Annotated in this window: 58 protein-coding genes, 3 tRNA genes and 1 pseudogene (2 of these 62 cut by a window edge); 33 read left to right on the top strand and 29 right to left on the bottom strand. The window is 67.2% G+C overall.

Annotated elements, in window-relative coordinates; all coding sequences use genetic code 11:
* Window positions 1–233 carry the end of a M23 family metallopeptidase gene (locus VG556_RS08440; RefSeq protein WP_162292853.1) on the top strand. 613 nt of this gene lie to the left of the window's left edge, so 233 of the gene's 846 nt are visible here — the last part of the coding sequence; its start codon lies beyond the left edge, outside the window; the stop codon is at window positions 231–233.
* A gap of 89 nt (window positions 234–322) precedes the next feature.
* On the opposite strand, the gene VG556_RS08435 is transcribed toward VG556_RS08440, so the two are convergent.
* The 5 genes from VG556_RS08435 to efp all read right to left on the bottom strand — a co-directional run bounded on the left by VG556_RS08435 (window position 323) and on the right by efp (window position 4591).
* Window positions 323–1027, bottom strand: a complete 705-nt coding sequence (locus VG556_RS08435) for a squalene/phytoene synthase family protein (RefSeq protein WP_032956133.1) — start codon at window positions 1025–1027, stop codon at window positions 323–325.
* Window positions 1028–1038: 11 nt separating this feature from the next.
* Complete coding sequence (locus VG556_RS08430) at window positions 1039–1734, bottom strand: phosphoglycolate phosphatase (protein ID WP_100450344.1); 696 nt, start codon at window positions 1732–1734, stop codon at window positions 1039–1041.
* Entirely contained in the window at window positions 1731–2447 is a 717-nt protein-coding gene (gene ubiG, locus VG556_RS08425; RefSeq protein ID WP_014647800.1) for a bifunctional 2-polyprenyl-6-hydroxyphenol methylase/3-demethylubiquinol 3-O-methyltransferase UbiG, read from the bottom strand. The genes VG556_RS08430 and ubiG overlap by 4 nt, the downstream gene beginning before the upstream one ends.
* Before the next feature lie 26 nt (window positions 2448–2473).
* Window positions 2474–3817: a TRZ/ATZ family hydrolase gene (locus VG556_RS08420; protein ID WP_100450345.1), complete on the bottom strand. Its 1344-nt coding sequence runs from the start codon at window positions 3815–3817 to the stop codon at window positions 2474–2476.
* Window positions 3818–4024: 207 nt separating this feature from the next.
* Window positions 4025–4591, bottom strand: a complete 567-nt coding sequence (gene efp, locus VG556_RS08415) for an elongation factor P (protein ID WP_005410381.1) — start codon at window positions 4589–4591, stop codon at window positions 4025–4027.
* Between the two features lie 96 nt (window positions 4592–4687).
* Here efp and epmB point away from each other — a divergent pair, with 96 nt between their 5' ends.
* Window positions 4688–5728, top strand: coding sequence for an EF-P beta-lysylation protein EpmB (epmB, locus tag VG556_RS08410; RefSeq protein WP_100450523.1), 1041 nt, complete (start codon window positions 4688–4690; stop codon window positions 5726–5728).
* A 67-nt stretch (window positions 5729–5795) separates the two neighbouring features.
* Here the strand turns inward: epmB and VG556_RS08405 are convergent, their stop codons facing one another.
* The 3 genes from VG556_RS08405 to VG556_RS08395 form a co-directional block, all read right to left on the bottom strand.
* Window positions 5796–7922 carry a putative bifunctional diguanylate cyclase/phosphodiesterase gene (locus tag VG556_RS08405; protein ID WP_014647803.1) on the bottom strand — a complete coding sequence of 709 codons (2127 nt, stop codon included), beginning with the start codon at window positions 7920–7922 and terminating at the stop codon, window positions 5796–5798.
* A complete protein-coding gene (locus VG556_RS08400; RefSeq protein WP_227864238.1) occupies window positions 7919–8794 on the bottom strand; it encodes a phosphate/phosphite/phosphonate ABC transporter substrate-binding protein in 876 nt (291 codons plus the stop codon). Before VG556_RS08400 ends, VG556_RS08405 begins: the two co-directional genes overlap by 4 nt.
* A 103-nt stretch (window positions 8795–8897) precedes the next feature.
* Entirely contained in the window at window positions 8898–9668 is a 771-nt protein-coding gene (locus tag VG556_RS08395) for an RNA methyltransferase (protein WP_100450346.1), read from the bottom strand.
* A 120-nt stretch (window positions 9669–9788) separates the two neighbouring features.
* On the opposite strand from VG556_RS08395, the gene VG556_RS08390 reads away from it, so the two are divergent.
* On the top strand, window positions 9789–10616 hold the full coding sequence (locus VG556_RS08390) for an inositol monophosphatase family protein (RefSeq protein ID WP_100450347.1): 828 nt from the start codon (window positions 9789–9791) through the stop codon (window positions 10614–10616).
* A gap of 671 nt (window positions 10617–11287) precedes the next feature.
* Here the strand turns inward: VG556_RS08390 and htpX are convergent.
* Window positions 11288–12154 carry a protease HtpX gene (gene htpX / locus VG556_RS08385; protein ID WP_014647806.1) on the bottom strand — a complete coding sequence of 289 codons (867 nt, stop codon included), beginning with the start codon at window positions 12152–12154 and terminating at the stop codon, window positions 11288–11290.
* 93 nt (window positions 12155–12247) lie between these two features.
* On the opposite strand from htpX, the gene gluQRS reads away from it, so the two are divergent.
* The 3 genes from gluQRS (at window position 12248) to phaR (ending at window position 14649) form a co-directional block, all read left to right on the top strand.
* The gene (gene gluQRS, locus VG556_RS08380) at window positions 12248–13168 is read left to right on the top strand and encodes a tRNA glutamyl-Q(34) synthetase GluQRS (RefSeq protein ID WP_100450348.1); all 921 of its coding nucleotides are present in this window, start codon (window positions 12248–12250) and stop codon (window positions 13166–13168) included.
* A 17-nt stretch (window positions 13169–13185) separates the two neighbouring features.
* Entirely contained in the window at window positions 13186–13926 is a 741-nt protein-coding gene (locus VG556_RS08375; RefSeq protein WP_014647808.1) for a beta-ketoacyl-ACP reductase, read from the top strand.
* Window positions 13927–14109: 183 nt separating this feature from the next.
* Window positions 14110–14649, top strand: a complete 540-nt coding sequence (gene phaR, locus VG556_RS08370) for a polyhydroxyalkanoate synthesis repressor PhaR (protein WP_032956189.1) — start codon at window positions 14110–14112, stop codon at window positions 14647–14649.
* A 74-nt stretch (window positions 14650–14723) separates the two neighbouring features.
* On the opposite strand, the gene VG556_RS08365 is transcribed toward phaR, so the two are convergent.
* From VG556_RS08365 to VG556_RS08340, 6 genes are all read right to left on the bottom strand, one after another.
* A complete protein-coding gene (locus VG556_RS08365) occupies window positions 14724–15686 on the bottom strand; it encodes a TraB/GumN family protein (protein ID WP_049405938.1) in 963 nt (320 codons plus the stop codon).
* A gap of 2 nt (window positions 15687–15688) precedes the next feature.
* The gene (locus VG556_RS08360) at window positions 15689–16618 is read right to left on the bottom strand and encodes a DUF1684 domain-containing protein (protein WP_049405937.1); all 930 of its coding nucleotides are present in this window, start codon (window positions 16616–16618) and stop codon (window positions 15689–15691) included.
* A gap of 11 nt (window positions 16619–16629) precedes the next feature.
* Window positions 16630–18534, bottom strand: coding sequence for a DNA mismatch repair endonuclease MutL (mutL, locus tag VG556_RS08355; RefSeq protein ID WP_100450349.1), 1905 nt, complete (start codon window positions 18532–18534; stop codon window positions 16630–16632).
* A 146-nt stretch (window positions 18535–18680) separates the two neighbouring features.
* The gene (locus tag VG556_RS08350) at window positions 18681–20249 is read right to left on the bottom strand and encodes an N-acetylmuramoyl-L-alanine amidase (RefSeq protein ID WP_100450350.1); all 1569 of its coding nucleotides are present in this window, start codon (window positions 20247–20249) and stop codon (window positions 18681–18683) included.
* A gap of 82 nt (window positions 20250–20331) precedes the next feature.
* Window positions 20332–20814, bottom strand: a complete 483-nt coding sequence (gene tsaE, locus VG556_RS08345; RefSeq protein WP_049405932.1) for a tRNA (adenosine(37)-N6)-threonylcarbamoyltransferase complex ATPase subunit type 1 TsaE — start codon at window positions 20812–20814, stop codon at window positions 20332–20334.
* Window positions 20811–22295 carry an NAD(P)H-hydrate dehydratase gene (locus VG556_RS08340; protein WP_049405930.1) on the bottom strand — a complete coding sequence of 495 codons (1485 nt, stop codon included), beginning with the start codon at window positions 22293–22295 and terminating at the stop codon, window positions 20811–20813. Before VG556_RS08340 ends, tsaE begins: the two co-directional genes overlap by 4 nt.
* A 23-nt stretch (window positions 22296–22318) precedes the next feature.
* Between VG556_RS08340 and queG the strand changes: the two genes are divergently transcribed.
* Both queG and xseA read left to right on the top strand, forming a co-directional pair.
* Window positions 22319–23389: a tRNA epoxyqueuosine(34) reductase QueG gene (gene queG / locus VG556_RS08335; RefSeq protein WP_032956157.1), complete on the top strand. Its 1071-nt coding sequence runs from the start codon at window positions 22319–22321 to the stop codon at window positions 23387–23389.
* A gap of 44 nt (window positions 23390–23433) precedes the next feature.
* Window positions 23434–24765 carry an exodeoxyribonuclease VII large subunit gene (gene xseA, locus VG556_RS08330; protein ID WP_100450351.1) on the top strand — a complete coding sequence of 444 codons (1332 nt, stop codon included), beginning with the start codon at window positions 23434–23436 and terminating at the stop codon, window positions 24763–24765.
* Window positions 24766–25391: 626 nt separating this feature from the next.
* On the opposite strand, the gene VG556_RS08325 is transcribed toward xseA, so the two are convergent.
* The gene (locus VG556_RS08325; RefSeq protein ID WP_005417787.1) at window positions 25392–26288 is read right to left on the bottom strand and encodes a M48 family metallopeptidase; all 897 of its coding nucleotides are present in this window, start codon (window positions 26286–26288) and stop codon (window positions 25392–25394) included.
* Window positions 26289–26372: 84 nt separating this feature from the next.
* On the bottom strand, window positions 26373–28259 hold the full coding sequence (locus tag VG556_RS08320; protein ID WP_014647818.1) for a formylglycine-generating enzyme family protein: 1887 nt from the start codon (window positions 28257–28259) through the stop codon (window positions 26373–26375).
* A gap of 84 nt (window positions 28260–28343) precedes the next feature.
* Here VG556_RS08320 and rnd point away from each other — a divergent pair, with 84 nt between their 5' ends.
* Window positions 28344–29423: a ribonuclease D gene (rnd, locus tag VG556_RS08315; RefSeq protein WP_032956162.1), complete on the top strand. Its 1080-nt coding sequence runs from the start codon at window positions 28344–28346 to the stop codon at window positions 29421–29423.
* A gap of 131 nt (window positions 29424–29554) precedes the next feature.
* On the opposite strand, the gene VG556_RS08310 is transcribed toward rnd, so the two are convergent.
* Complete coding sequence (locus tag VG556_RS08310; protein WP_100450353.1) at window positions 29555–31885, bottom strand: TonB-dependent receptor; 2331 nt, start codon at window positions 31883–31885, stop codon at window positions 29555–29557.
* Window positions 31886–32116: 231 nt separating this feature from the next.
* Between VG556_RS08310 and VG556_RS08305 the strand changes: the two genes are divergently transcribed.
* Window positions 32117–32192: transfer RNA gene (locus VG556_RS08305), tRNA-Ala, on the top strand.
* Between the two features lie 61 nt (window positions 32193–32253).
* Here VG556_RS08305 and VG556_RS08300 read toward each other — a convergent pair.
* The gene (locus VG556_RS08300) at window positions 32254–32427 is read right to left on the bottom strand and encodes a hypothetical protein (protein ID WP_180834959.1); all 174 of its coding nucleotides are present in this window, start codon (window positions 32425–32427) and stop codon (window positions 32254–32256) included.
* 158 nt (window positions 32428–32585) lie between these two features.
* Here VG556_RS08300 and VG556_RS08295 point away from each other — a divergent pair, with 158 nt between their 5' ends.
* The gene (locus VG556_RS08295; RefSeq protein ID WP_100450354.1) at window positions 32586–33071 is read left to right on the top strand and encodes a hypothetical protein; all 486 of its coding nucleotides are present in this window, start codon (window positions 32586–32588) and stop codon (window positions 33069–33071) included.
* Between the two features lie 6 nt (window positions 33072–33077).
* Here the strand turns inward: VG556_RS08295 and VG556_RS08290 are convergent, their stop codons facing one another.
* The gene (locus VG556_RS08290) at window positions 33078–33839 is read right to left on the bottom strand and encodes an SDR family oxidoreductase (protein WP_014647822.1); all 762 of its coding nucleotides are present in this window, start codon (window positions 33837–33839) and stop codon (window positions 33078–33080) included.
* 132 nt (window positions 33840–33971) lie between these two features.
* On the opposite strand from VG556_RS08290, the gene VG556_RS08285 reads away from it, so the two are divergent.
* On the top strand, window positions 33972–34814 hold the full coding sequence (locus VG556_RS08285) for a bifunctional transcriptional activator/DNA repair enzyme AdaA (protein WP_049408320.1): 843 nt from the start codon (window positions 33972–33974) through the stop codon (window positions 34812–34814).
* Between the two features lie 46 nt (window positions 34815–34860).
* On the opposite strand, the gene VG556_RS08280 is transcribed toward VG556_RS08285, so the two are convergent.
* Window positions 34861–35886 carry an NADP-dependent oxidoreductase gene (locus VG556_RS08280; protein ID WP_423179984.1) on the bottom strand — a complete coding sequence of 342 codons (1026 nt, stop codon included), beginning with the start codon at window positions 35884–35886 and terminating at the stop codon, window positions 34861–34863.
* A gap of 335 nt (window positions 35887–36221) precedes the next feature.
* Here VG556_RS08280 and VG556_RS08275 point away from each other — a divergent pair.
* The 7 genes and pseudogenes from VG556_RS08275 to dxs all read left to right on the top strand — a co-directional run bounded on the left by VG556_RS08275 (window position 36222) and on the right by dxs (window position 42727).
* Window positions 36222–36297 (top strand) — tRNA-Phe (locus tag VG556_RS08275).
* Between the two features lie 72 nt (window positions 36298–36369).
* Window positions 36370–36445: transfer RNA gene (locus VG556_RS08270), tRNA-Phe, on the top strand.
* Window positions 36446–36586: 141 nt separating this feature from the next.
* Window positions 36587–37138, top strand: a pseudogene (locus VG556_RS08265) (lipocalin family protein).
* Window positions 37139–37303: 165 nt separating this feature from the next.
* Window positions 37304–37780 (top strand): LEA type 2 family protein, encoded by a 477-nt coding sequence (locus VG556_RS08260; RefSeq protein ID WP_014647826.1) that lies wholly within the window; start codon window positions 37304–37306, stop codon window positions 37778–37780.
* A 64-nt stretch (window positions 37781–37844) separates the two neighbouring features.
* Window positions 37845–39635 (top strand): acyl-CoA dehydrogenase C-terminal domain-containing protein, encoded by a 1791-nt coding sequence (locus tag VG556_RS08255; protein ID WP_046431771.1) that lies wholly within the window; start codon window positions 37845–37847, stop codon window positions 39633–39635.
* 413 nt (window positions 39636–40048) lie between these two features.
* On the top strand, window positions 40049–40714 hold the full coding sequence (locus VG556_RS08250) for an HNH endonuclease (RefSeq protein ID WP_032956174.1): 666 nt from the start codon (window positions 40049–40051) through the stop codon (window positions 40712–40714).
* A 105-nt stretch (window positions 40715–40819) separates the two neighbouring features.
* Window positions 40820–42727, top strand: coding sequence for a 1-deoxy-D-xylulose-5-phosphate synthase (gene dxs / locus VG556_RS08245; RefSeq protein WP_032956193.1), 1908 nt, complete (start codon window positions 40820–40822; stop codon window positions 42725–42727).
* 139 nt (window positions 42728–42866) lie between these two features.
* Here the strand turns inward: dxs and VG556_RS08240 are convergent, their stop codons facing one another.
* The 3 genes from VG556_RS08240 to VG556_RS08230 form a co-directional block, all read right to left on the bottom strand.
* The gene (locus VG556_RS08240) at window positions 42867–43070 is read right to left on the bottom strand and encodes a hypothetical protein (protein ID WP_100450356.1); all 204 of its coding nucleotides are present in this window, start codon (window positions 43068–43070) and stop codon (window positions 42867–42869) included.
* 174 nt (window positions 43071–43244) lie between these two features.
* Window positions 43245–43808 (bottom strand): DUF3011 domain-containing protein, encoded by a 564-nt coding sequence (locus VG556_RS08235; RefSeq protein WP_032956176.1) that lies wholly within the window; start codon window positions 43806–43808, stop codon window positions 43245–43247.
* A 127-nt stretch (window positions 43809–43935) separates the two neighbouring features.
* Window positions 43936–44637, bottom strand: coding sequence for a response regulator transcription factor (locus VG556_RS08230; RefSeq protein ID WP_230374570.1), 702 nt, complete (start codon window positions 44635–44637; stop codon window positions 43936–43938).
* A 220-nt stretch (window positions 44638–44857) separates the two neighbouring features.
* On the opposite strand from VG556_RS08230, the gene VG556_RS08225 reads away from it, so the two are divergent.
* From VG556_RS08225 to VG556_RS08195, 7 genes are all read left to right on the top strand, one after another.
* Window positions 44858–45565, top strand: a complete 708-nt coding sequence (locus VG556_RS08225) for a hypothetical protein (RefSeq protein WP_100450357.1) — start codon at window positions 44858–44860, stop codon at window positions 45563–45565.
* Window positions 45562–46113 (top strand): GTP-binding protein, encoded by a 552-nt coding sequence (locus VG556_RS08220; protein WP_100450358.1) that lies wholly within the window; start codon window positions 45562–45564, stop codon window positions 46111–46113. Before VG556_RS08225 ends, VG556_RS08220 begins: the two co-directional genes overlap by 4 nt.
* The gene (locus VG556_RS08215; protein WP_075076309.1) at window positions 46106–46477 is read left to right on the top strand and encodes a roadblock/LC7 domain-containing protein; all 372 of its coding nucleotides are present in this window, start codon (window positions 46106–46108) and stop codon (window positions 46475–46477) included. The genes VG556_RS08220 and VG556_RS08215 overlap by 8 nt, the downstream gene beginning before the upstream one ends.
* 63 nt (window positions 46478–46540) lie before the next feature.
* The gene (locus VG556_RS08210) at window positions 46541–46903 is read left to right on the top strand and encodes a hypothetical protein (RefSeq protein WP_049413645.1); all 363 of its coding nucleotides are present in this window, start codon (window positions 46541–46543) and stop codon (window positions 46901–46903) included.
* Between the two features lie 166 nt (window positions 46904–47069).
* The gene (locus VG556_RS08205) at window positions 47070–47459 is read left to right on the top strand and encodes a pilin (protein ID WP_238381471.1); all 390 of its coding nucleotides are present in this window, start codon (window positions 47070–47072) and stop codon (window positions 47457–47459) included.
* 153 nt (window positions 47460–47612) lie between these two features.
* A complete protein-coding gene (locus VG556_RS08200; RefSeq protein ID WP_111144239.1) occupies window positions 47613–48068 on the top strand; it encodes a pilin in 456 nt (151 codons plus the stop codon).
* A 111-nt stretch (window positions 48069–48179) separates the two neighbouring features.
* Window positions 48180–48662 (top strand): pilin, encoded by a 483-nt coding sequence (locus VG556_RS08195; protein ID WP_100450361.1) that lies wholly within the window; start codon window positions 48180–48182, stop codon window positions 48660–48662.
* 45 nt (window positions 48663–48707) lie between these two features.
* On the opposite strand, the gene VG556_RS08190 is transcribed toward VG556_RS08195, so the two are convergent.
* On the bottom strand, window positions 48708–49091 hold the full coding sequence (locus VG556_RS08190) for a hypothetical protein (protein ID WP_162292855.1): 384 nt from the start codon (window positions 49089–49091) through the stop codon (window positions 48708–48710).
* Between the two features lie 37 nt (window positions 49092–49128).
* Window positions 49129–49386: a hypothetical protein gene (locus tag VG556_RS08185; protein ID WP_061478083.1), complete on the bottom strand. Its 258-nt coding sequence runs from the start codon at window positions 49384–49386 to the stop codon at window positions 49129–49131.
* Between the two features lie 395 nt (window positions 49387–49781).
* Between VG556_RS08185 and VG556_RS08180 the strand changes: the two genes are divergently transcribed.
* The 4 genes from VG556_RS08180 to VG556_RS08165 all read left to right on the top strand — a co-directional run bounded on the left by VG556_RS08180 (window position 49782) and on the right by VG556_RS08165 (window position 51319).
* A complete protein-coding gene (locus tag VG556_RS08180; protein WP_014647838.1) occupies window positions 49782–50063 on the top strand; it encodes a hypothetical protein in 282 nt (93 codons plus the stop codon).
* 12 nt (window positions 50064–50075) lie between these two features.
* Window positions 50076–50309, top strand: coding sequence for a DUF1653 domain-containing protein (locus VG556_RS08175; protein ID WP_014647839.1), 234 nt, complete (start codon window positions 50076–50078; stop codon window positions 50307–50309).
* Between the two features lie 91 nt (window positions 50310–50400).
* Window positions 50401–50973, top strand: a complete 573-nt coding sequence (locus VG556_RS08170; protein WP_100450362.1) for a TetR/AcrR family transcriptional regulator — start codon at window positions 50401–50403, stop codon at window positions 50971–50973.
* Window positions 50974–50986: 13 nt separating this feature from the next.
* Complete coding sequence (locus VG556_RS08165) at window positions 50987–51319, top strand: SMR family transporter (RefSeq protein ID WP_014647841.1); 333 nt, start codon at window positions 50987–50989, stop codon at window positions 51317–51319.
* Window positions 51320–51341: 22 nt separating this feature from the next.
* Here the strand turns inward: VG556_RS08165 and VG556_RS08160 are convergent, their stop codons facing one another.
* Together VG556_RS08160 and VG556_RS08155 are read right to left on the bottom strand one after the other, a co-directional pair.
* A complete protein-coding gene (locus tag VG556_RS08160) occupies window positions 51342–51515 on the bottom strand; it encodes a DUF1328 domain-containing protein (RefSeq protein WP_005417836.1) in 174 nt (57 codons plus the stop codon).
* Window positions 51516–51609: 94 nt separating this feature from the next.
* Window positions 51610–52251 (bottom strand): LysE family translocator, encoded by a 642-nt coding sequence (locus tag VG556_RS08155; RefSeq protein ID WP_100450363.1) that lies wholly within the window; start codon window positions 52249–52251, stop codon window positions 51610–51612.
* 162 nt (window positions 52252–52413) lie between these two features.
* Here VG556_RS08155 and VG556_RS08150 point away from each other — a divergent pair, with 162 nt between their 5' ends.
* Entirely contained in the window at window positions 52414–53106 is a 693-nt protein-coding gene (locus VG556_RS08150; protein ID WP_032956186.1) for an aspartate/glutamate racemase family protein, read from the top strand.
* Between the two features lie 12 nt (window positions 53107–53118).
* On the opposite strand, the gene VG556_RS08145 is transcribed toward VG556_RS08150, so the two are convergent.
* Window positions 53119–53514 carry a hypothetical protein gene (locus VG556_RS08145; RefSeq protein ID WP_032956187.1) on the bottom strand — a complete coding sequence of 132 codons (396 nt, stop codon included), beginning with the start codon at window positions 53512–53514 and terminating at the stop codon, window positions 53119–53121.
* A 241-nt stretch (window positions 53515–53755) separates the two neighbouring features.
* Here VG556_RS08145 and VG556_RS08140 point away from each other — a divergent pair, with 241 nt between their 5' ends.
* Together VG556_RS08140 and VG556_RS08135 are read left to right on the top strand one after the other, a co-directional pair.
* Window positions 53756–54271 carry a DUF3011 domain-containing protein gene (locus VG556_RS08140; protein WP_100450364.1) on the top strand — a complete coding sequence of 172 codons (516 nt, stop codon included), beginning with the start codon at window positions 53756–53758 and terminating at the stop codon, window positions 54269–54271.
* 86 nt (window positions 54272–54357) lie between these two features.
* On the top strand, window positions 54358–54384 hold the 5' portion of the coding sequence (locus VG556_RS08135) for a GNAT family N-acetyltransferase (protein WP_032957620.1). It continues 423 nt past the right edge of the window; only the first 27 of its 450 coding nucleotides appear in the window; the start codon lies at window positions 54358–54360; its stop codon lies beyond the right edge, outside the window.

Genomic DNA, 54384 nt, shown 5'->3' with positions numbered 1-54384 from the left:
GCCCGGACCTGTACCTGACCGGCGGCACGTTGCTGCTCGACCACGGCTTCGGGGTCAGCTCCAACTTCCTGCACCTCTCGCGCATCGACGTAAAGGTCGGCGACCGGGTTGAACAGGGCCAGGTGATCGCTGCGGTCGGCGCCACCGGCCGTGCCACCGGCCCGCACCTGCACTGGGGCATGAACTGGTTCGAGACCCGTATCGACCCGCTGCTGGTGCTGGAGCGCAAGTAACGGTAGTGCCGGCCGCTGGCCGGCAACCTCATCCTCTTCCGCGCCCTGCTGGATGCCGGCCAGCGGCCGGCACTACCAGGTACGTTGGATCAACCGCGCGCGGCCCACCACACGCGCAGCAGGGTGCGCACCGGGGTGGCCTCGATCGGCTTGCCTGCGGCCTGTGCCGCCACCCGCGCACGCGCCAGGCTGGACCACACGCGGCGCGGGCGCGGGCCGGGCACGCGGGTGCCCCACCCCTTCAACAGATGCTGCGCCCAGCGCTGTGCGGCATTGCTGGCGTCCTCGTCCAGCAGGCTGCGCGGCACACCCGCCACGCCAGCGTCCTGCAGGCGCTGCGCCAAGGTCTGCAGCTGCACCGCACGACCGGCGCCGGTGCGCGGCTTGTCAGCGAACAAGGCCGCCTCCACCGCGGCTACGGCCTCGGCGTAGTTCGCCAGCGCGCGCTCGGCGCCGGCCGCATCCAGCGCGACCGTGCGCGCTTCAACCAGATCCGGAAGTGCTTCGGCCAACTGGGCCCACGGTGCACGCACCGGCTCCAGCAGCCTGCCCAGCGGATGGCGCGAGCGATGTCCCGCCCAGCTGCGCAGCTCCTCGCCCCACCACGCCAGCTTGGCGTCGGCCGGCAGCGGATCGCCGCTGGTGTTGAGCATGTCGTCGAACTCCTGCAGCAGCGCGAACCACGCCACTGCAAGCTCGCGTTGCGATTCGGCCACGAACGGGGCGGCCACCGACCATTCCGGCCAACGGCTGCGCCACTTGTCGAGGAAACTGTCCAGCGCGGTACTGCTCACTACACCATTCCTTACGGCTGGGCCGGGGCTGCCGGCCGGGTCGGCCAGAGACTGGCCAGTTGCAGAAGTTCAGCGTTCTCGACCAGCACGTCGGCCTGCCAGGCCAGCGGATCGTCGCTGTGCAGGCGGTAGCCCCACAGGGCTGCCACCGACGGCATGGCCGCGGCTCGCGCGGCGATGATGTCGCGCTCGTCGTCACCCACGTACACGCAGTCTTCGGCAGCAACGCCAATGGCCTGCGCAGCGTGCAGCAGCGGCAGCGGGTGAGGTTTGCGCTCGGCCAGGCTGTCACCGCCGACCAGCACTGCACAGCGCTGCTGCCAGCCGTGCTGCGGCAGGATCAGCCGCGCCAGGTACTCGGGCTTGTTGGTGACGATGCCCCACACGGTGCCGGCGTCATCCAGCGCGGCAAGCATGCCGGCCACGCCATCGAACAGCACCGCGTGCTGGCCGATCAGCGCTTCGTAGCGCTGCAGGAATTCCGGAATCAGTGCATCTCGCGCAGCGGCATCCAGGTCCGGGAAAGCGGCCCCGACCATCGCGCGCGAGCCCTTGGAGACCACCGGGCGCAGCACCGCCGGATCGATCGGCGCACGACCACGCTCGGCCAGCATCGCGTTGCAGATGGCGACGAAGTCCGGCGCGCTGTCCAGCAGGGTGCCGTCCAGGTCGAACAGCACCGCACGCGGGAAGCGGGCGGCGGTCATGCCGGCTTGACCGCGTAGGCCAGGTAGTTGATGTCGGTGCGGCTGCTCAGGCGGGCATGGTTGCGCCACGGCTCGTAGGCCATGCCGCTGACATCCACCAGCTGCAGGTCGGCCTCGCGCAGCCAGCGCGCCAGCTCGGCCGGCTTGATGAATTCCTGGTAGTGGTGCGTGCCCTTGGGCAGCAGGCGCGCCACGTACTCGGCGCCGACGATCGCCACCGCGAACGCGGCGGCGGTGCGGTTGATGGTCGACAGGAACAGGTGGCCGCCCGGCTTCAGCAGGCGCTTGCAGGCCTCGATGATCGCGCCCGGGTCCGGCACGTGCTCCAGCATTTCCATGCAGGTGACCACGTCGAAGCTGCCCGGCTGCTCGGCGGCCAGATCCTCGGCCGCCTGCACCCGGTAATCGACCTGGGCGCCGCTTTCCAGCGCATGCAGGCGCGCGACCTTGACCAGCTCCGGGGCCAGGTCGATGGCGGTGACGTCAGCACCGGCCTGGGCCAGCGCTTCGCTCAACAGGCCGCCACCGCAGCCGATGTCGAGCACGCGTGCGCCGCGCAGCGGCACGCGGTCAGCCACGTACTGCAGGCGCACCGGATTCAGCGCATGCAGCGGCTTCTGCGGGCCGTCAGCGTCCCACCAGCGGTTGGCCAGCGCAGCGAACTTGTCCAGCTCGGCCTGATCGAAATTTGAGGAAGCGTGGGGGGCAGTCATGGGGGATGTCCTTGCGGCGCCAGGGTTCAGGCGCGGATATGGCGGATGCGCTCGCGCCACTGGCGCGCGTTGGCGATGATGCCCGGCAGGTCCATGCCGACCAGCTCGCGCTGCACCAGCTTCGGCTTGCCGGCGATCCAGACATCGCTGACCTGCTGGCGGCCGGTGGCGTACACCAGCTGCGACAGCACGTTGTGCAGCGGCTGTGTTTCCAGCGCGGACAGATCAACGCAGACCAGGTCGGCCTGCTTGCCGACTTCGATCGAGCCGATGCGGTCGCCGAAGCCCAGCGCGCGTGCGCCACCCAGCGTGGACGCGCGCAGCGTGGTTGCCGCGTCCAGTGCAGTGGCGTCGTCGGCCACGGCCTTGGCCAGGATCGCCGCGGTGCGGTTCTCGCTGAACATGTCCAGGTCGTTGTTGCTGGCGCAGCCATCGGTACCGATCGCCAGGTTCACGCCTGCGCGCTGCAGGGCGCAGGCCGGGCAGAAACCGGAGGCCAGCTTCAGGTTGGATTCCGGGCAATGCACCACGCTGACGCCACGTTCGGCGCACAGGTGGATTTCCGCATCGGTCAGCTGGGTCATGTGCACCGCGATCAGGCGGTCGTTGACCAGGCCGAGCCGATCCAGCCGCGCCAGCGGGCGCTGGCCGTGCAGCCTGATCGAATCGTTGATTTCCTGCGCGGTCTCGTGGGTGTGCAGGTGCACCTGCATGTCGAGCTGGTCGGACAGCATCCGCACCCGCTCGAAGTTGGCATCATTGACCGTGTAAGGCGCATGCGGCGCGAACGCGGTGCCGATCAGCGGATCGGTGCGCCACTGGTCGTGCAGTTCACCGGCCTTGGCGAAGTACTCGTCGTCGGTCTTGGCCCAGGCGGTGGGGAAATCGATGATGACCCCGCCCACCAGCGCGCGGAAACCGTGTTTCTTGTAGACCGCGGCCTGCACGTCGCCGAAGAAGTAGTTCTCGTTGGCGCAGGTGGTGCCGCCGCGCAGCATCTCGGCGATGGCGAGGGTGGTACCGTCGGCAACGAATTCGGGGCCGATCACCGCCGCTTCCACCGGCCAGATGTGCTGCTGCAGCCAGGTCATCAGCGGCAGGTCGTCGGCAACGCCGCGCAGCAGGGTCATCGGGTTGTGCGTGTGCGCGTTGACCAGGCCCGGCATCAGCGCAGCCTCGGGTCGGCTCACCACCTGGGTGGCGCGGAAGCGTGCGCGCGCCTCGGCACGCGGCAGGATGGCCACGATCTCGCTGCCACGCACGGCAACGGCATGGTCTTCCAGCACCACCGCATGCGGCTCGATCGGAACGACGTAACCGGCTTCGATGAGCAGGTCGCAGGCTTCGGGGAGGTGCGGGCTATCGCTCATGCGGGCTCACTGGCTGGGGGGCGGCGAGATACTTCTGGGGGACACGCCCCTGAGTCAGGGGCTGCCGCGAAGCGGCGGGGTCTGGAGACCCGTGAAGCGGGGGCCCATGATCTGCCGAAGCAGATCATGGGAGCGCCAGCGCGAATGCGATGGCGCGTACCCGGCCAGCGGCCGGCACTACCGCAAGGTCGGCCTATGGCCGGAACCTTACTTGACGCGTGCGGAGTATTCGCCCGAACGGGTGTCGACGCGGATCACTTCGTCCTGGTTCACGAACAGCGGCACGCGGACCACGGCGCCGGTTTCCAGGGTGGCCGGCTTGCCGCCGCCGCCCGAGGTGTCGCCACGGACGCCCGGATCGGTTTCGGTGATCTTCAGCTCGACGAAGTTCGGCGGCTGCACGAAGATCGGCTCACCGTTCCACAGGGTGACCACGCAGGACTCCTCGCCCTTCAGCCACTTCTCGGCGCCGCCCATGCCGGCCTTGGTGGCCTGGACCTGCTCGAAGGATTCCGGGTCCATGAAGTGCCAGTACTCGCCGTCGCTGTACATGAAGTTCATGTCGGTATCGACGACGTCGGCTGCATCCAGCGAGTCGGTCGACTTCATGGTCACTTCCTGGGTACGGCCGTCCTTGATCAGGCGGTACTTCACGCGGGTGAAGGCCTGGCCCTTGCCCGGCTTGACGTATTCGGTGTCGATGATGACGGCCGGTTGGTTGTTGACCAGGATCTTCATCCCGTTCTTGACGTCGTTCATGCCGTAGCTGGCCATGCGTAAACTCCTGAGTGGCAAAAACGCCGCGGGTGCGGCGAGCCGTTAGAATGGAAAGCCCACCGGGTGCCGGTGGGCGACTGTTTTTCTGCCCCCATGATAACCGCAGGCCCCCTCTCCATGCAGCTTTCCGCCTTCCCCCGGCCCCAGTCGCCAGGCGCGCCCGCGCGCTGGCAGCAGCTCTGGCGCCAGGCGCTGCGCGACCCGCACGCCCTGCTGGCCCGGCTGCAGCTGGACCCGGCCGCGCTGGGTGTCTCGGAGGCGGCCATTGCCCAGTTCGCGCTGCGCGTGCCGGAGGGCTTCGTGGCGCGCATGCGCGTGGGCGACGCGGCCGACCCGCTGCTGCGCCAGGTGCTGCCCGTCGACGAGGAAATGCGCCCGGCACCCGGGTTCAGTTTCGATGCGGTGGGTGATGGTGCCGCCAGGAAGGCCACCGGCGTCATCCAGAAGTACCGTGGACGCGCCCTGCTGGTCGCCACCGGCAGCTGCGCGATCAACTGCCGCTACTGCTTCCGCCGCCACTTCGACTATGCCGCGGAAAACGCCGCCAAGGGCGGCTGGCAGGAGGCCGTAGCGGCCATCGCGGTCGACCCGGACATCGACGAGGTCATCCTGTCCGGCGGCGACCCGCTGTCACTGGCCACGCACAAGCTGGCCGAGCTGACCGATGCGCTGCGCGCGATCCCGCACATCCGCCGCCTGCGCATCCACACCCGGCTGCCGATCGTGCTGCCGGAGCGCGTGGACGAGGAGCTGCTGGCCTGGCTGGGCAGCCTGCCGTGGCCGCTGGCGATCGTGGTCCACGCCAACCATGCCAATGAGTTCGACGCCAGCGTGGACGCTGCGATGAGCCGCCTGCGCGGCGTCGGCGCCCAGCTGCTGAACCAGGCCGTCCTGCTGCGCGGGGTCAACGACAGCGTGCAGGCCCTGCAGGACCTGAGCGAGCGCAGCTTCGCCGCCGGCGTGCTGCCCTATTACCTGCACCAGCTGGACCGGGTCGAGGGCGTGGCCCACTTCGAAGTGGACGACAGCCAGGCCAAGGCGCTGATTGCCGGCCTGACCGCACGCCTGTCCGGCTACCTGATTCCCAAGCTGGTGCGCGAAGTGCCCGGCGACCCGAGCAAGCGCCCGCTGTAATTCCGCAGGGGGTCAGATCCCTTTTTCCTGCGGAAAAGGGATCTGACCCCGACACAACAACCGTCGGTCAGAGACCCGATTCGATCATCCGCACCACTTCGGTGGCGGTCACCGGGTGGCTCAGCCAGTAGCCCTGGCCAAGATCGCAGCCGCGCTGCACCAGCAGTTCGAACTGCGCCTGCTGCTCGATGCCTTCGGCCACCACCGTGATGCCCAGCGCGTGGGCCATGGCGATGATGGCCGTGGTCAGTGCCAGATCGTCGGGATCGCGCTGCATGTCGGCCACGAAACTCTTGTCGATCTTCACGCCGTCCACCGGCACCTGGCGCAGGTGGCTGAGACCGGAGAAGCCCGTTCCGAAATCATCCAGCCAGACCTTCACGCCAGTGCGGTGCAGCTTGTCCAGCAGCTGCGCGGCAACCATCTCGTCGCCGATCACTGCGGTTTCGGTCAGCTCCAGGTGCAGGCGCGAGGCCGGTAGCCCGGACTCATGCAGGCACTGTGCAACCAGCGCCGGCAGCTCGCCGCCGCGCAGCTGCCGCGGTGATACGTTCACCGACACGAACAGATCGTCGCCGCCCGCACCCCGTGGCCACTGCGAGGCTTCCATGCAGGCCGCACGCAGCACCTTCGGGCCGATGATCTCGATCAGCCCGCTCTGCTCGGCCACTTCGATGAACACCGACGGCGGAATCGTACCCAGGGTCGGATGCTGCCAGCGCAGCAGCACTTCGACGCCGACCATGCGCCGGTCGCGCATGCGGAAGATCGGCTGGTAGGCCAGGCGCAGCTCGCCGCGCTCCCAGGCCCCGCGCAGTTCCTGCTCCATGTGCACGCGGCGCTCGACCGCATGGTCCATCGCCCGGCTGTAATGGCGGTAGCAGTTCTTGCCGGCCATCTTCGCCTGGTACATGGCGATGTCGCCGTTCTTCAGCAGCGTGGTCGCATCGGCGGCATCGTCCGGGAACAGGGTCACGCCGATCGAGGTCCCCAGGAACAGCTCCCTGCCCTGTACCACCAGCGGCTTGCCCAGTTCGCGCACCAGCACCTCGGCCAGCAGCCGGGCGTTCGCGGCCACGTCGCCATCGCCGACCAGGATCACGAACTCGTCGCCGCCGAAGCGGGCCAGCAGCGCCTCATCGCCTCCCGCTTCGGCAACCGCGCGCCCGATGCGCTGTGCGAACTGCAACAGCGCTTCGTCACCGGCCTCATGGCCAAGGGTATCGTTGACGCGCTTGAAGTCGTCGATATCGGCGAACAGCAGGCCCAGCCGATGATTGGATGCGCGCGCCGCCATCAGGCGATGGTCCAGTGCTTCCCGGAACGCCAGCCGGTTGGTCAACCCGGTCAGCGCATCGGTATAGGCCATGCGCCGCACCTCGCGGTCATGGCGGGCGATGGAATCGCGCATCCGGGCAAAGCCGCGCACCAGCTCGCCGACCTCGTCATTGCGGGTGTTCTCGGCCAGCGGCGCCTGGTAGTCGCCAGCCTCGATGCGGCGTGCCGCAGCGGCCAGGTCCCGGATCGGCGCCACCAGGGTGCGCTGCACGTACAGGATCACCGCCACGCCGATCACCACCAGCAGGCCCAGCATCAGCAGCAGCCAGCCCAGGTGGCGGCTGCCGACCTGCTGCAGGCGCTCGCCGAGCGTGGCATTGGCTGCCTGTTCGCGCTGCTGCACCTCGTCCAGCGCCATGCCGACGCGGACGCCGCCGATGCGCTGGTTGCCGACCATGATCGGCATGGTGTTGTCGAGCACCTTGGGCGATTCCTGCACCACCAGCGCCTGCGCCACCGCGGCCTTGGGAGCGAGCGGGTCGGCCATCGGCTGGCCGAAGCCGGACACCTCGATCGAGCCGTCATGCACCAGCCGGCCACGGTCGTCGAACACCAGCACATAGCGCACGACCGGCTGCCGTGCGGTGCTGCGCACCAGCGCACCGACCTGGTCCAGGTCGCGGTAGTACAACGGGTTGGCCAGCGCGTCGGACAGCTCGCGCGCCATCGCTTCGCCGCGGCTGCGCACGCTGCGGTCGAACAGTTCATGGATGACGCCACCACTGAGGTTGCGCACCTCGCCCTGCATCGCCGCCTGCCGCCCCAGCAACACTGCCAGGATCGCCACCACCACGACCATCGCCCCGCCCATCGCGAGCAGGAACCGGGCCTGCATTCCCGAGCCGAGCCACTTCATTCCACTTCCATCCGCACGCGCGTCAATCCTTGTTTCAATTCATCCAGCCGCTGCTGCGCATGCGCATCGACGCGGTGGAAACCGGAAGTACCGAAAAACCGATGCAACGCCCCCTGCGCCTGCGGGTCACTGGCCGCCTGCAGCAGGACGTCCTGCAGCCGGTCACGCACCCGCGGGTCGAGGTCGGCGCGCACCATCTCCACCGCCCGCGGGTAGGGCCTGGTGCGCAGCAGCTCGCGGAAGTCGCGCCGGAATGCCGCCGGCATCCGTCGCTCGTCGTTCCAGTCCACGCTGCTCACCGCCCCCACGTCAACCACGCCCTTGTGCACGAACGTAGCGATGTTCAACTCGCTGCGCGCGAACACATACCCCACACTGTCCCGGCCCGGCATGTCCCACACGCCGGCCAGGATCTGCGGCGCCAGCCCCTCCTGCAGCAGCGTCATCACCGGCACCAGGTAGGCACTGGTGGACGCCGTGTTCTGCAACGCCAAGCGATGCCCACGCATATCCTGGATGCGCTGGACCGGACTGTCGCGGCGCACGAAGAACACGGTCTGGTACTCACGCACACCATTGCGCTCGGTCAGCAACAACGGCCGCGCGCCACTGCGCTGGCCGAGTGCCACCGCCGTACCCGACGTTTCCGTGACCCAGTCGACCCGCCCCCGCCGCAGATAGCTGGCCATCTGCTGCGGGTCGCGCGCCATCAGGATCCGCCCCTCCTTGATGCCGACGTCATGCATGCGCGCCACCACATAGTCCAGCAACGGCTGCAGCTGCTCGTAATGGGCCTTGGGATCATCGCTGATCCGGCCCAGCACCAGCACCGGGTCCGGTGCTGCATGCACCGTCCCGGCCAGCAGGATCATGACCAGGCTCAGCAGTCCCCTCTGCACTGCCCTTCGCAGACCCGACACAGGCTTCATCCCCCCTGGGTATCCGGACAGACTACCCGAAAAAATGAGAACGTCGTCAGCTGTCCTTGTTGCCCGCTTGTGCCAGTCGCGCCATGCGCTGGGTGTCGGCCAGGATGCCGCGCAACAGGCGCACTTCCTGCTCGCTCGGCTCGCTGCGCAGGAACAGGCGGCGCAGCTTGCGCATCGCTGATTCCGGTGCGCGGCCCTTGTGGAAATCGATCTCGTCCAAGGTGTCGCCGAGCTGGGCGAAGAAGCTCTCCATCTGCTCATGGCTGGCGGCCTGTTCGCGGAAACCCGGCTCGGCGTCGGCGGCCGGCTGCGCGCCCAGCAGCTGCATGCGCGCTTCATAGGCCAGCACCTGCACCGCGGCTGCCAGGTTGAGCGAGCTGAACGCCGGGTCGGATGGAATATGCACCGCCGCATGGCAGAGCTGCAGTTCCTCGTTGGTCAGCCCGGTGCGCTCGCGACCGAACACCAGCGCCACCTCGGCGCCCTCGCCCGCCTTGGCCACCGCACGGGCGGCGGCATCGGCCGGCAGGTACTCCTCCAGCTGGACGCGGCGGGCACGGGCGGTGCAGCCCAGCACCAGTCGGCAATCGGCCACGGCCTCGGCCAGGGTGGCCACCACCGGGGCGTCCCCCAGCACGTCTTCGGCACCGGCCGAGCGGCGGAAAGCCTCCTCGTCCAGCGGTTTTTCGGGGGCGACCAGCACCAGGCGGGCCAGGCCCATGGTCTTCAGGGCACGGGCGGCAGCGCCCATGTTGCCGGGGTGCTGGGTACCGACCAGGACGAATCGGAGGCGGGTGGCGGCGGGAAACTGGGACATGAACAGGGAAAAGGTCGAGCTGGACGATGACCAATGGTAAACTGTGCGGCCGGCCACTGCGCCGGACCCGCTCTTTTCCCCCGCCAGTCCATCTCTTCTGCCTTTCCGGGAGCCCACGCCATGCAGAAACCCGCCGTCACCGTCATGGTCAAGGCCGCCCGCCTCGCCGGCAACGTCCTGTTGCGCAACATCAACAAGCTCGAGGCACTGAACGTGGTGCAGAAGGGCCGGATGGACTACGCCAGCGAAGTGGATGCGGACGCGGAAAAGGTCATCGTCAAGGAACTCAAGCGCGCTTACCCGGACTACGGCATCTTCGGCGAAGAAGGTGGCGTGCAGGGCGAGCGCCGCCAGATGTGGGTCATCGACCCGCTGGACGGCACCAGCAATTACCTGCGCGGCGTGCCGCACTACTGCGTGTCGATCGCTCTGGTCGAGAATGGCGAACCGACCGATGCGGTCATCTTCGACCCGCTGCGCAATGAACTGTTCACCGCAAGCCGTGGCGCTGGCGCCGTGCTGAACGACCGCCGCATCCGCGTGGCCGATCGCAAGGACCTGGAAGGCACGATGATCCACACCGGCTTCGCACCGCGCGAGCGCACCCGTGCCAGCGCCCAGCTGAAGGCGGTTGACGCCCTGCTGGTGCACGGCGAGGACATCCGCCGCACCGGTTCGGCCGCACTGGACCTGGCCTACGTGGCCTGCGGCCGCGCCGACGCCTACTTCGAAGCCGGCGTGAAGGCGTGGGACATCGCCGCCGGCCTGCTGCTGGTCCGCGAGGCGGGTGGCAAGGTCTGCGACTTCAAGGGCGCGACCCTGGGCCGCATGGACAACCGTGGCCCGGAGACCCACCAGATCGTGGCCGGCAACCTGAAGGTGGCCGAGTCGCTGCAGAAGGTGCTGGTCAACACCGGTTATGCGGCGGAGTTCGACGCGAAGTTCTGAGGTTTCGCGTAATGCGGTTCATGGAGACGGCACCTGCGAGGGTGCCGTTTTCGTTTGTGCGCACGGAGAGTCGTTTCCGCGACCGCGGAGGGGTGTCACTTTCTTTGCTCGTGCAAAGAAAGTAACCAAAGAAACACGCCGCCAGGGCGCGAGCCGATGCTACGCATCGGTACCCTGCGCTCCTCGGCCCGTCGAGGGACGGTGCGGGAACTCGCTGCGCTCAGACACCCGCACCTCTTCGCCCTCGCCGGACCTGCGGTGCTCGGCTCGCTCAAGGCGGACCCAAGGTCAAATGCCACAGCTGCACCCAGTAAATCCACGCCACGTGTGGATGCTGTTGTTCTTGATCTTGATCTTGATCTTCCAGTCCGCCTTGAGCGAGCCGAGCATCGCAGGGGAATCAGGGGCGAAGAGGCGCCGGTGTCTGAGCGCAGCGAGTTCGGCGCCGTCCCCTGATTCGCCGAGAAGCACAGGGAACCGTCGCGCAGCGACGGCTCGCGCCCCGGCGGCGTGTTTCTTTGGTTACTTTCTTTGCACGAGCAAAGAAAGTGACACCTCCCCGCAGGCGCGGAAACGATCCGCCGGGCACGATCCGGCATCAGCAATGCATCGCGCAAACAAAAACGCCCGGCGCGAAGCCAGGCGTTCCTGCACTACCGTGGAGCGGTGGCTTACGCCGCCGTCGACGCCCGCAGCGCGGCGATGCGCTCTTCCAGCGGCGGGTGGCTCATGAACAGCTTCTTGGCCGTCGAACCGGAAATGCCGAAGGCGGCAATCTGGGTCGGCAGCGTGCTCTGGCCGTGGTTCAGCTGCAGGCGCTCCAGCGCGGCGATCATCTTCTGGCGGCCCGCCAGCGAGGCACCACCCGCATCGGCACGGAACTCGCGGTGGCGCGAGAACCACATCGAGATCATCGTGGCGAACAGGCCGAACACCATCTCCAGCACGAACACGATGATGTAGTAGGCGAAGCCGCGGCCGCCGCCTTCGCGGTTGCCCGACAGCGCGCTGTCGATGATGCCGCCGACCACGCGGGCCAGCACGATCACGAAGGTGTTCAACACGCCCTGCAGCAGTGCCATGGTGATCATGTCACCGTTGGCGACGTGGGCGATCTCGTGGCCCAGCACCGCTTCGGCCTCGTCTTCACTCATGTTGTGCAGCAGGCCGGTGGACACCGCCACCAGCGCGTTGTTGCGGTTGGCACCGGTGGCGAAGGCATTGATCTCCGGGCCGTCATAGACCGCCACCTCGGGCATGCCGATGCCGGCCGCCTTGGCCTGCCGCTCGACGGTGGCCAGCAGCCAGCGCTCGGTCTGGTTGCGCGGCTCGGTGATCACCACCGCACCGGTGGAGCGCTTGGCCATCCACTTGGACAGCAGCAGCGAGATGAAGGAGCCACCGAAGCCGAAGATCGCGGCCATGACCAGCAGGCCACTCATCTGGCTCGGATTGACCCCCAGCAACGACATCACGATGCTGGCGAGGATCAGGACCGCGAAGTTGGTCGCCAGGAACAGGGCAATGCGGGTAAACATGGGAAAATCCGGCTCGGAAGGGGTCGATACCAGTCAATTTGCGGTGTGGTCAGCTTGAATTCAAGCGCCAACCTGACCGACGATTCAGCCAGCATGACCTCCCCCATTTCCTGCGGCCGCTTCGCGCCCTCGCCGACCGGCCTGCTCCACCCCGGATCCCTGCTTGCCGCCTTCGGCAGCTGGCTGCTCGCCCGCCATCACGGCGGCCTGTGGCGGCTGCGCATTGAAGACGTCGATCCGCCGCGCACGGTGCCTGGCGCCGCGGAGGCACAACTGCAGGCGCTGGCCGCCTTCGGCCTCACCCATGAAGGCCCGGTCCTGTGGCAGAGCGCGCGCGGGGAGGCCTACCAGGCCGCGCTCGACGTGCTGCTGGCCAGCGATCTGGCCTTTGTCTGCCACTGCAGCCGCAGCGAACTGGCCGCCAGCGGCGGCATCCACCACCGCTGCGTTGCGCGACAGCCACGACCGGACCCTGCCGTCCGCTTCCGCGTGCCACGCGGCAGCATCGTGCACTTCAATGATGGCCTGCGCGGGCCGCAGCACCAGGACGTGCATGCCGAGGTTGGCGACTTCGTGCTGCGCCGTGCAGATGGCTGCTGGGCCTACCAGTTGGCCGTGGTGGTCGATGACGCCGCACAGGGCGTGACCGAAGTGGTGCGCGGCGCCGACCTGCTCGATTCCACCGCGCGGCAGATCCTGCTGCAGCAGGCGCTGGGCCTGGCCGTGCCGCGCTACTGGCACCTGCCGCTGCTGCTCGATGCCCCGGGGCACAAACTGTCCAAGTCGCTGGCGTCGCTGCCGGTGGACAGCACGCGGCCGGTGCCGGTATTGCGCGCGCTCTGGCAGCTGCTGGGCCAGGCGCCTGCCGCACTGGACGGCGCCGATGAGCGGGATGCGCTGCTGGAGGCTGCGCAACGGGCGTTCGACCCGGCGCGGCTGCCGCGGACCGACATCCTGTTGCCGGCCGGCGCACTTTCCGCGCCGATGTTGCAGAATCCCCCTTCCCCCACCTGATACCCGGACAGTACTCCATGACATCTCGCGTCGCACTGGTCACCGGCGGAACCGGCGGCATCGGTACCGCCATCTGCCAACGCCTGGCCGACCAGGGCCACCGGGTCGCCACCAACTACCGCGACGAGGCCAAGGCCCGCGCCTGGCAGCAGGCGATGACCGAGCGCGGCTACCACGTGGCGATCTTCCCGGGCGATGTCTCCGATCCGGACAGCGCCGAAGCACTCGTGCGCGCCGTCGAGGCCGAGCTGGGCCCGGTCGAGATCCTGGTCAACAACGCCGGCATCACCCGTGACACCACCTTCCACCGCATGCGCGCGGACCAGTGGCACGATGTGATCAACACCAATCTCAACTCGGTGTTCAACGTCACCCGGCCGGTCATCGAAGGCATGCGCCGCCGCGGCTGGGGCCGGGTCATCCAGATCAGCTCGATCAACGGCCTGAAGGGCCAGTACGGCCAGGCCAACTACGCTGCGGCCAAGGCCGGCATGCACGGCTTCACCATCTCGCTGGCCCGCGAGAACGCCGGCTTCGGCATCACTGTCAACACCATTTCGCCCGGCTACGTCGCCACCGACATGGTGATGGCGGTTCCGGAGGACGTGCGCGCCAAGATCATCGCCGACATCCCGACCGGACGCCTCGGCAAGCCGGAAGAAATCGCCTATGGCGTGTCCTTCCTTGTGGCCGAGGAAGCCTCGTGGATCACCGGCAGCAACCTGGACATCAACGGCGGCCACCACATGGGCTGGTGAGCCGCGCAGGGGGGCGCCGCGGCATGCACCGGCGGCCCCTGCCGATGGTCATGCTGCGCAGCACGCAAACCCTTGTTGCGCAACATGATCGCCCCTGAAAGCCAAGCCTGGCGGGGGCTGGAGCGGTTGCAACCGCTGCTGCACTGCGCCATGCTGCGCGTCTACTGTGACGAGTACCGCTTCATGGCTGCGACCCGCATCATCAAGAAGTATCCGAACCGCCGTCTCTACGACACCGAGATCTCCAGCTACATCACCATCGAGGACGTGCGCCAGCTGATCCTGGACGGTGAAGACTTCGAAGTCCGCGACGCCAAGAGCGGCGACGACCTCACTCGATCGGTCCTGCTGCAGATCATCGCCGACCAGGAACAGGACGGCGAACCGATGCTGTCCACCCAGCTGCTGAGCCAGCTGATCCGCTTCTACGGCGATTCCCTGCAGGGCTTCATGGGCAACTATCTGGAGCGCAGCATGCAGGTCTTCCTCGACCAGCAGCAGCAGTTCCGCCAGCAGATGGGCAACCTGCTGGGCCAGACCCCGTGGGCGATGATGAACCAGCTGACCGAGCGCAACCTGGAGTTGTGGCAGGAATTCCAGCGCAGCATGGGCAGCGGTTTCGGTGGCCCGCGCCCGGGCGGTACCGGAACGGGAACCGGCACCGGCAACAAGCCCGGCGAACCGGGCACCGGCACCGGCACCGGCGGCAAGACCCGCCGCTGAACGGCAGCTACGGCTGATACGAAAACGGCGCGCCCCTGGCGCGCCGTTCTGTTTGGCATCGCGCCAACGATGCGTCAGCGTTTCGCCTTGCACCCCGTGCACACGCGCTCGACCTTGTAGCCCTTGGCCTTCAGCTTCTCGACCACGCCATCACTGCCCAGCAGGTGCAGCGTGCCGACCACCACCAGCGTACCGCCCTGCCCGGCCTGCAGGTACGGCTGCAGCTTCGGCACCCAGGCATCGTTGCGCCCGGTGTTGATGCGTTGGTACAGCTGCGGATACTGCTGGCGCATCTCCGCCGCCATCTTGGTCCACAGCAGGCGCTCGTCGCCGCGACGCCATGCATCATGCAGCAGCCGCGCCTGCTCATCGGCCTTGCCGGCCTGGTCCAGCGCTTCGGCCAGCATCTGCCGCTGCTCCTGCACCGTCATCCCGTCAAGCATGCCGATCTGGGTATCGATGTCCTCCAGGCCCGCCGTCTTGCGGCCGGTCTTCTGCGCACGCTCCATGAAGTGGCGGTCCAGGCCCAGCGCCGGGTCCAGGCCCAGCTTCTGCATCTGCCCGACCGAAATGCTCAGGCCGACAAACCAGGCCTTCATGCCCTGCATCTGGGCCAGCGGCAGCTGGTTCTGGGCAGCAAAGGCCTGCAGCTTCTGCCAGGTCGGCGCATCCAGATCACGCTTCAGCTCGCTGCCATCGGTGCGGGTCGCGGCCTGCACCATGCGGCTGGCCAGCTGCGGCGACTGCATGTCTTCCGGCGACAGTTCGAACACCACCCGCTGCGAGGCCTCGAACGCCTGCTCGACATCGGGCGACAGCGGGTAGTCCTGCGGCTTCAGCAGATGGAACGACCCCAGCAGGTACACGCGTGCATCGCCCGGGCCGGTGACTTTCCACAACAGCGGTACGGGCGGCTTGGCCGCCGCGGCGGTCGCGGCCGCAGCCGTGGTGCCCGGCGCATCGCGGGCAGTGGCCAGGGGTGCCATCGCGCACGCCGCCATCAGCAACGCGGCACGGAACAGGTGTTTGATCGGCATGGTCAGCCTTCTCCTTCAGGCAGGTGGTACGCCTTCTCGCCCGCTTCCACGCGCAGGTCCAGCCGGTTTTCCGGTGGCGCCAGCGGACAGGTGGCGTAGGCGGTGAACGCGCACGGCGGGTTGTAGGCATGGTTGAAATCGATGCGCACGGTGCCGTCTGCGGCGGGCGCACCGGTATCCAGGTAGCGACCGGCCGGATAGCTGCCGCGGCCGCTGGTGCGGTCGGCGAAGATCAGGAACAGCGGCTGCCCGGGCGCACCGATCGCTTCCAGCCGCCAGCTGCGGCCATCGCGTTCGAACTCGACCGCGCCGGCATTGGGCATCTCGGTGGTCAGGCCGGTGATGTCGACGATCGGCAGGGTCTTGCCCGGCGGGTGCGCGATGAAGCGCGCCTGCACCTGCCAGTCCACGCCGCCCGGCCAGTACTGCAGGCCGGCAAAGTCACGCCGCGCAGGCGCATCGGCATGCTTGACCCGCAGCGCGTCCCGCGGCCCCCGGCGGATGATGCTGAGCTGGCCCTTGCCGCCATCGAAGGCCAGCAGCGTCGGTTGCGCGTCCTTGTCGGTGTCAACGCGGATGCGGCCGCGCACCGGCAGGCCATCATGACTGACATCGACACCGGCTTCAGGCGTGAACCACCACTGCGTCCCTTCGCGACGCAGCAGGCCCAGCTTGTCCGGGCCAACCGTCAGGCGGATGCCGTTGGTAGCGCCGCTGCCAACGAAATGCGATTTGTTCTGCAGCCAGTGCAGGCCCACCAGGGCCGTCCAGCCATCGGGCCGGGTCAGGTCCTGGTAGCGCGCTACACGCCATTGTTGCTGCGCGGCCGCGTAGGCCGGATCTTCAGCGGCCGTCGGCACCGGCGGTGTTGCCGGGCTGCAGGCGGCCAACACCACGGCGGCCAGCAGGCCCGCCATTCCCCGATAACGCATCGATGCTCCCCTCAACGTCCGCGCAGGAACCAGCGGTCGATCTCCGCCAGCGAAAAACGGGCCCAGGTCGGTCGGCCGTGGTTGCACTGGCCGGACCGTTCGGTGATTTCCATGTCGCGCAGCAGCGCGTTCATTTCCGGCAGGGTCAAGCGCCGGTTGGCACGCACCGCGCCGTGGCAGGCCATGGTCGACAGCAGTTCGTCGCGTGCACTGGCCACGCGGCGGCTCTGGCCATGCTCGCGCAGGTCGGTCAGCACGTCGCGCAGCAGCCCTTCCGGTTCGGCATGCGCCAACAATGCCGGAATACTGCGCACGTGCAGCGAACCGGGGCCGGCACGGGTCACCTCGAAGCCGAGCGCCGCCAGGGTTTCAGCTTCGCTCTCGGCGGTGTCGGCCTCGCGCTCGCCCACTGCCAGCGTGATCGGCACCAGCAACGGCTGCGACTGCAGGCCGATGCCATCGTGCGCGTTCTTCAGGCGCTCGTAGCCGATGCGTTCGTGGGCCGCATGCATGTCGACCACGATCAGGCCTTCGGCGTTCTCGGCCAGGATGTAGATGCCATGCAGCTGCGCGATCGCATAGCCCAGCGGCGGCACGCCTGCGTCGGCACTGGTGACCGGCAGTCCGTTCTCGGTCGGCATCGGCGGCAGCGCAGCACCGCGCTCGGCGCCGGCCGGTGCGGCATACAGCGCGGCATAGGCAGCCGGTGCATCGGCCACCTGCAGGCCCAGCGGCTGCTGCGGGCGCCATGCGGAGAATCCGCCACCACCACCTCCCGAGCCGGCACCCGGCGCGGGCCCACGCACCAGCCCGAATCCCGACGCGCCTGCGCTCGATGCCATCGGCACGGCCGTGGCATCCACCGGCTGCGCAGCACCGGCACCGATCTCCTGCGCCGACATGCCGGCGCGGGTATCGGCCAGCGCATCCTTCAGCGTGCGGTAGACGAAATCATGGACCAGCCGCGAATCACGGAAGCGCACTTCGTGCTTGGCAGGGTGCACGTTGACGTCGACGCGGGTCGGATCCAGTTCCAGGAACAGCACATAGGCCGGCTGGCGGCCGTGGTACAGCACATCGCCGTAGGCCATCTTCACTGCGTGGGCGACGCTGCGGTCACGCACCGAGCGACCGTTGACGTACAGGTACTGCTGGTCGGCGCTCGCGCGCGAATAATGCGGCTGCGCGATCCAGCCATGCAGGCGCAGGCCGGCACCGCTGTGGTCCACGCGCACGGCCTGGTTGGCGAAATCCTCGCCCAGCGTTTCGGCAAGGCGCGCATCGGAATACAGATCGCCCGGCTTGTAGCGCCGCGAGGCCTTGCCGTTGTGCGACACGCGCAGCTCGACATCCGGCCGTGCCAGCGCCAGCGAACGCAGCCACTCTTCGATATGGCCCAGTTCGGTGCGCTCGGCGCGCAGGAACTTGCGCCGCGCCGGCACGTTGTAGAACAGCTCGCGCACCTCCACCGTGGTGCCCGGCGCGTGCGCGCGCGGGGTCACCTCGCCGATCTTGCCGCCTTCGATCTGCAACGCCGAACCGTGCTCGTCATGCGCGCGGCGCGAGGCCAGGGTGAAGCGGCTGACCGAGGCGATCGAAGGCAGCGCTTCACCGCGGAACCCCAGCGTTGCCACCGATTCCAGATCGTCCAGGTCGGCGATCTTGCTGGTGGCGTGGCGCGATACCGCCAGGGGCAGCTGCTCCGGTGCGATGCCGCTGCCATTGTCGCGAATGCGGATCAGGCGTACACCGCCTTCTTCCAGATCGATGTCGACACGGCTGGCGCCGGCATCGATCGCGTTCTCGACCAGTTCCTTGACCACCGACGCAGGCCGTTCGACCACTTCGCCAGCGGCGATCTGGTTGATGAGGATCTCCGGCAACGGCCGGATCGGGCGCGGACCGGGCGCGCTCATGGGAGGTGATGGGCAGCAGACTTCATGGGTCGATGATAGCGGAGCTGCCGAGGATAGAGTCGAGCCATGCTCGACTGCGGGCTACCGACAAGGCCCAGTCGAGCGCGGCTCGACTCTACGGAAAGCAGTAACCCGCCTTCGGCGGCTTACTTGCTGCCGCCGGCCATGGTGCCGGCCGCGTCGATCTCGGCCTGGGCGCGGGCCGCATACAACGTCCCCGGCGGCGGCTGGCGGCTGAAGAAGGTGTGCACCCCATCCAGCACGGCGCCAGCGATCTTGCGCTGGTACGCCGGGTCCATCAGGCGGCGTTCTTCATCCGGATTGGAGATGAACGCGGTTTCCACCAGCATCGCCGGCATGTCCGAGGTGCGCAGCACCGCGAAGTTGGCGCGCTCGATGTTCGGCTTGTGGTTGTTGCCGATCCGCTTCAGGCCGCCCAGCACGTGGCCGGCCGCGTCTTCGGACGCCTTCATGTAGCCGCTCTGCGCCAGGTCCAGCAGCACGTTGGCCAGGGTGCCTTCGGTTTGCTGCAGGCGCACGCCACCGACCAGGTCGGCCGCGTTTTCCTTGTCCGCCAGCCAGCGGGCGCGCTGCGAAGAGGCGCCCTTGGTCGACAGCACGTAGACCGATGAGCCCGTGGCCGAGCGGTTTTCGGCCGCGTCGGCATGGATCGAGATGAAGATGTCCGCCTTGTTCGCACGCGCCTTCTGCGCACGCATCGGCAGCGGAATGAACACGTCGCTGTCGCGCGTCAGGTAGGCCTTCAGGCCCGGCGTGGCGTTGACCTGGCGGGCCAGCTCGCGCGCCACTGCCAGAGTGACATCCTTCTCGCGCTTGCCGGTCGGGCCTATCGCACCCGGGTCCTGGCCGCCGTGGCCGGGATCGATCGCCACCACCAGGTGGCGCATGCCGGCCTGCATGCGGATACGCGACGCATCGCTGGGCATGACAGGACGCGGCGGTTCCACCGGCGTCGGTGCCGGTGTAGGCACGGTGGCCGGCGGCGTGGTCACCACCGCTGCGGTGCGCTGGCCGGCGAGGATCGCGGCCGGCGAAGACGACGGCGTGCTGCTGGCGGTGACACCGGCCGCAGCAACCTGGGCCGGCGCGGTGGTCGGTGCCGGGGTCGGCGTGGCCGGTGCGGCGGCAGTGGCGCTGGCCTGCTGCTGTACCTGTGCGGTCAGCAGGGCCGTGGCACGCGCGGCATCGGTGCGCGACTGCGCGCTCTCGGCCGGAGTCGGTACAGGTGCAGCTCCCGCAGCGGGCGCCTGCGGCTGCCCGGCTGGCGTCGCCGCCGGGCGGCTGCTGGCCACGGCCGGGCCATCGCCCGGCCATTCGATCACCAGCTTGGATTCATTGCCCTCGCGCTGCATCTGCGGGCGGAACGGCGCCACCGATTCGGCGAGGTCGAAAACGACGCGGAACGTGCCCGGGACCGGCTGTCCGGTACGCACCGCCGTGACCACGCCCTGCGCGGCCGGCATCTTCAGGTTGCGTATGGCGCTGGAGTCGGGGAAATCGACCACCAGGCGGTTCGGGCCGGCCAGCGACAGGGTCTTGTAGCCGCCACTGCCGACCAGCGAGATCTCGGCACGGGTGCCGGTAGCGCCGGTGTTCAGCAGGACCTGTCGGACTTCACCCGCCCACGTACTGACGCTCGCCAGACCCAGTCCGACGGCGGCACAGATGGCGATGAGACGGTTCCCCGGGCGCATGGCTCAGGATTCAATCACCGCGCTGAACGGAATGCAACACCTTTTTCCTTAATAATCCGTAACCTGCCGGTCTTTGTTCTCGTCAGCCGACAGAAATGGCCTGCAAGTCGCCCCCTTGCGGCAGCCGTTCCAGCCATTCATGTCCTACGTCGCTGGCCCCAGTGAGACGGACGCGCCGTCCCTGCCCCTCGATCTCCAGCGCCACCACCAGGTCGGTCGGCGGCAGCGCGCCGGCGCCCCGTTCCGGCCATTCGACCAGCCACAGCACCGCGCTGCCCTCGTCCAGGCCGAGGAAATCCAGCTCACCGGCCTGGCCGATGCGATACAGGTCCAGGTGCCACGCCTCGCCGCCACTGGCCAGCGGATAGCGCTCGACCAGGGTGTAGGTGGGGCTGCGGATCGCGCCCTGCACGCCCAGCGCGCGCAGCAGCGCGCGGGCCGTGGTGGACTTGCCGGCACCCAGGTCGCCGCGCAGTTCGATCAGCGCCTGCGGCGGCCGGGTGGCCGCCAGCCACTGCCCGAGCAGTTCGGTGGCGTCGCTGTCGGCAAGGAAGAATTCGGTCATGGGGAGAGGTCCGGGTTGGCCAGTCGCCGCAGCGGCGCCAGCAGATCAGTAGGAAGCAGGCCGCGCGCGCCATCGGCGGCAGCTGCATCGCCCGCCAGCGCATGCAGCAGCGCGCCCGCGGCCGCGGCATCGAAGGCCGCAAGGCCCTGCGCGCGCAGGCTGGCGATGATGCCGGTGAGCAGGTCGCCCATGCCTCCCACGGCCATCCCTGGGTTACCGGCAGCGATCAACCGGGGCGTTTGCCCAGGCGCTGCCACGATGCTGCCAGCGCCCTTCAGCACCACCACGGCATGGAAGCGCTCGGCCAGCATGTGCGCACAGGTGTAGCGGTCGGCCTGGATTTCAGCCGTGCTGCAGCCGAGCAGGCGCGCGGCCTCGCCCGGGTGCGGTGTGAGAATGGCATCGGGCAACGCGCGCGGATCCTGCGCCAGCAGGTTCAGGGCGTCAGCATCGACCACCAATGGCTTGTTGCTGGCCAGCACCCGCGCAAACAAGGCGCGTGCCCATTCGTCCTGGCCCAGACCGGGCCCGATCGCCACCACCTTCGCCTTGTCCAGCAGCGCCGGCAGCACATCGCCATCTTCCAGTGCATGGGTCATGGCCTCGGGCAACCGGGCCAGCAGTGGACCGACGTGGTCGCGGCGGGTGCCCAGGCTCAACAGCCCCGCACCCGCGCGCAAGGCGGCTTCGGCCGCCATCGCGATGGCACCGCCGCTGCCATGGTTGCCGCCGACGCACAGCACGTGCCCGGATTCGCCCTTGTGGGTATTGGCGCGGCGCGGTGGCAACAGGGCCCGCAACCTCACCTGCGTCCAGTGCTCCGCAGCGGGTACCACGCCTTGCCAGGCCGCCGCGGGCAACAGCAGGGGCGCCAGGACCTTGTGCCCGCAATGATCCAGCGCATCGCCGGAATACAGCCCGCGATGCGCCACGATGAACTGCAGGGTCAGTGCAGCGCGCACTGCTACGCCCGGCACCGCCCCACGGTCGGCATCGACGCCACTGGGAACATCCAGCGCCAGCAACGGCGCAGTCTGCGCGTTGAGCGCGGTAATCAACGCCTGCGCGGTACCCTCCGGCGCGCGATCAAAGCCCAGCCCGAACAGGGCATCAACCCAGACGTCGGCCTCGGGCAGCATGCCGTCGAAATCGGTGATGGTGCCGCCGCCGGACCTGAATTCAGATGCTGCACGCTGTGCCAGCGCGGTCGAGGGCGGCCTGCCCGGCAGGGCGATCACTGTCACCTCGCGCCCGGCCTGCAGCGCGTGACGGGCCAGCACATGGCCATCGCCCCCATTGTTGCCAGCGCCGACCACCACGCCGATCCGCCGCGCCTGCGGCCAATGCTGCAGCAGGCACTGCCAGGCGGCCTGGCCTGCCTGCGCCATCAGGCCCCAGCCGCCGTCGGCGGCCAACGCCGAGGCCTGCGCATCAAGCGCACGCGCGGCAGCGGAATCGAACAGATCGGCAAGGTTGGCCATGCAGGGATTTTATACTGGTGCACATGTCCCCCGCCCCCACCCCTGTCGATCCGGTCCAGGCCGTGCAGCGCATCCGCGAACTGGCGCGTGCGCATGGCTTCCAGCGCTGCGGCATCGCTGGTATCGAACTGGGCGAGGATGAAGCGCACCTGGCCGACTGGCTGGGCCAGGGCCTGTACGGCACGATGGACTGGATGGCGCGCCACGGCACCTTGCGCGCGCGACCGGCCGAGCTGCTGCCCGGCACCGTGCGCGTGATTTCAGTGGGCATGGACTACAGCCACAAGGACGACACCGAAGCCTGGGCGACCCTGGCCGACCCGGGCCGCGCCTACGTGGCGCGCTACGCGCTGGGCCGCGACTATCACAAGCTGATGCGCAACCGCCTGCAGAAGCTGGCGACGCAGATCAACGATGAAGTAGCGCCACTGGGCTACCGCGTGTTCGTCGATTCCGCCCCCGTGCTGGAACGCGCACTGGCGCGCAACGCCGGCCTCGGCTGGATCGGCAAGCACACCTGCCTGATCGACCGCCATGGCGGTTCATGGTTCTTCATCGGCGAGATCTACATCGACATCCCGTTGCCGATCGATACGCCGGCCACGGCGCACTGCGGCACCTGCACGCGTTGCATCGACGTCTGCCCGACCCAGGCCATCACCGGCCCGCAGCGGCTGGACGCGCGGCGCTGCATTTCCTACCTGACCATCGAGCACGACGGCGCCATTCCCGAAGACATGCGTCCGTTGATCGGCAACCGCATCTACGGCTGCGACGACTGCCAGCTGGTCTGCCCCTGGAACAAGTTCGCCAAGCGCACCGACGAAGCCGATTTCCGCGCGCGCAACAACCTCGATACCGCGCGCCTGGACCAGCTGTTCGCCTGGGACGAGGCCGAGTTCCTGCGCCGCACCGAGGGCAGCCCGATCCGCCGCAGCGGGCACGAGCGCTGGCTGCGCAATATCGCCGTGGCACTGGGCAACGCACCGTCCTCGGCCGAAGCATTGGCCGCGTTGCAGACCCGCGTCGATGATCCCTCGCCGCTGGTGCGTGAACACGTGCAGTGGGCGCTGGGCCAGCACACGGCGCGCTGACGTGCGATCCTGAGCCCCCGCTCCACCCGCAGCACGCCGTTCCCATGCAGCCACGCAACAACGACATTTTCACCCCCAGCCAGCTCAACACCCTGGCCCGCGACCTGCTGGAAGGCAGTTTCCCGGCGATCTGGGTCGAGGCCGAACTGGGCAGCGTGGCGCGTCCTGCCTCCGGTCACCTGTATTTCACCCTGAAGGACGCGCGTGCGCAGCTGCGTGCCGCAATGTTCCGGATGAAGGCGCAGTACCTGAAGTTCGTGCCACGCGAAGGCATGCGCGTGCTGGTGCGCGGCAAGGTGACCCTGTACGACGCCCGTGGCGAGTACCAGATGGTGCTGGACCACATGGAGGAGGCGGGCGAAGGCGCACTGCGCCGCGCCTTCGAGGAACTGAAGGCACGGCTGGAGGCCGAGGGCCTGTTCGACCCGGCGCGCAAACGGCCACTGCCGGCGCATGTACAACGTCTGGCAGTGATCACCTCGCCGACCGGCGCCGCCGTGCGCGATGTGCTGAGCGTGCTCGGCCGCCGTTTCCCGCTGCTGGAAGTCGACCTGCTGCCGACCCTGGTGCAGGGCAGCAGCGCCGCCGCGCAGATCACCCGCCTGCTGCAGGCGGCCGATGCCAGTGGTCGCTACGACGTGATCCTGCTGACCCGCGGCGGCGGTTCGCTGGAAGACCTGTGGGCCTTCAATGACGAAGCCCTGGCCCGTGCGATCGCCGCCAGCCACACCCCAGTGGTTTCGGCGGTCGGCCACGAAACCGACTTCAGCCTCAGCGACTTCGCCGCCGACCTGCGTGCACCGACGCCTTCGGTGGCAGCTGAACTGCTGGTACCCGACCAGCGCGAACTGGCACTGCGCCTGCGCCGCACGGCCGCGCGCATGGTGCAGCTGCAACGGCATGCGATGCAGCAGGCGATGCAGCGCGCCGACCGCGCCCTGCTGCGCCTGAACGCCCAGAGCCCGCAGGCGCGGCTGGACTTGTTGCGCCGACGCCAGCTGGATCTGGGCCGGCGCCTGCATGCGGCGTTCAATCAGCAGCAGGAGCGCCGCGCCGCGCGCCTGCGTCATGCGGCGGCAGTGCTGCGCGGGCACCATCCGCAGCGCCAGCTCGATGCGATGCAGCGCCGTCTGGCTGCCCTGCGCGGGCGGCCGCAGGCCGCAATGCAGCGCCTGCTGGAGCGCGATGCACTGCGACTGCGCGGACTGGCGCGTTCACTTGAAGCAGTCAGCCCGCTGGCGACCGTGGCGCGTGGCTACAGCATCCTGACCCGCAGCGATGACGGTACGCTGGTGCGGCACATCGACCAGGTGCAGCCTGGTGACGCCCTGCAGGCCCGCGTCGGCGACGGCGTGATCGACGTACAGGTCAAGTAAGGGGTGTTCGGCAGGGCTGCGCCCTGCACCTGCGGTAGTGCCGGCCGCTGGCCGGCAACCTCAACAGCAACAGCAAAAGCGGCTCTGGATTGCTGATGGTTTGGCGGGGCGGTGTGGCTGTGCAGGACGCGCCGTAAACCCCGCTGCGCGGTCCGGCCCAGCCGCCGGCGGCTGTGCGTTCGGGCGCTTGCGAAGCAGTGCTTCGCAAGCAAAGCGCCCTCACCCCTGGGGGCTCGATGGCGCCAACGGTCCTGCACAGCCACACCGCCCCACCTCTGACAGATTCCGATGACTGTTGGTAGGTGTCGAGCTTGGTCGACACGGTAGATCCTGTCAGATATCGAATCAATTCGGGGTCAGATCCGTTTTCCTACGGAAAACGGATCTGACCCCAAGAGCATTTCCCACAGACCGCAGCAAACTGTCGAAGGCGGGGTGGGTCCGGTTGCGGGAGTGTCCGCGGCATGGATGCCGCGGCCAAGCCCCCATGGAAGGGTTTACGGCGTCTCCCGCAACCGGACCCACCCCGCCATCCCTCAGGAAACCCGCTTCCGCTGTTGCTGCTGCCGGCCAGCGGCCCGGCACTACCTACCGCGGGTGCAGGGCTGCAAGCCCTGCCGCCCCCCCTACTTTGCCTGCTCGCAGAACTTCTGCCGGTACTCGAGCGCCTTCGGCATCAGCGCCTGCAGGTTCTGGATGCGGGTACCCGGGTTCGGGTGGGTGGAGGCGAACTCCGGCGGCGCCTGGCCGCCACTGGCCTGGCCCATGCGCTGCCACAGCGGCACCGCCTCGCGGGGATCGAAGCAGGCCGCTGCGGCCAGCATCAGCCCCACTTCATCGGCCTGCGTCTCGTGGCTGCGCGCATAGGGCAGCAGGTAGCCGTAGCCCATCGCCGACATCATCATCTGTTGCTGCTGCGCATCCATGCCGCTGGCGGCACCAGCCATCTGCCCGATCTGGGTCAGCTTCTGCTGCGCCATCCGCTGTGCACCATGGCGTAGAAGCGCATGGGCGATCTCATGGCCCATCACCACCGCCATCGCGTCACGCGTACGCGCCACCGGCACCAGGCCGGTGTAGACCGCCATCTTGCCACCCGGCAGGCAGAACGCATTGGCCTGCTCGGACGGGATCACATTCACTTCCCACTGGAAATCCCGCGCGAAATGCGCCGGCTGCACGCCGTGCTCCTGTGCCAGCGCGGTCTCCACCACGTCCACCTTGGCGATCAGGCGCTGGGCGATGTCGCGCACATCACGCGCGATCGGCGCATTCGGATCCATCGGCCGTTCCTGCGACAGGATCTGCTGGTAGGCCTGCAGCCCGAGCGCGGTCTCCTGGCGCGCATCCAGGCTGCTGTCGATCATCACCTTCTCGCCAGTGTAGGGATCGACCGTGCGATTGGAGAACCAGTAGAACACCGCATAGCCCGCTGCCAGCAGCAGCACCCACCAGCGGATGTTGCCGAACAGGCCGCGCCGCTGCGGGCCTTGCGGCGAGCGGGAAAAGGGATCGTTGCGCATCGGTGTCTTCCAGCAGGCCCCGCCGGCCGGCGGGCACGGCGCAATCTTAGTGCGCGGACGCCAGCAGCGGGTGAAGCCCGATGCTCAGATGCCCCGCACCAGACGGAAGCCGATGCGCGCGTTGGTGGTGTCCGAGTCCTGCGATTGCCGCCAGGCCGCACGGGTCTGCTCGGGCGCATTGGCCCAGTTGCCGCCCCGGATCACCCGCGACCGGCAGCCCGGGTTGAACCAGGCGACACCATCGGACGGCGCACGCCGGTAGCTGGCATGCCAGCAGTCGGCCACCCACTCGCTGAGATTGCCGGCCATGTCGTGCAGGCCGAAGGCATTGGCCTGGAAACTGGCCACCGGCGCGGGCCCCCACCAGCCATCGCCATAGCCGACGAAGGCGTTGTGCCAGTGCCGTCCCGAGGGCGAGACATCCTTGCTGCCGGTGAAGTTGCCAGCGCCGGGCGGCGGCGTGCCGGCGTCGCCCCACGGATAACGGCCACTGCTGCCGGCACGCAGCGCGTACTCGAATTCGGCCTCGCTCGGCAGCCGGTAGCTGCGTCCTGTCTGCTCAGACAGCCACGCCGCGTAGTTTTCGGCATCACGCACGCTCACATGCATCACCGGCGAATTGCCCAGTGCGCGCGCGCCATCGTAATCGGAACGCCAGTCCACACCGCTGCGGCGGATGAAATTGCCGCTGCGCTCGTCATAGACCACCGAGTGGCCGCGCCGGGTCGCACGCGGCCGCGCATTGGTCGACTTCACATAGCGCTCGAAATCACTGACCGTGATCTCGGTGATCGCCATCGCAAACCCGCGGTCGAAGCGCACATAATGCGAGGGCCGCTCGGCATCGCTGGCACCGGGCTCGGCATCACCCGCGCCCATCTGGAAGCCACCATGCGGCACCACGATCATCTGCGGGCCGCGCCCGCCATCGCGCATGGCGTCGCTGAACACCTGCCCGGGACGGAAGCTGCCGTAATGGGTGGCCAGGTCGATGCGTTCGCGCAACTGGGCCACCACCGCATCCCCTGGCAAGGCGATGCGCAGGGCCTCGGCCAGCTTCTCGCGCGCCGGCTTCAGGCCCTGTGGCGTCGCCAGTTCGCGAAGGCCATCATCGCGCAGCTGCAGCAGTGCCGCCGCGCGGATCTGTTCGATACGTTCGAAGGCATCGGCAATGGCCGGTGATGAGTCACGGACCTTGCTGGCTTCGGCCAGCCAGGTGCCGGCGCTGGCAAAGTCACGCACCCGCGCCGCGTCCTCGGCACGGCGGATCAGGCCACTCTCGGCCGCCGCCAGGCCCTGCCGTGCCCGGCTGTTGTGTTCATCCAGGGCCAGCGCTTCACGGAAGTTGCCGATCGCTCCGTCACCGTCCTCACCGATCCGCCCCGAACGCAGGTCTTCCTCGCCGGCACGGTTGTAGGCCACCACGCGCTGGGCGAGCTCCACCCGTCCCTGCAGCGCGCGAACCTTCTCATCCTTCGGCGCCAGGGTCAGCAGCACCAGTGCCTGGCGGCTGGCCTCGGCCAGCGCCTCGCGCTGCTGCAGCGGCCGGACCAGCAGGGCATCGGCCTGCTGCTGAAGGCGCTGGCGGGCGCGCTGCAGGCCGTTGCGGGCCTGGCGGTCATCCGGGTCTTCCTCCTGCACCGCCAGCCACAGCGGAACCGCCGCGTCGGCGTCCTCGTACAGGCGCCCTTCGGCGAACGCCTTCTCGGCCGCGCGACGCAGCTGGGCCAGGCTGCGCCCCTGCCGATCGACCCGCGGTGGCGTCCACCGCTGCACATCCTCGGCGGCATCCTCACCGGCGATGGTGACGCTGCCCTGCGCCGCCTCCGGCGTCGCGTCCGCCTGCATGCCTTGCTGCGGCCGTGCGTCTTCGCCAGCAGCCGGTCCCGGCTCCGGCGTCGCCGAGGGCGACGGCGTGCAGCCGGCCAGGGCCAGGGCGGTGCACAGCACGGACGACAGCGGAAAACGCAAGCAGGATCTCCTTCGGCACGGATGCGGACCGACGTTAGGCTATTCTCCCCTGCCTGAGCAAACCCGAGTAGTAGGCCCTGACCCGTGGCAATCTGGATCACCACCCCCGCCGAGCTGGATCCGTACTTCCAGCAGCGTCCGGCCCGCATCGGCCTGGACACCGAATTCATCCGTGAACGCACCTTCTGGCCGCAGTTGGCCCTGGTGCAGATGGCGGTCGGGCAGGACATCCTGCTGATCGACCCCCTGATTCCCGGCATGACCGAGGCGCTGGCGCCGTGGCTGGCCGATGAATCGATCGTCAAGGTGATGCACAGCGCCAGCGAAGACCTGGTCGCCTTCAAGTGGGCCTGCGGCGTGTTGCCACGTCCGCTGTTCGACACCCAGATCGGCGCCTCGCTGGCCGGCATCGGTGGCGGTATGGGCTACCAGAAGCTGGTCGCGGAAATCACCGGCGTGGCGCTGGCCAAGGGCGAAACCCGTTCGGACTGGATGCGCCGCCCGTTGTCCGAATCGCAGCTGCAGTACGCCGCCGACGATGTCGAGCACCTGTTCGCGCTGCATGACGCCATCGATGCCAGGTTGCAGGCGCTGGGCCGCCAGCAGTGGCTGCACGACGACGGCGAGCGCCTGCTGGCCAGCGTCGCCAATGACGAAGACCGTTGGCCGCACCTGGCGATGCGCTCGGCGCAGTTCCTCGACACGGCCGCACAGCATCGGCTGCTGCGTCTGCTGCGCTGGCGCGATGTGCAGGCACGCAGCAGCGACCGCCCGCGCAGCTGGATCCTGGACAACGAACTGGCCGCCACGCTGGCACGCACGCCACCGGCCGATGCCGCCGCACTGGGCAAGCTGTTCGAACAGTTCCCGAAGGCACCGCGCAAGCTCGCGGGCGCTGTGTGGCAGGCGCTGGATACGCCGCTGGCCGATGAGGCCGAAGCACCGCTGGCGCTGCCGGCCAACGACAGCAACAAGCAGGCACTGAAGAAGCTGCAGGACGCGGTTGCCGAGCGCAGCCGCGAACTGGGCCTGCCGGATGGCGTATTGGCCTCACGCAAGCACCTGGAAAGCTATCTGGAACGCCGCCAGTGGCCGGCCGCACTGGCCGGCTGGCGCCAGCAGGAACTGGAATCGCGGCTGCAGGCGCTGCTGCCGGCACGCTGAAGCACCGGGCGCGGCGCCGGATTGCATTCCCGCCGCCGTCGAACGCAACAAGAAGGGCGACCCGGATCACCGGGCCGCCCTGCGCACTCCAGCAGTGCGAGGGTGGGACCGCCCACCCTCGCGGCAACGCCTTACCAGTTCATGTTCAACGAGACACCGACGGTGCGCGGTTCGTTGTAGACCGCGGCCATGTAGTTCTCGATCACACCCTTGAGGTTCTTCTCGTTGGTGATGTTGCGCGCGAACAGCGCCACTTCATAGGCACCGTAGTTGCCCGAGTAGCCGATCTTCAGGCCGCCCTCGAAATCACCCTTGGAGTTGAACTCCTTGCTGTCGTACAGCACGAAGCTGGTGTAGCCCTGCTTGTTCCAGTCGGTGGACACGAACATGGTGCCCGCGTCGCTGACCGGGAAGTCGTAGCGGGCGGCCAGGTTGACGTTGTACTTCGGCGCGTTCGGCAGCGGGTTGCCGTCGATCTGCGCGAAGGTGTTGGCACCGACCTTGATGGTCGGGTCATTCACCGTGCACACCACCTTGCCGTTGAGGCCGCAGACCTGCGCGTAGACGCGCTTGTCCTTGATCTCGCTGTGCAGCAGGCTGACGCCGGCGCTCAGGGTCAGGTTCGGGATCGGGCGCAGCTCCATGTCCGCTTCGAAACCGTAGGCCTTGGCCTTGTCGGCATTGAACAGCACGCCGTTGCCGTCCGAATCGTTGCCGTTGAGCTGGATGTCATTGACGGTGTAGGTGAACGCGGTGGCGTTCAGGCGCAGGCGATTGTCCCACAGGCTGCTCTTCACGCCGGCTTCCCAGGACAGGATGGTCTCGGAATCGGCGGTGGTGAAGTCGGCATTGAACACCGCCGAACGGCCCTGGATGGTCGGGCCGCGGAAGCCGCGTGCGACCTTCGCATAGACGCTCACGTCCGGCGTGATCTGGTACATCGCGCTCAGATCCCAGCTCGGGGTGGTGTCGGACATCTTGACGTCGGTGCGGCCCTTGTAGGTCACCACGCCGGCGGCGGTGTCAGCGGTCTTCAGCAGGCGGGTGTGCTTCTCGTCCTTGGTCTGGCGCAGGCCGGCCGTGACGGTGAACTTGTCGGTGAAGGCGTAGCTCAGCTGGCCGAAACCGGCCCACGAGGTGTTCTTGTTGCGCAGTCGCACCCAGTTGTTCGGGTTGCGGGCCGCACCCTGCAGGAACCACGCACGCTGGTAGAAGTCGGTGGTGTCGCTGCCGTTGAAGTAGAACGCACCGGCCTGCCACTGCAGGGCGCTGTCGTCATGGCTGGCCAGGCGGAATTCCTGGGTCCACTGGTCCAGGTCGCGGATGCGGCCCATCGACTGGCCGTAGCCGTTCGGCACGCCGTTGACCGGGAAGTTCACCGCAGCGCCGCCGTCGGTGTCACCACGGCTGTAGCCGGAGGTGGTCTCATAGGCGGTAATCGAGGTGAAGTCGATCGCGCCGAAGTCGTAGCGTGCCTTCACCGAGCCGCCGTAGGTCTTGTAGGCCTGCGGGTTGTTGCCGGCTTCGTCGTAGGCGACCTGGTCGCGCGGCACGTCGGTCTTGTTCGAGCCCTTGGTCAGCGCACCACGCAGGAACAGGGTCGAGGTGCCTTCGTAATCACGGGCGTGGGCCGAGGCCAGGATCGAGAACTGGTCGCTCGGGGTCAGCAGCAGCTGCGCGCGCACGTTGCGGTCATCGAAGCCGCCCATGGCGTTCTTCTTCGGGCTGACCGTGCCGTCAGCGCTCGGGCCCTTGTAGGTGTTGTCGACGTAGTCGTCGCGGTGCTGGTACAGCGCCGACACGCGGAACGAGGCGATGTCGTTGATCGGGCCGCCAAAGCCGCCGTCGATCGACACGCTGTTGTAGGTCGCATAGCTGGCGCTGACGCGGCCGGTGTAGTCCTGGGTCGGCTTCAGCGTGTCGAACTTGATGATGCCGGCGGTGGTGTTGCGGCCGAACAGCGAGCCCTGCGGGCCGCGCAGCACTTCCACCTGGTCCACGTCATAGACCGGGTTGGACTTCAGCACCACATGTTCCAGCACCACGTCGTCCTGGATGATCGACACCGGCTGCGAGGCACCCAGGTAGAAGTCGATGTTGCCCAGGCCGCGGATATAGAAGCGCGGGAAGATGCGGCCGGTGGTGGTTTCCGCATACAGGCTCGGCACGCGGCCGGACAGCGCCAGCAGGGTGTCGTCGCCGCCGGCGGTGAAGTCGCGCATGCGCTCGCCCTGCACCACGCCCACCGAGACCGGCACTTCCTGCAGGTTCTGCTCGCGGTGCTCGGCGGTCACGGTGATCGTGTCCAGGCCCGTCGGGGTCGGCGCGCTGTCCTGCGCGGCGGCACCAAAGCTGCCGACCAGGGCCAGGCCGGCACAGGCCAGGGCCAGCGGATGGCGGCGGAAGGAAACGAAGGAAGACGACATACCCGACAGGCGGCGGGAATCGGAATGGGAGGGCATGGAATGCTCTGAGGAGGCGTCCGTGCGGCCTGCGCGAGCCGGGCGGCAAAAAGGAGGAGAACTGCGCAAGCCGCCATTATCCCCCAAATTGTTACGATTTCGTTGCGCGGCATCCGGGCCAGACAAACCGGACGGTTTCGGCACAGTGCACGCCTTCATGCCACGCCGTCCGGCACATCAGGGGTCGGCTTGGCAAGGCGCAGCCAGTTGGCTACACTGAAGCCCTGCCGTGGGGCCATAGCTCAGCTGGGAGAGCGCGTCGTTCGCAATGACGAGGTCAGGAGTTCGATCCTCCTTGGCTCCACCACTCATTAAGAAGACCCGCCGATCGTCGCGATCTGCGGGTTTTTTCTTGCATCGATCACGAGTCAGGCAGGTTCCTGATCCCCGTCCTTGCGGCGTGGACCACGCGAATGCGTATCACGCACCTGCTGATCGCGCTGCCCCGGCCGCTGCTTTGCCACGTCCTCCTGCGCCCTGTCCTGACGGCTTTCCTGTACGCCCTGTTCCGGATCGCCAGGGTCTTTGTCGCGCTCGCTCATCGAAGTCTCCTGTGCCGGCGAAGGCCGATCAGGACTTCACGCTAGAGGCTGCGCAGTGATCCGCAGGTCAGGCCCGCGCGAACAGCGTGTGCAGTTCCGCTTGCCGCCGCAGCTCACGGCTCTGCAGAATCCGGACCAACATGCCCAGCCAGTCCGCGATGTCACCTCCCGCCCAGCACGCCGCGCGTATGCTGCCAATGCGCCTCGATCCAGCGGACGGCAGCATCCAGCTCGGCCACCTGACGACGTTGATCTGCCCCACCCTGTCACTGGAGGAGGCGCGCATCGCCTTCGCCACGCTGATGCATGGCGAGCGCGATGCCGGCACCGGCTATCACTGGCTCAGCCTGCACCGGGTCAGTCTGGGCGGTGCGCCCGCCGGCATCAGCCTGTGCTTCCACGGGCAACAGCTCGACATGGTGACGATCGGCGTCGATCTGCCGGGTGCGACACTGGAAGACGGCTGGCCGACCCAGGTCGCGATCGATGCCGAAGTCGCTTTCATGCGTCGCACCTTGGCCACGGCTCTGGGGCGCAAACTGGCAGGTGGCCGCGCCCGGTTCGAGTGGGGCGAGGCATGGGCCCGGTTCGACCCGAAAGGCTTCATGGCCAGCAGCGGTATCCACTACACGCCGCGCTCATGACGCCGCTCAGGTACGGGTGATCGACACTCCACCTTCAACACGCATCGCGGTACCGGTAACGAAACTGCTTTCATCGCTGGCCAGGAACAGCGCCGCGTTGGCGATCTCCTCCGGCTCGGCCATGCGCTTGAGTGCGTGCAGCGAGCGCACGAAGTCGCGGGCATCGCCGGTGGGTGCGGCCTGCCGGCCCATCTCGGTATCGGTACCGCCAGGCAGCAGCACGTTGCTGCGTACGCCACGCGCGCCGTACTCGGCGGCGATCACCTGGCTCAGGCCGATCAGTCCGGCCTTGCTCGACGCGTAGGCGGCCATGCCCGGGAAGCCCACGGTATGGCCGACAAAGGTACCGACAAACACCAGCGAGCCCCCCCCGCGTGCCAGCAATGCCGGCAACTGCGCGCGTGCGGCATGGAAGGCGGCATCGAGATTGGTGGCCATCACCTCGCGCCATGCATCCGCCGGGAACTCCGCCGCCGGTACGCCCGGGCCGAGCATGCCGGCATTGTTGAGCGCGATGTCCAGGCCTCCGAATGACTGTTGGGCCAGATCCACCAGCGCCTGCGCCGTGCCCGGATCAGCCACATCGGCGGCATGCATCACCACCTCGCCGCCGGCGCCACGGATCTGCTCGGCCAGTGCGTGCAGCGGTTGCGGCCGCCGCGCATTGAGCACCAGTTTTGCCCCTTCGGCAGCAAAGCGCAGCGCGCTGGCACGACCAATGCCAGCGCTGGCACCGGTGATGAGGGCGATCTTGTTGTTCAGGCGCATGAGGGTGGTACCGGTTGTGGAGTGGCCGCCACGATGCCGCGCCTCCGGCCCACCAACACTCCGTTTCCGGGCCTCGCGGCCAGGTGCAGGAAACGGAGTTTCCGCAGAACCAGCACGTGCCAGAATCCGCCCATGGACAGCACCGCCACCACCGCCCTCGACGCCCGCGTCGAACGGGTCTGCCGCCATCTGCAGGCCAGCCTCGACGAGCCCTCGCTGCAGGAGCTGGCCGACATCGCCGGCTGCAGCCCGACGCGCCTGCATCGCCTGTTCAAACAGGCCACCGGGCTGACCCCCAAGCAGTACGCTGCCGCGCTGCGCGCCGACCGCCTGCGCACCGGGCTCGAACAGCAGGAGCGCATCACCGATGCCTTCCACGATGCCGGCTTCGGCTCCAGCGGGCGCTTCTACGAGAACGCACCAAAGTTGCTGGGCATGACTCCCAAGCAATGGCGCGCAGGTGGTCGCGGCGAAGTCATCCACTTCGCGCTTGCCGAAAGCTCACTGGGCAGCGTGCTGGTGGCCAGCAGCGGGACCGGCGTGGTCGCGATCCTGCTCGGCGACGATCCGGAGGCGCTGCTGCAGTCACTGCAGCAACGCTTCCGCCAGGCCGAACTGGTCGGTGCCGACCACGGCTATGAGCAACTGGTGGCACAGGTGGTGGGCCTGGTCGAGGATCCCTCGCGAGGCGCCACACTGCCGCTGGATATCCGCGGCACCGCCTTCCAGCAGCGGGTATGGCAGGCACTGCAGCAGATTCCGCGCGGCCAGACCGCGTCGTATGCGGATATTGCCGCGCATATCGGTGCACCACGCTCGAGTCGTGCGGTGGCACGTGCCTGCGCGAGCAATCCATTGGCGGTAGCCGTGCCCTGCCACCGCGTGGTGCGCCGCGACGGTGACCTGTCCGGCTATGCCTGGGGCGTTGCGCGCAAGCGCGAACTGCTGCGCCGGGAAAAGGTCGCCAACGGCTGACGCCACCCGATAGCCGCCGACCTTGGTCGGCACACCCACCAAGCACTCAATCCAGCTTCACCACCAGCTTGCCGAAGTTGCGCCCCTGCAACAGCCCGAAGAACGCCTCCGGCGCCTTCTCCAGACCTTCCACCACATCCTCGCGGTACTGGATGCGACCCTCGCGCAGCCACTGCGGCATCTCGCGTTCGAAGTCCGGCCACAGGTGGTTGAAGTCGTGCACGATGAAACCACGCACGGTCAGGCGCTGGCGCAGGATCTGGTTGAACAGTGACGGCAGCCGATCCGGGCCAGGCTGCTCGACGCCCCGCTCGTTGTAGGTAGCGATGGTGCCGCAGACCGGAATGCGGGCGAAGTCGTTGAGCAGCGGCAGCACCGCATCCAGCACATGGCCGCCGACATTCTCGAAGTACACGTCGATGCCCGCAGGCACTGCCGCGCGCAGCTGGTCCGCAAAATCAGCCACGCGATGATCCAGCGCCACGTCCACGCCCAGCGTCTGCAGATAGGCACGCTTGGCCTCGCCACCGGCGATGGCGACCACGCGCGCGCCCTGCAGCTTGGCCAGCTGCGCCACGGTCGCGCCCACCGGCCCGGTCGCGGCGGCTACCACCAACGTCTCGCCCGGCTTCAGGCGGGCGATTTCATGCAGGCTGGAATAGGCGGTGAAGCCGGGCATGCCATATACCCCCAGCGCCGTACTGAGCGGCAGCCCGGCCGGATCCAGACGACGCCCCAGCGCCTTGGCCGGCAGCACCGCGTGGGTCTGCCAGCCACCCGGCGCCAGCACCAGCTCGCCTGCGGTTACGCCCTCGGCCTTGGATTGCAACACCTCGGCCACGGTCTGGCCTTCCATCACCGCCCCTACCGCCACCGGCGCGGCATACGACGGGCCCTCGTCCATGCGTCCTCGCATGTACGGGTCCAACGAAAGGTAGCGGTTGCGCAGCAGCACTTCGCCCTCGGCCAGTGCCGGCAGCGCAACCTGTTCCACGCGGAAATTGGCTGCACTTGGCGCCCCCTGCGGACGCGAGGCAAGCACGATGCGGGACGCGGTGGAGCAATCGGACATGGCCAGGTCTCTGCTGTTGCCAGCATCGGGAAAGGACTGCCGACACTACGCTGCGGCGATCCCCGATGGCGGCCACGAAAACAGCGTTCCATTGCCCGGACCCGCGCGGGTCCGGCGCACCCCTTGCCCTTGCAGCTTTGGCGAACGCGGCGACCTGCTGATTTCCACCGCAGACGACAAATCGATGGGGCACGCCCCGCCCCACAACGGAGGATCAAGCACTTGCGAGCGCGCAGAGGGCAATGTGAAGAAATCTTGGCAAAACGCTTGCCGAAGGCAGCCGACCTCCGTAATATACGCGTCCTTGGCAGCGACCTCGCTGCAACGAAACATGTGGCCGAGTAGCTCAGTTGGTAGAGCAGGGGATTGAAAATCCCCGTGTCGGCGGTTCGATTCCGTCTTCGGCCACCACTTTCGAAGGCCTGCAGAAATGCGGGTCTTTTTTTTCCGGAAACCGCACTCACCGCGGTAGCCACACAATTTGGCCGAGTAGCTCAGTTGGTAGAGCAGGGGATTGAAAATCCCCGTGTCGGCGGTTCGATTCCGTCTTCGGCCACCATCTTCAGAGACCTGCAGAAATGCAGGTCTTTTTTTATTCGCGCTTCGCGCAAGCGGCGACCACCGTGGCCCGGTTGACGAAACATTTACACCGGCACGGGCCGCGGCACCTACGCTCCAGACTCCTGCCTGGAGCCTGCCAATGCATCTGCGCCCCGCCCTGCTCGCCTGCCTGCTGCTGGCCGCCTTCCCGGTGATCGCCACTGAACCGGTGCGCGCGGTCGAGCACCTGGACATTGATCGCTACGCGGGCCAATGGCACGAGATCGCGCATCTTCCAGTCTCGTTCCAGTAGCAGTGCGTGGGCGACATCACCGCCAACTATGGCCTGCGCCGCGACGGCCGCATCAGCGTCACCAATGCCTGCCGCAAGGGTGACGGCGAGCGCGTGGTCGCCGAAGGCGTGGCACGCCCGGTGGCCGGCCATCCCGGGCAACTGCAGGTGCGCTTCGTCCCCGACTGGCTGAGCTGGGCGCCCGTGGTCTGGGCCGACTACTGGGTGCTGGCGCTGGACCCGGACTATCAATGGGCCTTGGTCGGCGAACCCGGCCGCAAGTATCTGTGGATCCTCTCGCGCCTGCCGGAGATGGAGCGCGATCGGTTCGAACAGTTGAAAGCCAAGGCCGAGTCGATGGGGTACGACCTCGGGCCACTGCGCCTGATGGCCCCGCTGCGCGATCCCGCGGCCGACTGAACCGCTTCGCATCCGGCGCATCGTGCGCGCGCCATCCGGCGTTGTGCATGCCCGACCGCCATCTTCACGCGCTACCCTCTGCGGACGGGTCGCTCCGGGCGATCCATAAAACCATACGCCGTAGTATGCTTACCCCAACGCACCCCCTCCAGAGGACTTGCGCCCATGCTCCACCGCTTCCGTACCGCCTTGATCGTCCTGTGCACCCTCGCCCTTGTTGCCTGCAGCAACGGCATCGTCAAGCGTGTTTCGGAACCGGCGGCCAGCCTGCAGCAGCTGACCGTGCGTGCCGACGGCAACTGGACCGTGGCCCTGCGCCTGCAGAACTTCAGCTCGATGCCGATGACCTTCGATGATGTCTCACTGGCGCTGACCGTCGGCGACAGCGATGCCGGCACCCTGCAGGTCAAGCCCGGCATCTCCATCGGCGGCACCTCCGCCGACGTCATCAATGTCGACCTCGTGCCCAGCTCGACCGCGCGCCTGGTGGTGGCCGACGCGCTGGCCAGCAACCGCACCCTGGCCTACGCCCTGAAGGGAACGGTGGCGGCCACGCCGCAGGAAAAGAAGCAGCGCAGCTTCGACATCAGCAGCCGCAGCACCCTCAACCAGGCCCCCGGCCTGCCCGGCGTGCTGCGCTGAACCCGCCTTTCGTCGCGGCGCCCGGCGCCGCTCCCCTCTGCCCTGATCAAATCGAGACGTACCGATGAGCAGCTACACCGCCCCGCTTTCCGACCTCCGTTTCGCCCTGCACGACGTGCTCAAGGTCGAACCCCTGTTCGCCCGCCTCGGCTTCACCGACGCCACCGCCGACGTGGTCGATGCCGTGCTGGAGGAAGCCGGCCGCTTCAGCGCCACCGTGCTGGCCCCGCTCAACAGCGTCGGCGACGAGATCGGCTGCGTACTCGACCAGGCCACCGGTGAAGTGACCACCCCGCCCGGCTTCAAGCAGGCCTACGACCAGTTCGTCGATGGCGGCTGGACCGGCCTGACCGCCTCGCCGGAGCTGGGCGGCCAGGGCCTGCCGCACACCCTGGGGGTGCCGCTCAACGAAATGATCAACGCCGCCAACCTGGCGTGGGGCAACTTCCCGCTGCTCTCGCACGGCGCCATTGAAGCGCTGAAGCAGCACGGCGAGGCGTGGCAGCACGACGCCTTCCTCAAGCCGCTGATCGAAGGCCGCTGGACCGGCACGATGTGCCTGACCGAGCCGCACTGCGGCACCGACCTGGGCCTGCTCAAGACCAAGGCCGAGCCGAACGCCGACGGCAGCTACTCGATCACCGGCACCAAGATCTTCATCACCGCCGGCGAGCACGACCTGACCGGGAACATCGTGCACCTGGTGCTGGCCAAGCTGCCCGACGCCCCTCCGGGCGCCAAGGGCATCTCGCTGTTCGTCACCCCGAAGTTCAAGGTCGACCGCGATGGCAACGTCGGCGAGCGCAATGCACTGCGCTGTGGCTCGATCGAACACAAGATGGGCATCAAGGGGTCGGTCACCTGCGTGATGAACTTCGATGGTGCGCAGGGTTACCTGGTCGGCCAGCCGCACAAGGGCCTGCAGGCCATGTTCACCATGATGAACACCGCGCGCCTGGGTGTCGGCCTGCAGGGCATCGGCCTGTCCGAGCGCGCCTACCAGAACGCACTGAAGTACAGCCGTGAGCGCCTGCAGTCGCGCGCCCTGAGCGGCGCCAGGTTCCCGGACAAGCCGGCCGACCCGATCCTGGTCCACCCGGACGTGCGTCGCATGCTGCTGACCGTGAAGTCGCTGGTCGAAGGCAGCCGCCTGCTGGCGCTGCATGCCGCCACCCTGATCGACATCGCCCACCACGCCCAGGATGCCGCCGAGCGCGAGCGCGCCGACACCCTGGTGAGCTTCCTGACCCCGATCTCCAAGGCCTGCCAGACCGAATGGGGCATCGAGAACACCTACAACGCCCTGCAGTGCTTCGGTGGCCACGGCTACATCCGCGAGCACGGCATGGAGCAGCTGGCCCGCGATGCACGCATCACCACGCTGTATGAAGGCACCACCGGCATCCAGGCGCTGGACCTGATCGGCCGCAAGACCGCATCCAGCCAGGGCGCCGGCCTGAAGCTGATGCTGGCCGAGATCGAAGCCTTCGCCAAGGAACACGAGGGCAACGAAGCGCTGTCCGAGTTCATCGGCCCGCTGCGCGCCAAGGCCGCCGAATGGGGCAAGCTGACGATGGACGTGCTGCAGCGCGCGGCCGCCAATCCCGACGAACTGGGCGCGGCCAGCTACGACTACCTGTTCTATTCGGGTTACGTGGTGCTGGCCTACTGGTGGGCCCGCAGCGTGGCCGCCGCCGATGCCAGCGCGCACGGCGCCGCCTTCGCCCAGGGCAAGCGCGAGACCGCACGGTTCTACTTCGCCCGCGTGCTGCCGCGCACCCTCAGCCACGCCGCCGCGATCCAGGCCGGCGCCGCGCCGCTGATGGCCATGGACGACGAGCGCTTCGGCGCCTGAGCCGGGCTTCGCCCGGCACCTGTGGTGCCGGCCGCTGGCCGGCAACCGCAACAGCCGGCTTCCTGCGGGATGGCGAGGTGGGTCCAATTGCGGGGGACGGCGCACGCCACCGGACCCACCCCGCCTTCGACAGATTTCCGCTGCTGTAGATCCACGCCACGCGTGGATGAGAACCCCTGAAATCCTTCTGGAGAAGAGCCCCCTTTTGTTAAAGGGGGCGCGCCGACAGGCGCGGGGATTAGGAAGAATGCGCGGGCAACCCAGCGCGCCGACGGCGGGCCGGGTTGCTAAAGGGCGCGCACCGACAGGTGCGGGGGATAGGAGGAATGCGCGGACCTGAATCATTGCGATTTGGGTTTCGCCCTCCGGGCGATACCCAAATCGCAATGATTCAGGTATAAGCTGTTCTCCCGATGGAGACAGACACTACACGCTTGGGTCTGATCGAAGCCGGAGCTCCGTTTTCTGCTCCGGGCGCCGAAGCATCGCCCAACGCCACGACGCTGCATCGCCCCGGTTCGGTCCGGCTGCTCTCGCTTGATGCCCACGGACGCGTACTGGACTGGATCACCTGGCAGGATGCGGCCTGCCTCTACGCCCGCGAGGCGGTGGCCTGGACGCTCGGCGACCCCTGCCTGCACATCCACGGCGGCACCAACCGCTTCAGCGGCCTGCAGAGCGGCATGGACCTGCACCCGATCATCGCCGCCCGCGGCCACGCCCGCTCCCGTGCGATCGACCCGACGCCGAACCTGACCAACCAGGCCCTTTTCGCCCGCGATGCCCATCTGTGCATGTACTGCGGCCAGCAGTTCAGCCGCCCCACGCTCACCCGCGACCACGTCATGCCTCTGTCCAAGGGCGGCCTGGACTGCTGGGAAAACGTGGTCACCGCCTGCTTCCACTGCAATTCGCGCAAGAGCGACCGCACCCCGCAGCAGGCCGGCATGCCCCTGCTGGCAGTGCCCTACCGGCCCAGCTGGATCGAGCACCTGATCCTGTCCAACCGCAACATCCTGGCCGACCAGATGGCCTTCCTGAAGGCGCAATTGCCCAAGCGCTCGAAACTGAGCACCTGAACGCCTGAAAATGCAACCCTCACCGTCCTGTCACGGACGGCGGCGTTTGCTTGCCCCACCCCCGTTTGAGGGCGAAAATGGGCGTTCAGAAAAAGTGCGAACATGATGATCGACTCTGCCCGCTATCCCCGCCTCGCGCGCATCCAGACGCCGGATGACCTGCGCACGTTCGACGAATCCGAATTGAGGGCGGTTGCCGACGAACTGCGCGCCTACCTCATTGAATCGGTGGGCAAGAGTGGCGGTCACTTCGCCGCCGGCCTGGGCGTGATCGAACTCACCGTGGCCCTGCACTACCTGTACCAGACACCGCACGACCAGCTGGTCTGGGACGTCGGCCATCAGACCTACCCGCACAAGATCCTGACCGGCCGCCGCGACGAAATCCACACCGTCAAGCAGAAGGACGGCATCGCGCCGTTCCCGAAGCGCGAGGAAAGCGAGTACGACACTTTTGGTGTCGGCCACTCCTCGACCTCGATCTCGGCCGCACTGGGCATGGCCATCGCCCGCCAGTCCGAAGGCGACGACCGCAAGATCGTGGCGGTGATCGGTGACGGCGCGATGACCGCCGGCATGGCGTTCGAAGCGCTGATGCACGCTGGCGGCATGGAGCCGGAGCCGAACCTGCTGGTGATCCTCAACGACAACAACATGTCGATCTCCGAGGCCGTGGGCGGCCTGACCAAGATGCTGGGCCGCGCCACCGGCAGCCGCACGCTCAACGCGCTGCGCGAAGGCGGCAAGAAGATTCTCGGTGACAAGAAGAACAACCCGGCACGCTTCGTGAAGCGCTGGGAAGAACACTGGAAGGGCATGTTCGTGCCCTCCACGATGTTCGAGGAAATGGGCTTCCACTACACCGGCCCGATCGACGGCCACGACATGCCCGCCCTGCTGTCCACGCTGAAGACGCTGCGCGCCTCCAAGGGCCCGAAGCTGCTGCATGTGATGACCACCAAGGGCAAGGGTTACGAGCCGGCCGAGGGCGACCAGATCGGTTACCACGCCGTGGGCCCGTTCGATCCGGACAAGGGGCTGGTGGCCAAGGCCGGGGCCAAGAAGCCGACCTACACCGATGTATTCAGCGACTGGCTGTGCGATGCCGCCGCCGCCGAGCCGCGCCTGTACGGCATCACCCCGGCGATGCGCGAAGGCTCCGGCCTGGTGCGTTTCAGCAAGGAATACCCGCAGCGCTATTTCGACGTTGCGATTGCCGAGCAGCATGCGGTCACCCTCGCCGCTGGCATGGCTACCCAGGGTGGCAAGCCGGTGGTGGCGATCTACTCGACCTTCCTGCAGCGCGCGTACGACCAGCTGGTACATGACGTGGCGATCCAGGACCTGGACGTGCTGTTCGCGATTGACCGCGCCGGCGTGGTCGGCCCGGACGGTGCGACCCATGCCGGCAACCTCGACCTGAGCTTCCTGCGCTGCGTGCCGAACCTGGTGGTGATGGCACCGTCCAACGAAGCCGAGTGCCGGCAGATGCTCAGCACCGGCCTGCAGCACCCGGGCCCGGCCGCCGTGCGCTACCCGCGCGGTACCGGCACCGGCGTTGCAGCCGGCACCGACCTGTCGACCCTGCCGATCGGCAAGGGCGAACTGCGCCTGCAGGGCAGCCGCATTGCCCTGCTCGCCTTCGGCAGCACCGTGGCCGCCGCCGAGCAGGTCGGCCGCGAACTGGGCCTGAGCGTGGTCAACATGCGTTTCATCAAGCCGCTGGACCGCGAGCTGGTGCTGGCTGTCGCCGCCCAGCACGAGGGCCTGGTGACGATCGAAGACAACGTGGTGGCCGGTGGCGCCGGCTCCGGTGTTGGTGAGCTGCTCAATGCCGAAGGCGTGCTGCGTCCGATCCTGCACCTGGGGCTGCCCGACAGCTACCAGCACCATGCCAGCCGCGAAGACCTGCTGGCCGAAGCCGGCATCGACGCCGCCGGCATCCGCGCTGCTGTGCTCAAGCGCTGGCCGCAGCTCGCCGCAGGTACCCCGCCGCTCAGCGCGGCAGGCTGAGGCCGATCACCACCCGGTAGATCCACACAGGGCGCAATGGGCGCGGACAGCGTCCGCACCCTCCAGGCTCGCAACGCGTAGATCCACGCCATGCGTGGATGATGGAATTCCGGGTGCCTGCCTTGGCAGGCACCCGCGCTCAGCCGTAACTGACCGCTTCGACGAATGCGCCGCTGGCTTCCACGCGCACGGACGCACGCTGACCGGTGTCGACAAAGTGCAGGCGGGCCAGGGTCTCGGCGAAGTCGTAGGCGCGGGCGCCATCGCGGAACTCGATCGGCTCCGGCCGGTCCGGATGCAGCACGCGCCACTGGCGCTGTTCGCATTGCAGGCGGATCAACATGCAGCTCACTCCTTGAGGCAGCGTATCGATGGCGACGGGATGCCCATGCCGGTTATGGCACACGGCACCGCTGGAATTCAGGGCACGCAACGTGCCCTGATCGCAGACAATACGGCGTTCAAAATGTGAGCTGTATCAGATTATTCTGATTTTCATGGGCTGAACCCGTAAAGGTCAGTTCACCTGGAACTGCGCCCGGCAGCCATCACTCACCCAGATGCCGCGGCGATCCCAGCCCCAGCTCTGGCCTTCGATGCAGGCGCTGCGTGAGTCCTGGCGGATCAGGCGCACACCCCGGCGGATGCGCGCATCGCAGTACTCCTGCCGATGTCCATTGGAATGGCAGGTGACCACATCGCCGCCGCCCCATCCGTTGCCATTGCCATTGCCCCAGCCGCCACCATTGCCACCCCAGCCGCCACCGCGGCGATATTCACCGACGAATTCGGCACGGCACCCCTGTGTGACCCAGACGCCGTTGCGCGACTGGCCCCAGGTCTCACCTTCCACACAGGGCGAACCGGACAACTGGCGGATCAACCGCGCGCGGCCGTCCAGGCGGCACTCATTGCTGCGGTTCTTGACCGACTCGCAGCGCACGATGCCGCTGCCATCGCGGCCACCATAGCGGTCGTCGTCATAGCCGTAGCCATAGCTCTGCGCCTGGGCGCCGCCGGCCGCCGCCAGCATCGGCAACAGGGTGCAGGCCAGGGTGCGCCAAGTGAGTGCCTTGCCCATCGAGATCTCCAGATGAATACGATGGCGCAAGCATCCGGGATTCACGGCCCGGCGCACAGAGGGGAGCGCAACGGCAGTTTTTCCCCATTCAAACAACGCAACCGGACCTGACTGGACCGCCGTGAGCTCATGGCCCCCCGTTTGCTGCCCCACTGGCCATGCCACCGGCATTGCCCAGGCGTTCCTCGAACGCATAGGCGAACAGCTCGGCATCATTGCTGATGCCCAGTTTCCTCATCGCCGAAATGCGTTGCCGGCTGATGGTACTGACGGTGCGCCGCAGCTGCCCGGCGATCTCTGTGATCGAAGGTCCCGACACATACAGCCGCAGAACTTCCAGCTCCTTGGGCGACAACACCGAAAGCGATCGCTCACGCCCACCCTCCTGCAGGCAGTGCGCCAACTGGGGGTCCAGGTAGATCCCCCCGCTCAACACGGTATCGACCGCCTTGCGGGTGCCATCCACGCAACTGCACTTCCACACCAGCCCGCGCACACCGGTACGCATTGCCATGTTCAAGGTAGTGGCGTTGGTGACCATCGTGACCAGGATCACCGGCACCTTGGGGTAATTGCGACTCAACGCCTGCAGCATCGCCTGGCCGTCCGAGCGGCCGACATCCGGCATCGAAAAATCAGTCACCACCAGATCCACCGGCTCTTCGGCCAGGATGGCCAGCAGGCTTTCTGCACATCGCGCCTCCGCCACCACGCGATGCTGCCCACCGGCCTCGATCACGATGCGCGTGCCAAGCAGGACCAAGGGATGGTCGTCCGCGATGGCAATTCGAGTGAGCATGCTGATTACCCGTAAATAGTCACGCTGCAATGCGCAGCGAAAACCCTAGTAATCATTCCGGGCAACGTCAACTTAACAATTAACCACTGCAATTGATTTCATTCAAGCAGAATCGCCAGCTTGTTTCCATTATTTGCATTCGCGACCACAAACACACGCCGCGCATAAACTTTCCCAATAGTTTCATTCCATAAATCCGGAAAGGCCGCTTACAAAGTCACCTCCGATCACTCGCTGCACTGGACACCCCATGGTCCGATTCCGTCGTCAATCGTTTGAGGATCTGCAAGAGCCCTTTGAAGCAGAGCCACTGGCGCCGGCCGCATTGCCAACTGCCGCATTGCCGTTCGTACAGCAGCTGCGACTGCATCTGGCGAGCGACAGCACGCCGTCGCGGCGGCCTGCCCATGCCGCGATCATTCACGACGGGTCCACCGTGTGCTGGCTGGACGCCAGGAACGACCGGATGATGACCACCGCACCCGCGCCGATCACGCTGACACTGCTGCAGAGACTACTGGGCGACGCAGACCCTCGACTGAGCCTGGTACCGGTGACACAGGAGGTCTTCGTGCAGCGTGCGACTGTGTGCAGCAATGTTCCGCTGCGCCTGACGCTGTGGAACGTTGGCCTGGTCACGGACGGGCACGGCGTGCCAATCCCGCCCCTGCACGACTACACGAAGTTGCGCCTGCGGCGTTGGCCAGACTTCCGCATCCTGGCCCATCGTCCCGATCACTTCCGACTGTGCGCGCTGCTGATCAAGCAGGGCGCGTCCGTGCGCGCATGCTGCGACATCCTCGATCTGCCACGCCAAACCGTGCAGTCGTTCTTCAACGCAGCGTTCCTCACCGCCTATGCCTTTCCCGTCGTGGGCGAGGACGCACCTGTGCGCCCCTCGCCCGCCGACGGCCTCGTCAATCTGTGGCGACAACTTCGCATCCGCTGGAGTGCATGACCGTGCGTGAGCACAAGATCGTAGTGATGGGCCCACTCGGCGCGGGCAAGTCCACCCTCGTGCAGACCCTGACCTGGGGCAAGGCCGTAGTGACCGAGGCCCGCAATACCGACCCTGCTGTGGGCAAGCAGTACACCACCGTAGCCATGGACTATGGCGACATCGACCTGCCGGGTGGCGACCGCCTGCGCCTGTATGGATCGCCCGGACAGGAACGTTTCTCTTACATCTGGCCGATCCTGCTGGCCGGTGCAGAAGGTGCCATCGTCCTGATCGATGGCAGCGCCAGCAAGGACAGTACGCTGGCGGGGCAGCACCTGAAGGCCATCGCAGACAACGCGCCGGGCCTGCCCGTGGTCATCGGTTTCACCCGATGCGGCAGCACCGATGATCCGGTACAGCCGCACTGGCAGCACTGGTTGCAGGACCATGCGCCACACCTGCCGGCATTGCCGCTGGATCCACGCGACATGGCGCAGGCCATCATGGCGATGGACCTGCTGATGAGCCAGATCGAATGCAATGCCACGGCGGCCGCCCATGAATGACATCGACCGCACATCGGCACTCGACGCGCTGGTACACGATGTCACCGGCATCCAGGCGCTCGTCGTGGCCAGCACTGATGGTTTCGCACTGGCCCAGGCCGGCCCGAAGGGCCACGTCGCCGATCGCCTGGCCGCGATGACCAGCTCGATGCTCGGCCTGGCCAGTGCGCTGGGTCGCGAACTGCACTTTGGTGAACTCGACACACTCATCCTCGATGCCGCCAACGGCAAGGTTCTGATGCTTGCCATTCCCGGAGCACAGCCCCGCCTATTGATGACCGCATGCGACCACAGCTGTGTCATCGGCAACGTGCTGTGGCATGCCAAGCAGTGCGTACGTGCCCTGACCGACAACCCGAACTGATGCATGCCCCTCTCACTGATCAGACGGCTCTTCAACTCTTCACACCCGCAACGGACCACTGAAATGAATATCGCCATCAACAAATGCCTGGACACGCTCATGCAGATCAACGGCGCACAAGCCGTTGCCCTGGTCGACTACGAAAGCGGCATGCTGCTCGGTGAAGCCGGCTCAGGCGTGGACATGGAACTGGCGGCCGCTGGAAACACCGAGGTGCTGCGCGCCAAGATGAAAGCGGCTGAAGCGCTGAAGCTCAACGACAGCATCGAGGACGTGCTGATCACCCTGGGTCGTGCGTACCACGTGCTGCGCCCGGTGTCGGCCAAGAAGGGCCTGTTCTTCTATGTGGTACTGGATCGGCAGAAGGCCAATCTTGCTCTCGCCCGGCGCATGGTGCTGGACGTGGAAAGCTCGCTGGCGCTGTAGCGCACGACAACGATAGCCAGGGGATGCGAATGCCGGGGCTGCTCTGGGGAGAGCGGCCCCGGCCTGTGGTTGCACCGCGCGCCCTTCTCGACAACGGGAGCCGCCCTCCATGCGCCCTCGATCAACCACACAGGCGGCACGTCGCCCCCGCCACTACCGGCCCTGGGTGTCGGTCTGCATCGTCGCCGGACTGACAGCCGTCTACGCGCTGCTGTTGTGCGCGCCCTCGGCAGATGACGCTACCGGCCGCACCCGGCCGCGCGACGCGGCCAGCGTGCTGGGCGGCGCCATCGCCGCCGTGGAAAGCAGTTACGCCAAAGGTGATCTCACCGTGACCGACCAGCACCTGGGTCTGCCTGCCAGCGCCGCGCATTGCGCGCACCTGCGCGCCGCGCTCCCCGACACCGGCCGCGCAGTGCTGACCTGTGATCTGCGCCAGGACGGCCGCCTGCAATGGTGGCGAACCCCTGCCGGAGAATGGCGATGCAATGCGGGCATGGCCGATGTGCAGGCAGTGCCTGTGCCATGCCCAACGCAATTGCGGCGCACTTTCTGATTATTCGCAAAACAGTCGCGCTGCCATTCAACACGTTCAACTTTACCAGTTCTTGAATATACCCACTGCCGTGCACGTGATTTCCTATGACTGCGCCACGAATGCTTGTTTCGGGGCCAGACCAACGAAACCACCACGCCACAGAGGATTATCATGAATACCGAAATCGGCCGTACACTCCACGCAGGCAAAAGCGCATCCCGGCAGAAGGGCTTTTCCCTTATTGAACTCATGGTGGTGGTGGCGATCATCGGTATTCTGGGGATGATTGCCCTGCCGCAGTATCAGCGGTTCTCGGCCAAGGCAAAGCTGGCCGCTGCCCTCGCAGAAGTCGCCGGTGGAAAAGTCGGCGTTGAATCACTCCTCGCCGAAGGCAGCACGATCACCTCGCCGGAATCGATTGGCTTGCCCGAGTCAAGCTCCCGCTGTACCTGGATTACGGTGACAAGCGATGTCACGAATGGAGCTACGAGCATCAACTGCGAGCTCAAGAGCGACGCTGCAATCGGCAGTGGCAGCCTGACCCTGGATCGCGACTGGCAGGGAGCCTGGCTCTGCAAGGGCGACATTCCGGACCGGAGCCTCCTTCCCCAGGCCTGCCTGAACTGATCGCACGCGCAAGCCCCTACATAGATCGCCGGGCCTGTATCCAGTTGCGCGCGTCTCTCCCATTGTGCGCGCCGGCCGCGATTCAAAGTTGATTTCCTCATGGAGGATCCTATGAAAAAGAAAATCTCAAGGGCCGGCCACGCGGTGAGGCGTACACATCGGCAACGAGGGTTTTCTCTGGTCGAACTCATGGTGGTCGTAGCCATCATTGCAGTTCTTTCCCTGATCGCAGTTCCGCAATACAAGAAGTTCTCTACCAAAGCCAAGCTGGCGGCGGCGTTGGCCGAACTGGCCGGCGGGAAGGCGGGAGTGGAGGCGTGGTTGGCCGAAGGAGGTGATCTCCTTGGCTCAGACAACCGCAAGCTGGGCCTGCCGGAGAGCAGCGAGCGCTGTGAAACCATCACGACGAGAATTGGTCCAGATGGCGACCTGGAAATCGATTGCCTGCTGCGGTTCGATACTGGCTACAACGTGGGGACATGGCGAAACAACCTGATGCTGATCAGGGATTCGGGCAGCCATGAATGGCGCTGCTGGACTGCCATCCCCTATTACGACCTCCTGCCCAAAGGCTGTGGCCCCGGCAATCCATAGCCTGCCATGCAGATACTTCAAGCTGTTCACGCTTTGCCGCTCCAGTCAGGCAGTGGCGCCTGCGAAAGCCGGCCGTCCCCCCTCCCCTCCCTCGTCATCGCCGATGCAAACCCCTGGATCCGACGCGAACTGATACGCAGACTCCGGCCCCATCTGGACGGCAGAACCCTCGGCGAAGCGCGCTCGCCCGCAGAGGTTCTGACCCAGATCGCCAGCCCGCGCTGCAACGTACTGATCATCGATCCCTGCATGCCGACTGTGGGCCAGGCCGACGGCATGCCCCTGCTGCGCCGCATCTGCTGCCTGCGCGGGGATCTGCTCATCCTCGTGCTGGCCCAACAGCCCTTGCGCGTACTGCAGGATCGCGCCCTGCCGGCACAGATCGGTCATGTCTATGCCAAAACGGTGAATCCATCGTGGCTGTGCCATGTCGTAAGCCAGGCACTGCGCGGGGGATCCTCCGGCGTTACGCCACCGGCGCAGGACGCAGGCCGGTAACCGGCCCCGAGGCGGTTGCCATCGCCTCGAAATGCACGGCATCCACGCTGCTGCCCAGCGCCTCCACGCGCACCGTGCTGCCCTGGCCGGTCCGGCGATGGTGGGCGCTGGCCAGGCCAACCGCGGCATCGAACGCTGCGGCCCCGGAGTTGAATGCTTCGGCGACGCCTGCGGCCGGATCCAACAGGGACCACTGCGCGGCACTGCACTTGACGGTAATGACCATGGGACGCTCCTTCTGGGATAGGCGCAGGGGGGCACCAGAGCCTCTGCTGATGCCGTCACCCTAGCCATGCCATCAGGGTGGTCCCATCAGAAAAGTACGAAAAGTCCGCGCCAGTGCGTCAGAACCCCACCTTCATCACATCCCTGAGTCCGTTTAGCTCGTTCATTCCGTGATCCTTGTCACGGAGTCAGCTGGGCTTCACACTACCATCATCAACAGGGGCCCCTTCCACATGCGCACCTTCTTCTCGCACCAGCGTTCGACGTTGCTGAAGTTCTATTTCGTGGCCAGCTATCTGATTCTGATCGAAGAGTTGGTCCGCGCCGCCGTGCATTGAGCGCTTGCTGACGGGCTATTTGCGACAGAAAATGTTGCTTTACGCACGGAGCTCGCGCATGAAGGTGCTTCTTCTGATTCCAGCGCTGCTGGTTCTGGCCGCATGCGCGAGCCCGGACAATGCAGCCCCGCGTGCCGACGGCAAGCCTTCGACCACCATGCCCAAGGTAGGCGGCGATCGCGACGCGCACGGCTGCATCGGCTCGGCCGGCTACCAGTGGTGCGAGCACAGCCAGCGCTGCGAGCGGCCCTGGGAGCTGGCACAGGCACACGGCCTGGCCAACAGCGCCGAGGCCATCGACGCGTACTGCGCCACGCCCGCCAGCCCGGCGCGCAAGTGAGCACGACCCGTCATGGCTGAGCTGAGTCCCCTGCCCGACCTCGCCCGTGGCCGGTATCGCCACTTCAAGGGCGGCGAATACGAAGTGATCGACATCGTCCGCAGCAGCGAGACGCTGGAGCCATTGGTGCTGTACCGCGCACTCTACGGCGAAGGTGGCCTGTGGGTACGCCCCTACCCGATGTTCGTCGAGCAGGTCCCAGGCAAACACGGCCCGCAGGCGCGTTTCGCACGCATCGACGATTGATCCGGCTCCCACCGGGCGGTGGCCGATGGTCGCGCCGATGACGCGATCCGGCTGCGCTACAATCATACCGTCCAGTCGGTTTCTTCCCATCATGTCCTCGCCCCCTCCCCGCTCGCGGCGCAAAGCGCCCGACAGCGTGCGCCAGTCATTGCTGCACGCCACCATTGCCGTGATTGGCCAGCACGGGCTGGCGGCACTGACCGTGCAGGATGTCGCGCGCGTGGCCGGGGTCAGCAAGGGCGCGTTGTTCCACCATTTCAGCAGCAAGCAGGCACTGGTCGATGAAGCCATCGGCGCACTCATCGGCGAATTCGAGGCGCGTGTGCGCGCGCTCCTGCAGGACGGCACGCCCGGCCACGGCTGCTTCAGCCGCGCCTATGTGCGGGCCAACTTCGAGCACCTGCTGCAGCAGGAACAGGACAACGACATCGGCCTGACCCTGGGCAACCTGATGGAGCCGGCCCTGCTGGCGCACTGGCGCGACTGGAAGCGCGCGATGCTGGCCGAGTTCCCCGGCGAAGCCGGCGATCCGCGCCTGTACGCGGCACGCTGCGCGGCCGATGGCTATTGGGCCACCGCCTATGGTCGGCCGCTGGACGAAGCAGAGCGCCTCAATGCGCTGGCGATGGCCGAGCAGGCCCTCAAGCTGTGCGACTCGCAGTGACCCGGAGCCCGCGATGAACCCCTATATCTACCTGGCCGCCGCCATCGTGCTGGAAGTGATTGCCACGTCGCTGCTGAAGGCCTCGGACGGCATGAGCCGGCTGTGGCCGACACTGGGCGCGCTGGTCGGCTACGGGCTGTGCTTCTACCTGCTGTCGGTCACCATGAAGTCGGTGCCGACCGGCATCGCCTATGCGATCTGGTCCGGCGTCGGCATCGTGCTGATCTCGCTGATCGGCCTGGTGGTGTTCAAGCAGCGGCTGGATGCAGCTGCGCTGGCCGGCATCGCGCTGATCTGCGCCGGCGTGCTGGTGATCAACCTGTTCTCGCGCAGCAGCGCGCACTGAACACGCTGCTGCGCGACAGGTGCTAGCTGACCTTCTTCGCCACGCTCATGCCGATCAGGAACAGCACCACGGCAATGATGATGCCGGCCCAGAACAGGAACTTGGCGATGCCCACAGCGGCACCGGCGATGCCGCCGAAGCCCAGCACGCCGGCGATGATGCCGATGATGGCGAAAATGATGGCCCACTTGATCATGTCAGTCCTTACCCCGCAGGGAACGCAAACGGTGTGATCAGGCTAGGCCGCAGCCGATGCGGCAGTCGTGAAAAGGCCGCGTGTGCGGCGTGAATCAGCGCGGCCGGAAGCGCAGCAGCGCCACCGCGAAGGCCAGGAACACGCCTCCCACCAGCCGCTCGAACCAGCGCCGTGCGAATGGCTTTGCAAGCCAACGACGCAGGCCGTGGCCACCGGCGGCGTACATCACGTACCAGAACAGTTCGCAGGCCGCGAAGGTCGCCACCAGCACGCTGTACTGCACGGCCTGGCTACGCGACGGATCAACGAACTGCGGCAGGAACGCCGCGGCGAACAACAACAGCTTGGGGTTGCTCAAGCCAACCCACAGGCCGCCACGGAATACCGTCGCTGCGCCATGTACCGGCGCCAGTGTGACCTCGGCAGCATCGGCCACCGCGGGTGCCGGGCGGCAACTGTCACGCCACGCCTTGATGCCAAGCCAGGCCAGGTAGGCCACACCGAGATAGCGCAGCACTTCGAATAGCATCGGCGAGGAGTGCAGCAACGCGCTCAGGCCCGCAGCGGATGCGGCCAGCACCAGCAGCATCGCCAGCAGGCAGCCGGCCATGGCCGGCACGCTGCCACGGAACCCCAGCCCGACGCTGCGCCCGAGGATGTGCAGCATGTTCGGCCCGGGCGTCCCGCACAGCACGAAGACCGTGGCCAGGAACCACCACCAGGTATGCAGGGCCATTGCCGGTTTCCACTTCAGAAGACGGCACCAGCATAGGGCGCCCATGCAGGACGCGGCACATACAGCGGGCGGTGGATGCGACGGTTACAGATGCCGGCGCCCGTGCACGGCAGCGCCACTGCCATCTGTGCTGCAATGGCAGTCTCTGGCTTGGAGCAGTGCATGAAGACCCTTGGCCTGATCGGCGGCATGAGCTGGGAAAGCTCGGCGCAGTACTACCGGCTCATCAACGAGGCGGTGCGGCATCGCCTCGGTGGCGCGCATTCGGCGCAACTGCTGCTGTGGTCGGTGGATTTCGCCGGCATCAAGCAGCTGCAGCACGACGGCCAATGGGATCTGCTGGGCAACCACATGCTCGATGCTGCACGGCGGCTGCAGGCCGGTGGCGCCGAGCTGCTGGTGATCTGCACCAACACCATGCACACGCTGGCCGGCCGGATCGAAGCCGGATGCCCGCTGCCCCTGCTGCATATCGCGGACCCGACCGCCGCGGCGATCCTGCAGGCCGGCATCCGCAAGGTGGGACTGCTCGGCACCGCCTTCACCATGGAGCAGGCGTTCTACCGCGACCGGCTGCAGGACCGCTTCGGGCTGGAGGTACTGGTTCCGGAGGCCGATGATCGCCGCAGCGTGCACGACATCATCTACCAGGAGCTGATCTGCGGCGTGGTCAGCGAGCATTCGCGGCAGGCGTACGCCGGCGTGATCGCGCGCCTGGTTGCACGCGGCGCCGAAGCGATCATCCTCGGCTGTACCGAAATCATGTTGCTGGTCCGCGCCGAGGACAGCCCGGTGCCGCTGTTCGACACCACCACCCTGCACGCCCTGGCGGCGGTGGATGCGGCACTGGCCTGACCCTGCGCGCTGTCAGTCTTCGCCCTGCACTTCCAGTGCGGTGATCAACCAGTCGACCACGGCCTGCGAATCACACAGGAAGAAGATGGCATCGCCCGAACGCGCCTCGGTCAGCAGCCGATAGACGGTAATCGCCACTGCCGACTGGTTGGCGATGAATACCTCCGGGCTGCGCGGTCCCTCGCTGTGGCCGGCCACGGCATGCAGCGCCTTGCGCGCAGCCACGGTGGCGGGCGGGTCCGCGCTGCGGGCCAGTTCCGGCCCGCGCAGGCCCCACGCAATGAACACATGCTTGCCCTTGAACGTGGTGTCCAGGACACGCACCTGCCCGGCCTCTGCGCCAGCCGAGCGATGAATGACGGTACTGCTGATCAACGCAACCCCCTGTGGTCGTCGTGGTCCGCGCATCCTCCTCCACACGCCGGCTGCACGCCAGTGACGGCAGCCACAGGCTGGGCCGGCAAGCGTGGGAGAGATGTAAGAAGGTGTAAGCCGATGCGATCGGATGTGCCGCGATGATAAGGGATGTAAGGCTCTGCATGGGCCGGTGCACACTACTAAATCCCCACTGAGCCAACGCCGGAACGATCCGTTCCGATGGCCCCGGGCTGGTCCATTCTTGCGGCCCGTTCCCCTGCCGAGGCCCCCCATGACCCATCGCCTGTTGCTGCCGATTGCCCTCCCCACCATGGCCCTGCTGCTGGCCGCCACCACGGTGGCCGCCCAGGATTACGACAGCGATCCCATTGCGCCGCTGCGCTGCGAATCGCAGTTCAACAAGACCCAGCAGTGCCCAATCGAAGGCCGCATGCGCCTGGCCAGGCAGCTGTCGGTCACCCGCTGCGTAGAGGACCAGAACTGGGGCCAGAGCCGCCGCATGCTCTGGGTCACCGACGGCTGTCGCGCCGAGTTCGTGGCCGACGGACAGGGACGCGGCCGCTGGCCGGGGCGCGGCCGGGACCGTGACCGCGATGACGATGGCGAGCGCCTGGTCTGCGAGTCCTACGAGCAGAAGGACAAGGAATGCCGCATCCGTGTGCGCCACGAGGTACGCCTGGTCAAGCAGAAGTCGGTGACACCGTGCGTCGAGGATCGCAACTGGGGCTGGGACCGCCGCGGCGTGTGGGTCAGCGACGGCTGCCGTGCCGAGTTCCGTGTGTATTGACTGCCGACCACACGCTGGCTGTGGCGGATGCGCAGACACGGCCGACGCGATCGATAGACTGGGCGCACCCAGCCCAGGAGCCTTCGATGGTGCCGCCCGATCCCTCCTCGACG

The sequence above is a fragment of the Stenotrophomonas sp. CASM106 genome (genome assembly GCF_049384825.1).
Taxonomy (GTDB): Bacteria; Pseudomonadota; Gammaproteobacteria; order Xanthomonadales; family Xanthomonadaceae; genus Stenotrophomonas; species Stenotrophomonas muris.
This window is presented reverse-complemented; position numbering and strand designations above follow the sequence as displayed.

What these genes read in the sequence shown, in the direction of transcription:
- VG556_RS08430 (WP_100450344.1), bottom strand. Translation starts at nt 1,734, where the DNA reads ATGACCGCCGCCCGCTTCCCGCGTGCGGTGCTGTTCGACCTGGACGGC.
- ubiG (WP_014647800.1), bottom strand. Translation starts at nt 2,447, where the DNA reads ATGACTGCCCCCCACGCTTCCTCAAATTTCGATCAGGCCGAGCTGGAC.
- VG556_RS08420 (WP_100450345.1), bottom strand. Translation starts at nt 3,817, where the DNA reads ATGAGCGATAGCCCGCACCTCCCCGAAGCCTGCGACCTGCTCATCGAA.
- efp (WP_005410381.1), bottom strand. Translation starts at nt 4,591, where the DNA reads ATGGCCAGCTACGGCATGAACGACGTCAAGAACGGGATGAAGATCCTG.
- epmB (WP_100450523.1), top strand. Translation starts at nt 4,688, where the DNA reads ATGATAACCGCAGGCCCCCTCTCCATGCAGCTTTCCGCCTTCCCCCGG.
- VG556_RS08405 (WP_014647803.1), bottom strand. Translation starts at nt 7,922, where the DNA reads ATGAAGTGGCTCGGCTCGGGAATGCAGGCCCGGTTCCTGCTCGCGATG.
- VG556_RS08400 (WP_227864238.1), bottom strand. Translation starts at nt 8,794, where the DNA reads ATGATCCTGCTGGCCGGGACGGTGCATGCAGCACCGGACCCGGTGCTG.
- VG556_RS08395 (WP_100450346.1), bottom strand. Translation starts at nt 9,668, where the DNA reads ATGTCCCAGTTTCCCGCCGCCACCCGCCTCCGATTCGTCCTGGTCGGT.
- VG556_RS08390 (WP_100450347.1), top strand. Translation starts at nt 9,789, where the DNA reads ATGCAGAAACCCGCCGTCACCGTCATGGTCAAGGCCGCCCGCCTCGCC.
- htpX (WP_014647806.1), bottom strand. Translation starts at nt 12,154, where the DNA reads ATGTTTACCCGCATTGCCCTGTTCCTGGCGACCAACTTCGCGGTCCTG.
- gluQRS (WP_100450348.1), top strand. Translation starts at nt 12,248, where the DNA reads ATGACCTCCCCCATTTCCTGCGGCCGCTTCGCGCCCTCGCCGACCGGC.
- VG556_RS08375 (WP_014647808.1), top strand. Translation starts at nt 13,186, where the DNA reads ATGACATCTCGCGTCGCACTGGTCACCGGCGGAACCGGCGGCATCGGT.
- phaR (WP_032956189.1), top strand. Translation starts at nt 14,110, where the DNA reads ATGGCTGCGACCCGCATCATCAAGAAGTATCCGAACCGCCGTCTCTAC.
- VG556_RS08365 (WP_049405938.1), bottom strand. Translation starts at nt 15,686, where the DNA reads ATGCCGATCAAACACCTGTTCCGTGCCGCGTTGCTGATGGCGGCGTGC.
- VG556_RS08360 (WP_049405937.1), bottom strand. Translation starts at nt 16,618, where the DNA reads ATGCGTTATCGGGGAATGGCGGGCCTGCTGGCCGCCGTGGTGTTGGCC.
- mutL (WP_100450349.1), bottom strand. Translation starts at nt 18,534, where the DNA reads ATGAGCGCGCCCGGTCCGCGCCCGATCCGGCCGTTGCCGGAGATCCTC.
- VG556_RS08350 (WP_100450350.1), bottom strand. Translation starts at nt 20,249, where the DNA reads ATGCGCCCGGGGAACCGTCTCATCGCCATCTGTGCCGCCGTCGGACTG.
- tsaE (WP_049405932.1), bottom strand. Translation starts at nt 20,814, where the DNA reads ATGACCGAATTCTTCCTTGCCGACAGCGACGCCACCGAACTGCTCGGG.
- VG556_RS08340 (WP_049405930.1), bottom strand. Translation starts at nt 22,295, where the DNA reads ATGGCCAACCTTGCCGATCTGTTCGATTCCGCTGCCGCGCGTGCGCTT.
- queG (WP_032956157.1), top strand. Translation starts at nt 22,319, where the DNA reads ATGTCCCCCGCCCCCACCCCTGTCGATCCGGTCCAGGCCGTGCAGCGC.
- xseA (WP_100450351.1), top strand. Translation starts at nt 23,434, where the DNA reads ATGCAGCCACGCAACAACGACATTTTCACCCCCAGCCAGCTCAACACC.
- VG556_RS08325 (WP_005417787.1), bottom strand. Translation starts at nt 26,288, where the DNA reads ATGCGCAACGATCCCTTTTCCCGCTCGCCGCAAGGCCCGCAGCGGCGC.
- VG556_RS08310 (WP_100450353.1), bottom strand. Translation starts at nt 31,885, where the DNA reads ATGCCCTCCCATTCCGATTCCCGCCGCCTGTCGGGTATGTCGTCTTCC.
- VG556_RS08300 (WP_180834959.1), bottom strand. Translation starts at nt 32,427, where the DNA reads ATGAGCGAGCGCGACAAAGACCCTGGCGATCCGGAACAGGGCGTACAG.
- VG556_RS08295 (WP_100450354.1), top strand. Translation starts at nt 32,586, where the DNA reads ATGTCACCTCCCGCCCAGCACGCCGCGCGTATGCTGCCAATGCGCCTC.
- VG556_RS08290 (WP_014647822.1), bottom strand. Translation starts at nt 33,839, where the DNA reads ATGCGCCTGAACAACAAGATCGCCCTCATCACCGGTGCCAGCGCTGGC.
- VG556_RS08285 (WP_049408320.1), top strand. Translation starts at nt 33,972, where the DNA reads ATGGACAGCACCGCCACCACCGCCCTCGACGCCCGCGTCGAACGGGTC.
- VG556_RS08280 (WP_423179984.1), bottom strand. Translation starts at nt 35,886, where the DNA reads ATGTCCGATTGCTCCACCGCGTCCCGCATCGTGCTTGCCTCGCGTCCG.
- VG556_RS08260 (WP_014647826.1), top strand. Translation starts at nt 37,304, where the DNA reads ATGCTCCACCGCTTCCGTACCGCCTTGATCGTCCTGTGCACCCTCGCC.
- VG556_RS08255 (WP_046431771.1), top strand. Translation starts at nt 37,845, where the DNA reads ATGAGCAGCTACACCGCCCCGCTTTCCGACCTCCGTTTCGCCCTGCAC.
- VG556_RS08250 (WP_032956174.1), top strand. Translation starts at nt 40,049, where the DNA reads ATGGAGACAGACACTACACGCTTGGGTCTGATCGAAGCCGGAGCTCCG.
- dxs (WP_032956193.1), top strand. Translation starts at nt 40,820, where the DNA reads ATGATCGACTCTGCCCGCTATCCCCGCCTCGCGCGCATCCAGACGCCG.
- VG556_RS08240 (WP_100450356.1), bottom strand. Translation starts at nt 43,070, where the DNA reads ATGTTGATCCGCCTGCAATGCGAACAGCGCCAGTGGCGCGTGCTGCAT.
- VG556_RS08235 (WP_032956176.1), bottom strand. Translation starts at nt 43,808, where the DNA reads ATGGGCAAGGCACTCACTTGGCGCACCCTGGCCTGCACCCTGTTGCCG.
- VG556_RS08225 (WP_100450357.1), top strand. Translation starts at nt 44,858, where the DNA reads ATGGTCCGATTCCGTCGTCAATCGTTTGAGGATCTGCAAGAGCCCTTT.
- VG556_RS08220 (WP_100450358.1), top strand. Translation starts at nt 45,562, where the DNA reads ATGACCGTGCGTGAGCACAAGATCGTAGTGATGGGCCCACTCGGCGCG.
- VG556_RS08215 (WP_075076309.1), top strand. Translation starts at nt 46,106, where the DNA reads ATGAATGACATCGACCGCACATCGGCACTCGACGCGCTGGTACACGAT.
- VG556_RS08210 (WP_049413645.1), top strand. Translation starts at nt 46,541, where the DNA reads ATGAATATCGCCATCAACAAATGCCTGGACACGCTCATGCAGATCAAC.
- VG556_RS08200 (WP_111144239.1), top strand. Translation starts at nt 47,613, where the DNA reads ATGAATACCGAAATCGGCCGTACACTCCACGCAGGCAAAAGCGCATCC.
- VG556_RS08195 (WP_100450361.1), top strand. Translation starts at nt 48,180, where the DNA reads ATGAAAAAGAAAATCTCAAGGGCCGGCCACGCGGTGAGGCGTACACAT.
- VG556_RS08190 (WP_162292855.1), bottom strand. Translation starts at nt 49,091, where the DNA reads ATGGCACAGCCACGATGGATTCACCGTTTTGGCATAGACATGACCGAT.
- VG556_RS08185 (WP_061478083.1), bottom strand. Translation starts at nt 49,386, where the DNA reads ATGGTCATTACCGTCAAGTGCAGTGCCGCGCAGTGGTCCCTGTTGGAT.
- VG556_RS08180 (WP_014647838.1), top strand. Translation starts at nt 49,782, where the DNA reads ATGAAGGTGCTTCTTCTGATTCCAGCGCTGCTGGTTCTGGCCGCATGC.
- VG556_RS08175 (WP_014647839.1), top strand. Translation starts at nt 50,076, where the DNA reads ATGGCTGAGCTGAGTCCCCTGCCCGACCTCGCCCGTGGCCGGTATCGC.
- VG556_RS08170 (WP_100450362.1), top strand. Translation starts at nt 50,401, where the DNA reads ATGTCCTCGCCCCCTCCCCGCTCGCGGCGCAAAGCGCCCGACAGCGTG.
- VG556_RS08165 (WP_014647841.1), top strand. Translation starts at nt 50,987, where the DNA reads ATGAACCCCTATATCTACCTGGCCGCCGCCATCGTGCTGGAAGTGATT.
- VG556_RS08160 (WP_005417836.1), bottom strand. Translation starts at nt 51,515, where the DNA reads ATGATCAAGTGGGCCATCATTTTCGCCATCATCGGCATCATCGCCGGC.
- VG556_RS08155 (WP_100450363.1), bottom strand. Translation starts at nt 52,251, where the DNA reads ATGGCCCTGCATACCTGGTGGTGGTTCCTGGCCACGGTCTTCGTGCTG.
- VG556_RS08150 (WP_032956186.1), top strand. Translation starts at nt 52,414, where the DNA reads ATGAAGACCCTTGGCCTGATCGGCGGCATGAGCTGGGAAAGCTCGGCG.
- VG556_RS08145 (WP_032956187.1), bottom strand. Translation starts at nt 53,514, where the DNA reads ATGCGCGGACCACGACGACCACAGGGGGTTGCGTTGATCAGCAGTACC.
- VG556_RS08140 (WP_100450364.1), top strand. Translation starts at nt 53,756, where the DNA reads ATGACCCATCGCCTGTTGCTGCCGATTGCCCTCCCCACCATGGCCCTG.